The sequence below is a fragment of the Pseudomonas sp. CVAP#3 genome, from assembly GCF_018986375.1.
In the GTDB taxonomy this organism is placed as follows: Bacteria; Pseudomonadota; Gammaproteobacteria; order Pseudomonadales; family Pseudomonadaceae; genus Aquipseudomonas; species Aquipseudomonas helvetica.
Genome location: NZ_JAHMSC010000002.1, coordinates 1 through 57,096, shown reverse-complemented (window position 1 = coordinate 57,096; position 57,096 = coordinate 1). Strand labels below are relative to the sequence as shown.

The window sequence follows — 57,096 nt, the reverse complement described above, 5'->3', positions numbered from 1 at the left end:
ACCGGGCCTTTCCAGCGTCCGGTCATCCCGCCGATTGCGCCGCAAGATCAGCCGTTCCTGCAGATCCACTCGGCCGACTACCGCAATCCAGCGCAACTGCCCGAGGGTGCTGTGCTGGTTGTCGGCGCCGGGTCGTCGGGGGTGCAGATCGCCGATGAATTGCAGCGCGCAGGCAAGCAGGTGTACCTCTCGGTCGGCGCGCACGACCGCCCTCCTCGCGCCTATCGCAACCGTGATTTCTGCTGGTGGCTGGGCGTGCTCGGCGAATGGGATCAAGCGGCCATGAAGCCCGGCCGCGAACACGTCACCATCGCCGTGAGCGGTGCGCATGGCGGCCGTACGATGGACTTCCGCGGGCTCGCTCATCGTGGCATGACGCTCGTCGGCCTGACCCACTCGTTCAATGGCGCCGTCGCGACCTTCCAGCCCAATCTTGCCGACAACCTGGCGCGCGGCGACGAGAACTATCTGGCCCTGCTCAATGCCGCTGACGCCTACATCGAGCGCAATGGCCTGGACCTGCCGGAAGAACCTGAAGCCCGCATTACCTTCGCAGATCCTGCGTGCGTGACCCATCCGATTCTCGAGCTCGACCTGGCCAAAGCCGGCGTGACCTCAATCATCTGGGCCACCGGGTTTGCCACGGATTACAGCTGGCTGAAAGTCGACGCCTTCGACAACAACGGCAAACCGCAGCATCAGCGCGGCGTGTCGAGCGAGCCCGGCGTGTATTTCCTGGGTCTACCGTGGCAGTCGCGTCGTGGCTCTTCGTTTATCTGGGGCGTTTGGCACGACGCCAAGTACGTGGCGGATCACATTGCCATTCAGCGTTCGTACCTCGACTACCGCGATGCCGGGCAGCGTCAGGCTGAAACCGCCCCGGCCGTCCATAAAACACCTGTCAGTGCTTGATATCCGCGCCGGCGCTTGAACAGCGCCGGGCCGAATCTTTCTTGAGGAGCTTCCGATGTCCACGCCAACCCATACCCGCATTCGCATGTTCAACACCAAAGAAACCTACCCGAACCAGAGCCTGGACAATGACTTGTGCCAGGCAGTCCGGGCCGGCAATACCGTTTATGTTCGCGGTCAGGTCGGCACCGATTTCGAAGGCAACCTGGTGGGTCTCGGCGACCCGCGTGCGCAAGCCGAACAAGCCATGCGCAACGTCAAACAATTGCTGGAAGAAGCTGGCAGCGACCTCAGCCACATCGTCAAAACCACCACCTACCTGATCGATCCGCGTTACCGCGAGCCGGTCTATCAGGAAGTCGGCAAGTGGCTCAAAGGGGTGTTTCCGATTTCGACCGGGTTGGTGGTTTCGGCGCTGGGGCAGCCGCAGTGGCTGATGGAAATTGATGTGATTGCGGTGATTCCTGAGTAAGCAGATTTACCGAGGCGCGGGCTTGCTCGCGATGAGGCCCGCACAGACGACACTTTCGCCAAGGCTAACCAAGGAGCAAACCATGACCTTTTCCATCGCCGCCCGTTGCCCCGAAACCGGTCAGTTGGGCATTGCGATCAGTTCCTCGAGCATCGCTGTCGGCGCACGCTGCCCCTGGCTGCTACCGGGCGTTGGCGCCGTCTCAACGCAAAACATCACCTTGCCGTCACTCGGCCCGGAAGTCCTCGCCCTCATGGAACAAGGCCTTGCGCCCTCTGCTGCATTCGACAAGGTGTTGACCCGCAACGGCTACAGCCAATACCGGCAGATCACCGCGATTGACCACCTCGGCCAGACCGCACACTTCAGCGGTGCGCAAACCCTGGGCACCCACAATGCCGTATCGGGTGAGCAATGCGTGGCTGCCGGCAACATGCTCGCGGACCGTGGGGTGATCGAGGCCATGGTCAAGGCCTTCGAGCACGGCGAAGGTCAACTGGCCGACCGCTTGCTGGCAGCACTGAAAGCGGCCGTGGCGGCGGGAGGCGAAGCCGGGCCCGTGCATTCGGCGGCCCTCGTTGTGGTCGGCGAGCTGACCTGGCCGATTATCAACCTGCGGGTTGATTGGGCCGACCACGACCCGATCGGTCAACTGGAAACATTGTGGGATGCCTATCGGCCACAAGTTCAGGATTACATCGACCGCGCCCTGGCCCCCGACAAATCGCCTGGCTACGGCGTGGCGGGAGACGATCGATGAGCAACAGTGTCGATTTGCTCAAGCAACTGGTGGCGTTCGACACCACGAGCCGCGAATCAAACCTGCACCTCATCGACTTTGTCCGGGACTACCTCGAACGCTTCGACGTGCCTTGCGAACGGGTCTACAACGAGCAGCGCAGCAAGGCCAATCTGTTCGCGACCATCGGCCCGGCGGATCGGCCGGGCATCGTGCTCTCGGGGCACACCGATGTGGTGCCCGTCGACGGCCAGCCATGGACCGTTGCGCCGTTCCAGCTCAGCGAGCGCGACGGCAAGCTGTACGGTCGCGGCACCGCCGACATGAAAGGCTACATCGCCTGTGTTCTCGCCCTGGTCCCGTCTCTGGTGAAAGCCCCACTACGGCTGCCGGTGCATATCGCGCTGTCCTACGATGAAGAAGTCGGCTGCCTTGGGGTCCGCTCGCTGCTCAAAGCCCTCGAACAGCGCCCGGTCAAACCGATGCTGTGCATCATTGGCGAGCCGACCGAACTCAAACCAGTGCTGGGTCACAAAGGCAAACTGGCGATGCGCTGTGACATTCACGGTGAAGCGTGCCACTCGGCGTACGCCCCGCTCGGAGTCAACGCGATTGAATACGCCGCCGAACTGATCGGTGAACTGGGGCGGATCGGCCACCGGCTCAAAGCGCCAGAGCATCACGATACCCGTTTCGACCCGCCGTTCAGCACGGTACAAACCGGCATGATTTCCGGCGGCAAAGCCTTGAACATCGTCCCGGCAGATTGCCGCTTCGACTTTGAAATCCGCGCCCTGCCCTCACAAGACCCAAGCGTGGTGGCGCAGGAATTGAAGACTTACGCCGAGCAACAGGTATTGCCCCGAATGCGCGCGGTAAGCGATCAAAGCGACATCCGCTTCAGTGAGTTGTCGGCGTATCCCGGTTTGGCCACCGATGCGCACAGCGAAGCGGCTGAAATGATCGCCGCATTTTCCGGCTCGCGGGAGTTCGGCACGGTAGCGTTCGGCACCGAGGGTGGGCTGTTTGACGCGGCGGAGATTGCGACGGTGGTCTGTGGTCCTGGCTGCATGGAGCAGGGTCACAAACCGGACGAGTTTGTCAGCCTCGATCAATTGAAAGGCTGCGACGCCATGCTGCAACGGATGCTGTCATCGATCTGCTGAGTCGCGAGGATTGGCCCGACGCTCAGCTATAAAGTCGGGCCAGTTCTTCCTGGCAATAATCCACGAACAGTTGCACCGGCTTGGTCAGTTGCGTGCGACGCAACCACGCCGCCGATAAGCCCGAGCCGGTGACCGTTTCAGCCAGCGGCACACACACGACTTTTTGCCCGTCATAGGTGTAATCCGAAAACGGCTTGGTCACCAGAATCGAAAAGCCAAAACCGCGCCCCACCATCCCGCGCACCATCTCGATCGACGGCGAGCTGAAGACAATGTGTGGCCGCAATCCGAGCTCTTCAAAAATGCTCACGAAGTAGGTCCGGCTCGGCACCACGTCGAGCAAAATCATTGGTTCCAGCACCAGCTCATGCAGCGAGACTTTCGCCTGTTGCGCAAAGCGGTGATCCGCCGGCAGCAAGGCATAGGGCTGCTGTGGCGGCATCAGTGCAACCGTCTCAATCGTGCTGTCCAGATCGTGTTCGAAGAGCATCGCCAGATCAACGCTGCCGGCGGTCAGTGCCTGCACCAACTCCTGCTGCTCGCCATCCCGGATGCGGATCTCCACACCCGGCCAGCGTTCTTTGAAACCGGCGATCAACCGTGGCAAGTACAGCGGCGCCACGGTTTCAAAACACCCAATATCGATCTGCCCCGCCACCATGTCATTGTCCGCCAGCGCGTTCTGCTCGAACTCGTGAGCCACCCGCAGCAGCTCAAGCGCTTTGCGGTAAAAGCGCGAGCCGCTCGGCGTCAGTGAAACACCCTGGGCGTGATGCCGGATAAACAGCTGAACACCAAAACTGTCTTCCAGGTGCTTGATGGCGGTCGACACCGACGGTTGGGCGATATAGAGCTTGCGAGAGGCTTCAGCCACGCTGCCGCAATCGGCGGTGGTGACGAAATACCTGAGCTGGCGCAGGTTGTAAGCGGCCATGCGGACCTCCAGAAAATAGCAATGCGTAGCGCTATTGTGGCGAGGGAGCTTGCTCCCGCTGGGCTGCGTAGCGGCCCCAAAGCTTCGGCAATAACTGCTGATTTGCGAGTGCTGCGCCCTGGTGCGCCAGCCCGGTCGGGCGGGAGCAAGCTCCCTCGCCACAACAGCGTTCGACCTGGTGATTTTTTGGATGCACGATCACGCTTGAACATACCGGAGGCGGAAAAACCGCGGGCATCTATTTTTTAAGGTTTGAAGCAACAAACTTAATAATTTATCTATCCCGATGCATTGCACATGATCACTCCAACAAGAAAAGCGTCGCTCGCGCCGCGCTCACTGAAGTACGTCCACGTACTCACTTTGCCTTGGAGTCCGTCATGGTCACTGGGTATGCAACTGTTGCACCTGAACCTGGTGTGGGGCATCGTCTTTTCCAGTACGGCTACATGCTCCCAGCGCCGGACTCGCCGTTCCCTGCCCGGTGTGCACTTCAACTTCGTTTGACCAGGTCGAGTTCGTCGACGAAGACGTAGTCGTCGAGGCTTTCGGGAAGCAGTTACATCACGATGGGCATCGGTCAGAACGCTTGAGCACCGCACTGAGGATGCGCTGTCCGTATAAGCCGACGCCAAGACCCGACACGATGAGAACGACTGCAACGATTTTGTTGATTGACAGGCTCTCATTGAAAATTGTGACTGAACCAAGCAGTCCGAATACCGGCACCAATAACGACAATGGAGCGACTGTAGACACGGGATATCGTTTCAGAAGTGAATTCCACACCCAGTAGCCGAATAGTGTATTGGGGTAGACCTGGAACAGGATCGACAGGACGGCGCGGTAGTCGAGTTGATTCACCAATGCGCTGTAACCCGTTGAGCCGTTGACAGCGTAATCCAGCGCGAAAAGAGGGATGGGCGAAAACGCGCTGGACCACACCAGGAAAGCGAAGACCTGGGTGGTCTTCGCTTTTTTGTTGATCACGTTGGCGACACTCCAGGCGACCGCTCCCAGCAACACCAAAAGCAGCCCGGCCGTCGTGACTGTCCCATCAACAATCGAGATGATGCTCAACAAGCCACAGGAGGCGATACCTATACCCGCCAGTTGGTAGCGGGAAATCGCTTCCTTGAATATCCATGAGCCCAGCAGGAGGGTGAAAAACGCGCTGAACTGAAGCACCAGCGAAGCGATGCCTGCTGAAAGACCAGACTGGATGCCAAGGTTGACGACGCCCCAAAGTCCGATACCGAAGACCAGACCGTAACCCATGATGTAGCGCCACTGCACATCAGGTTTCGGAATGAAAAAGATCGCTGGAAGTGCGCAAAGCATGAAGCGAATGCCAGCAAGGATCAGCGGGTCAACGGTGGTAAGGCCCAGTTTGATAACCGAGAAATTCACGCCCCATATGGCAGTAATCGAAATGGCGAGTAGCAGGTGCCTGGCTTTCATGCTGATCGTCCTTGATTTGTCATTGAAGAATTAAACGTGAGAATCCACAGCAGCAAGGCAGCAGCGCTGATCAAGGCGCCCAGCATGCTTACCGCCATCCAGCCCCAGAGCGCATAAACCTGGGTCGCGGCTACGGCTCCCAGCGCGCTACCGACCGAGTAGAAGCACATGTATGCGCCGACCATGCGACTGTGGGCGTCGGGTCGCGCAGCAAAAATGAGGCTCTGGTTGGTGACGTGTACAGCTTGCACCGCGAAGTCGAGCAGGACTACGCCGCAGACCAGCGCGATCAGGGACGTCTCGGCAAACGTGATGGGTAACCAGGACAGCGTCAGGAGCCCCAGCGAAATGCCGGTCACTCGTTGCCCCAGGCCTTGATCGGCCCAGCGGCCGGCTCTACTGGCAGCAAGGGCACCGGCGACGCCGGCCAAGCCAAACAGTCCGATGGCAGTGTGTGAAAGCGACAGCGGCGGAGCGCTCAACGGCAGCACCATGGATGTCCACAGCACGGAAAAAGCGGCAAAGATCAGTAAGGCCAGAAGGCCCCTGGTGCGTAAAGTGCGTTCGGTCATGAACAGTTTGAAGAGTGAACTGATGAGCGCCAGGTAGGAGTCTTGGTGCCTTGGCGGCGCCGTGACAGGAACCACTTTCCACAGCACCGCCGCGAGGGTCAGCATCAATCCTGAAGACACGAAGTAAACGGCGCGCCAGCCGGCGATGTCCGCAATCAGGCCAGAGGTAAACCGCGCCAGAAGAATGCCCAGGACAATTCCACTGGTTACCGTCCCCACTGCCTGCCCGCGTTGTGATGGCGTTGCCAACACGGCGGCGTATGCCACCAGTACTTGAACAACCACTGCCAGTAAGCCCATCACGATCATGGCGCCCAACAGGGCCAACCATTGCTGTGCTGCGCCGACCGCCGCGAGTGCAACCGCAGACAGCAGGACCTGAGTCAGAATCAGCCGCTTACGGTTGACCCTATCGCCCAGTGGGACGATGAACAGTAACCCCAACGCGTAACCCACCTGAGTGGCCGTCACCACGCCCCCGATCAATCCTGAGGTGACGCCCAGGCTCTCAGCCATTGAGGCGAGCAAAGGTTGGGCGAAGTAAACGTTGGCGACTGCAAGTGCGCAGGTGACGGAAAACAATAACGTAAGCGACGGGGAAAGCCCTGGAGAGCGGTCGGTCCTGCTGCTTTCTCCGGTTTCCGAATGCAGTAATCCCGAAGACTGTCTGGAGAACCGTTTGGTGGCTGAGTCGGCATCTGCTGTCATGTACACCTCCATGGCGTTAAACTGGTTTCAATTCAGAACTAGATTCCATTGTTGCTGTATCAGGTTTTAAATTGCAACCACATTGCGCCAGGCTGGTGGACAGACTTGGCCACTCCACATTCCGCAAGGTCAAAAAAATGCTCGAAGATGCCTCGCCACACAGCAGCGAATGCCCGGTCGCAAGAACACTGGAGGCTATTGGGGATCGTTGGTCGCTCATGATCATCCGCGACGCGTTTGACGACATTCGCCGATTCAGCGAATTTCAAAAGAGCTTGGGCGTGGCCAAGAATATTCTCGCATCGCGGCTGAAGACGCTGGTTGAGGTCGGGGTTTTCGACGTTCGACCGGCGTCAGATGGCAGCGCCTACAAGGAGTACGTCCTTACGGAAAAAGGACGGGAGATCTTTCCAGTTGTGATCAGCATGAGGCAGTGGGGCGAACGTTTCCTGTTCAAGCCGCAGGAGACGCGTTCTGTGCTGATCGACAACGAGTCCGGCGAGCCTCTGATGCCGATTGATGTTCGCTCATCAAATGGTCAAAAACTTGGACCGTCTGACTGCCACAGAGTGAGACGTGTTGGCGGCGAGTCGTGAATCGACCGCAGACTAGCCTTCGCCCCGGAATCTCCTGATTGACTGGCATTACACGGTGTTGTGGGTTTTTTCTGCTCTTTTTTGCCGGGCGTTTAATAGAATGCTCAGATTGAACGCCAAGACACCAGCGCGTACTACAGTGCCACGAGAAACCCAATGAACACCCATTTTGAGAGAGCAGCATGATCGAGGTCACCGAGGTTCCCATTGCCCAACTGCGGGCGGCGCTCGAATCGGGCCAGACCACGGCGGTTGAACTGGTGCAGGCCTATCTCGCCCGAATCGATGCCTACGACGGCCCTGACACGCCCACCGCCCTTAACGCGGTGGTGGTGCGCAACCCCGAGGCGCTGAACGAGGCGCAGGCGTCCGATGCCCGTCGGGCCAAAGGCGAGATGCTGGGGCCGCTCGATGGCATTCCCTACACGGCCAAGGACAGTTATCTGGTGAAGGGGCTGACCGCCGCTTCTGGAAGCCCGGCCTTCGCCAACCTGATTGCCTATCGCGATGCGTTCACCATCGAACGGCTGCGCGCGGCCGGCGCCATCTGCCTGGGCAAGACCAACATGCCGCCCATGGCCAACGGCGGCATGCAGCGTGGGGTCTACGGCCGGGCAGAAAGCCCGTACAACGCTGACTACCTCACCGCCCCTTTCGCCTCCGGCTCATCAAACGGCGCCGGTACCGCCACCGCCGCCAGCTTCGCGGCCTTCGGCCTCGCGGAAGAAACCTGGTCGAGCGGACGCGGCCCCGCCTCGAACAATGGCCTGTGCGCCTACACACCGTCACGCGGGGTGATCTCGGTGCGCGGCAACTGGCCGTTGACGCCGACGATGGACGTTGTGGTGCCGTTTGCCAGAACCATGGCCGACCTGCTCGAAGTGCTCGACGTGGTAGTGGCCGAAGACCCCGACACACGCGGCGACCTGTGGCGGATGCAACCCTGGGTGCCGATCCCGAGCGTCGCCTCGGTGCGTCCCGCCTCCTATATGGAGCTTGCCGCCAATCCCGATGCACTCACCGGAAAACGCTTCGGCATTCCGCGGATGTACATCAACGCCGATCCCGAAGCCGGCACCTCTGAAGCACCAGGAATCGGTGGCCCGACCGGGCAGCGAATCAACACCCGCGCCTCGGTGATCGGGCTCTGGGAACAGGCTCGCCAGGCACTCGAAGCCGCTGGCGCCGAAGTGATCGACGTCGACTTCCCGCTGGTCTCCAATTGCGAAGGTGATCGTCCCGGCGCGCCGACCGTGTTCAATCGCGGCATCGTCTCCAAAGAGTTCCTCCACCATGAGCTGTGGGACCTGACCGCGTGGGCGTTCGATGACTTCCTGCAAGCCAACGGCGACCCGACATTGAATCGCCTGGTTGACGTCAACGGACCGCTGATCTTCCCCCACGACCCCGGCACCCTGCCCAACCGCGAAGGCGACCTCGCCGCCGGCATGGACGAATACGTGCGGATGGCCGAGCGCGGCATCACACAGTGGGACCAGATCGCCACCGTACCCGACGGCCTGCGGGGGCTTGAACAGACCCGTAAAATCGACCTCGAAGACTGGATGGACAAACTCGGCCTCGATGCCATGCTATTCCCAACCGTCGCCGACGTCGGCCCGGCGAATGCCGATGTCGACCCACAATCGGCAGACATCGCCTGGAGCAACGGCATCTGGGTCGCCAACGGCAACCTCGCCATCCGCCACCTCGGCGTGCCCACGGTCACCGTGCCGATGGGTGTGATGCCGGACATCGGCATGCCGGTCGGGCTGACCTTTGCCGGTCGTGCGTATGACGATTCGACGTTGCTGCGCTTGGCTTCGGCGTTTGAGGCGACGGGGACGAAGCGGATGATTCCGCCAAGGACTCCAGCGTTGCGCAAGTAAATGGCTCTGTAGTGGAATGACAGGCGGATGCGATGTTGCGTCCGCCTTCTGCTAGATTTGCCACCCCAATGTCACAACAAGGAATGTTTGCACATGAAATTCGGCTACATGATCATCTACGTCCCGGACGTTGCAGCCTCACTCCAGTTCTTCTCATCCGCCTTCGGGATTGCCACTCGCTTCCTCCACGAATCCGCCACCTACGGCGAACTCGAAACCGGCGAAACCACCCTGGCATTCGCTGCCGACGAACTCGCGGCGATGAACTTCAGCACCGGCCACATCTCGGCCCACACCTCCCCCAAACCACTGGGCATCGAAGTGGGCCTGGTGACCGACGACGTCCCCGCCGCCCATGCCAAAGCGCTACACGCCGGCGCCACTGAAATAGCCGCCCCCCTCATCAAACCCTGGGGGCAAACCGTCTCCTACGTTCGCTGCCCGGACGGGACATTGGTGGAGCTTTGCACGCCAGTGCAGGCGTGAGCGATAGCTGAGGCCTAAATACCGAGTTGGCTCGCTACGAACGCAGTCTGCCAATCGCCCGCCGATACTTTTCAATTCGCTCCAGATCTTCCCAGGACGGCTGTGCGATTCGGGACAGGTCACTGTTCTCTTCAAGGTCAGCCAGCTTGACCACACGGCCTATCGGGTTCTGCGCCGCTCGTTCGACGAACAGCTCGTAGGACTCTCCCGGCAGCTTGGTGACAGACTCAATGGCCGCCAGCACCGTTTCACTGAAGCCTTCTTTACGCAGATCATCAAGGCTGATGCCAGAGTCCTCGACCACGTCATGCAGAACCGCCACGATCCGTTCTTCCAGGGTGCTGACCCTCAGCATCACTTTCAGCGGGTGCAGGATGTACGGCGAACCGCCCTTGTCGACCTGCCCTTCGTGAGCGGCAGCAGCAATGGCGATGGCACGTTCCAGTGTTTGAGTCATCTCGGTTTTCCTTGGCTACAAAGCCGTAGCGGTTGCTCACGTAGATGCCGAGCTTGAGCCAACCCGCGACGGACTTCCACTCCCCCACGCTCGGCGCTGCCGAAGGCTCGGGCCGCGTTCGGACGATCTTTTGATTTTCAGCTCCGAAACTCTTGTAGGAATCCACCCACCGTGGCGAGGGAGCTTGCTCCCGCTGGGTTGCGAAGCAGCCCCAAATCCTGCAACCAATTTCCTCAGACACTCCGCAACGCCTTGTTTACGGCGACGATGCTGCCGAACGGGGCTTAACCGCCTCGCCGCAGTGGCCGCGCAGCGTCCTACACCCTGGTTGCAGCCACCAAAGACGCCACCTAAAGTTGGTCTGTCGCTGACATTCGTTGGCGATAGGGTTTCGCAGCCCTTAAGATTGACACCTTGTTCCGTCAGGCTCGGCCGGTTCCCGGCTGCGTATCGTTTTATGGCGGTTGTGCGTGGGAGACCTTCGGGTCTGCCGGGTCTTGGTGTTAATCCTCCGGTCTGCGAACCCGCGTACAGCTGCCACCCAATTTGTTTCGCAGCAGACAAGGTGGCAATTCTTCTTTTTTGAGGATTAACACCATGACGACTCAACACCCGCCCCACCGCTTCACCCCCATGTCCCAATTCGCCACCGACTGCCCAGTCCTGCACATCGACAGCGACGTCCCACTACGCGACCTCCACAACTGCGTCAGCGAACGCCTCAACGCCGTCCTCAAATACCTCAACCTGATGGCCTGCACCAGCCTCCCCGACTACGCCGAGAACGACATCAACACCGTCACCAACATTGCTCGGATCATGGTCCAGGATGTTGCGGATGTGTTTGGGGTGATTGAGCAGCGTGGGTTTGATACGCCCAAGGGGCAGTGACCCGCATTTAGTCGCAAAAAAACCGCATTGCTGCGGTTTTTTAATGCCAGTCCTGAAATTGAAAAAACAGGCCGTCGTTTCAATCCAACGACGCAGCCCATGTAAACGCACGTCTACGATCAGGCGCATTAGCCATTGGTCGACTTTGGTCTCAACCTCTTCCACTGACATTAACTTACTGGCACTCTGCTACCCATGGGCAGGCTGTTGAGTCATGAGCAATCACTTCATCCCACCTCAACGTCTGCAACAGTGGATCAAAGCAGGAAAGGATACCTCAATGAAAAAGTGGCTTCCGACACTCATTTTCTTCAACTCGGTCGTGTGCTCAGCCGCGACAATCCTCAACCCAATGGATTTTGATGGTTCCGAGGCTCAGAAAAAGCAAGTGATTGAGTCCATCACCGCAACGGTGAAAAAGGATTACTGCGAGAAAATCGACATGTGCCAGGAAAGCACCCTGCGCATGATGGAAAAGCAAAATCTTGACGCCTTCAAAGAAGCGACCAAAGCGACAGATCGTAAGATCATGAACGCTGTGATCCATGATTACTGCGAAAAAATTGACATGTGCAACTACGGCACGATTTGGATGATGTACAAAGAAAATTTTAAGGCGAGAAATAAATCGCTTACCTGGTAAAAACTTTGAACCTCCCCCAAGACTGCATCCGGGCAGAAACCAAACTTGCGACAACATTTAAAATTAACTAACATTTCAGAAATGTAATACATAAGCGACGGATCTGTTTATTTAAAATACCAACCCTCCCCCTGACAAATCAGTTGATAGAGCTCTGGGAGACTTAGAAAATTAGAGAAGCCAACGTAGGAGCCAAGATGATGAAAGCCCCATCTTATGCTGCAGATCTTCTGCTGATAAAAATCCCAGAAAGAATTGCGGAAAATATCATCAAAGATAGCAAGGGAGGGCTCATTTTCGACTTTTCCAATGCGCGCTGCGTTAGCTACTTCTTTCATGAGTGGCTTCACTATGTACACAATGTATCAACATTAAACGGGGTATACGCATTCGCCAGCATGATAAACATGTGGGCAAACTTTAGACATAAAATTGACGACAGCGGAGTCTCCACCCCAGAAAACGAATTAAGTACTCACACCATATCCATAGTAAAGAGGACTCACCTTTACAGAATGAATTCTCGCCGACTAAGGGAGAACCCAATTGAAATCCAGTGCAACAACATAAGTGCGGAACTACTAACCACCAGCAAAAAAACATTACAACTGGCCGAAACCCTTCCTGACCACCCAACAGAAGAGTTCACCATTATACACTGCGAAATTAAAGTTGAAGATAGACACACTCCGATCTCAGCAGAGATCGGAATTGTGGAAATAATAGAAGGAATCGCGTCCCTGCTTGAAGAAAGATTTCTTATTATGCATGGGGAGCTTCCTATTCCATCGAATATCGCTCCTTACCGACTAACATCTTTACTTTCACGCAGTCTTGTACCCGACATTAAAAATGACGAAATTATAGCATGTGCAATTTTCTCCTTGCAGTGTGAGGACCCACCCCTTGCCCTAATGCAGATATTAGAGCATATGAAAAACATCCCTTCCAACGAAAGACTTAACAGGCTCGAAAACCTGGCAGTAACTCGCTTAAAAGAATACGCCCAAGCCTTGGATGAAATATTCCTTCAAACAGAGAAAATTTTTCCGCTTTCTGAGCCAATGGGCAACTCCGTAAAAGATATGCTTGACATAATGAAGGAGAAAATTGAACTCAGAAAAAAAGCACCTTTCTTTGAGCTTCTTATGCTAGATCAAGTCAAGTTAGAGCCTGTAACAAACCGTGCCGATCGATTAAAAAATATTATTGCTGAATTTTCCTGTCCTCGCATTTTGTTGACTCATGCAGGAGAAGAAACCTTAAATCGAGATGACATTCTTAACTTTGGAAATCCGACACGGATTACGGATGAATTTCAGTTTGGTCAACAGAAACTACATTCTGCGTTGCATTTTTTATGGCTGCACCTCAGTGAGGATGGGTTTCTCAACACTGATGACACACCTGAATCTAGAACTCGCCGATGCTGTCCCTTTTTCACAGCATGCCCCCATCAAATTCGTAAAGACCATCCAGATATTTGTGAATCTAAACCGTGGGAAACTTTGAAAATCTCAATGGATCCACAACAGACATGCTGGTATCGGGCCGGGGTAAGAGCAACACGCCCACCTCAAGACACTCTACTGAACTAAATGGTTCAGATTGACAGTCTCGAGTTAAAAATCAGAACGCCTTTTTTTCATGCTTAACAACTTGCCAACTTGCGTCTTCGCAGAGAACCATCCAATGTACTTGCCGCCAAGAATAAAAGAACTCATAAATCGTGACCATGCTCTGAATGCCGTAGTGCTTAAAGCACTTACCATTGTTGAACCGTGGACACTAGACAACAGGACCGTTTTTTTTCACGAATACACCGATCACAGCCTAAAACACTTAACAGAGGTTTTGCTCACCGCTGAAGGGCTAATATCCGACGCGTCTTGGCCGCATTTAACGGCCGAAGATGGAGCAGTCATCATACTGTCCGTGCTCCTGCATGATTGCGCGCTCCACATCTCCGAGGACGGATTTTTTTCCCTAATAGGAGGTCATTATCAGCCAACACCATCCCGCTATATAAAGGGAGAGACATCATGGCCGACACTTTGGGATCAGTTCCTCACGGAGGCACGTCGATTCGACCAACGCAAGCTACTTGCACTATTCGGTAGCTCTGATCCAGTTCAAGAAGTGCCATCAAATAAGCTTGATTTGACGTACAAACATCGATTGCTCATTGGCGAATTTCTCCGACGACATCACGCGAGACTCGCGCACGAAATCGCGCTCTCTGGAATACCAGGACCTGGCTCACCAGTTATTCTCGCTGATGTGGAGTTCAAGGATCTGATGGATCTTTCAGGATACGTGGCAAGGAGCCACAACTCATCATTACGCTCTGCTGTAGATATTCTCGAACCAAACCAGCGACGTGTTCACCTCAACTGCAGAGGTCCTTTTGTAATGATGGTACTGCGCATAGCGGACTACCTTCAGATTCACTCCTCGCGGGCCCCTGGACAGTTGCTCCGACTTAAATCACTCGTCAGCCCAGTTTCACGCGGGGAGTGGCGAAAGCATATGTCTGTTCGGGAGATCCACCAAGCCCACGACGATCCAGAAGCTATATTCGTGGATTGCGAGCCAGAAAGCGCCGTAACTTTCTTAGGGATGCGGAACTTATTGCGTGACATTCAGACCGAACTAGATAGCAGCTGGGCAGTACTCGGAGAGATTTATGGACTGCTCCCCCAACTCAGTTCTCTTGGAATTACAATTAGACGCATCAGGTCAAATCTTGACGACCCAGATTCATTTTGGAAAAAGCGGCGCCCTCCTTATCTACCACGCGACTTTAGATTCAAGACTGCTAGCGCCGAACTAATGGACTTACTTGTCATGCCGCTCTATGGCGACAAACCAGAGATTGGCATTCGCGAGCTAATTCAAAATGCCGTAGATGCTTGCCGAGAGCGTGATGATTTGATAACAAAGGGAGTTGTAAGCTCAACATTAGAAACCAACGAAGATGTAATTGTCACTCTAAGCTATCCTGAAGGCGAGAACGCAAGACTAATCATTGAAGACTTCGGCGTCGGAATGACACCAGATGTAGTAGATAAATACCTTCTAAATATTGGCGCATCCTTCCGGCGCAGTGACATATGGCGAAAAAATCATGAGCTAAGTGGACACTCTACTGTTCATCGAACAGGACGTTTTGGAATAGGCTTACTCGCAGCCTTCCTACTAGGACCAGAGATAAGAGTAACAACTCGATCTATTTACAACGAGAAAGACGAAGCGATTACATTCTCGTGTTTACAGGGTTCAGAATCGATCGAAGTCACACCTTGTGAATTTCATGTAGGTACCCGAATCGAGATCCCAGTTACAGATGAGATCGTAACCAAGCTTACTAAAGATAACAATTTATGGGACTGGTATTGCCTTACTAGTCCAAGCGTAAAGCGAATAGTTGTTTCTGATGTACGCCGCGACCTCAGACAGATGTATGTAGTTCCCGAGTGCGAATCGAACCTAGACTCAACTAAATGGCGCCGTATCAACGCGGAAGGATATGACGACATTATTTGGAGCTATGAAGCACTTGAACGATGGGGCCAACCTGACAGCTTGATAATTTGTAATGGAATATGGTTATGTCGAAGCAGTTACAAACTATCACCGGACATTTCGAATGAACTAGGAGTTATCTGCGCACGACCGCCTAGTTTGGTTGTGTTTGATCCCGATGGGCGATTCCCAATTAACTTGCAGCGCGATGAGGTTGCAGCAGGTCGTACAGGATTCGAAAGACAACTTGCCCTCGACATTTCAGACTACCTTGTCACCCGCCTAATTCAAACCTTTGAGAATCTCAACCCCGGAATCACACCAGATAATGTGCTACTTTCCGTCAAGCCTCAAATTCTAGGCCTGGGGCCAAAAAATGAATACCGTAATAGTGTCGCCTCTGTAGTAATCTCAAAGAGCGGAATCATTCCAGCTGATGCTGACATTCTTAGAACTGCGAATATAAAAAGTATCGTCATCGACGCGGTAAACATGTCTGCCAAGCGTGGAGCGTTTACGTCGCCCACATTGATATCGTGGGCACAGTACTATGTCGCTGTGGATGGCATTACCCGGACTAAAATCAGTAGGACAAATTTCCTTCGCGATTCGATCGGAGGTACAGACTACCACGGTAAACCGGTTGGTTTTATGGTGCCGTTAGGAGTGATAGGACGAAGAATACTTATTCGCAAAATAGATGTTGCTGAGCTCGTCACGCCTGGAAACGTACCACGTAACCAATGGAACAAGTTAGCTTTAGAGAGTGATCTCGGCGCCTGGGCACTTTGGTCTTCTGGCGTTGTTCCCACACTAACGCTTGACTTAACTACGGTATGCGCAGACCTAGATAAGACAGAAGCATTCGGAATCACCATTCTCTACTTCGAAAGTGATTCGAGCGAGAAGGAGACAACTGAAACCAAACTTTCTGCATTTTCTGAAATATGGAGTCAACAGGTCCGCTCGCCGGTTCTGCAACAACGGCCTCGTTAACGGAAGAGCGAAAGAAGCAAAAAGGTGGGAGATCTAATTATTTAAATAAGTCTCTCACCTTTCTTGTTGGCGATTTTTATATTTGATCAACCGCCACGCGAACATCAGTACGTGTTTCGTACCAATGAACAGCCAAACTTCGGCCGCCATGGGCTGCGACCAGCAATCACAGCCAAACGGTCTAAGCTCATCCGAACGGGACCTTATCGCGCTTCAGAAGACTCGCCATTTTGGTCGTATCGGCTTGCTGCTGAATGAGGCATGTCGATTACGTGCATCACATTGCGCGGTCAACGCTCGCCGCCAAACGACACGCACATTGACTCGGGCCCCCTTCCACGCGCACGTCCGGAGACACCGTCATGATCCGAGCCCTGTTGACCGCTTTCATGCTGCTCGCTCTAAGCCTCCCAGCACATGCTCAGGTGACGCCATTTCCTGCCGCCTTTCGTATTCAGGACATCCCTGTAGAAGGCGTCACGCTGCATGTGCGCGTCGGCGGCAAGGGGCCGGCCGTGGTGCTGTTGCATGGCTTTGGCGATACCGGCGATATGTGGGCGCCACTGGCAGCCGATCTGGCCCGGGATCACACGGTCGTGGTGCCGGACCTTCGCGGTATGGGCTTGTCGTCGATCCCGGACAGCGGCTACGACAAGAAGACCCAGGCGGGCGACATCCGTGCAGTGTTGGCCGCGCTGGGTATCGAACACTCGGTGGTCATCGGCCACGACATCGGCACCATGGTCGCCTACGCCTACGCCGCGCGTTATCCGCAGCGTACCGATCGCCTGGTGGTGATGGATGCGCCCGTGCCGGGCATTCCGCCCTGGAACGAGATTGTCCGCTCACCGATGCTTTGGCACTTCGACTTTGGCGGGCCGGATGCTGAACGCCTGGTAGCCGGTCGTGAGCGCATCTACCTGGACCGGTTCTGGAACGAGTTCGCGGGCAACCCCACCAAGGTGGATGAAGCAACCCGTCAGCATTACGCCAAACTCTATGCCCGCCCCGGCGCCATGCACGCAGCCTTCGCCCAGTTCCGCAGCATTCGTCAGGATGAGGTGGATAACAAAGCCTCGATGGCGACGCGACTGACCATGCCGGTACTGGCCATTGGTGGTGAAAAGTCTTTTGGAAGTAATGAAGCGATCGTGATGCGCAACGCAGCGGACAAGGTCACGGAAGTGGTGGTGCCGGGGGCAGGACATTGGCTGATGGAAGAGGCGCCGACCCAGACTATTCGGGCTGTTCGCGACTTTATTGCGCAGTAACGGGTCGAGGTATCGGAGGTTTTTTTGGAGGCCCCTGCACTCAGGGCCTGCCCTGAAGTTATATAAGGGGCTAGATACTGCACGACAACAAACTGATAACGATGCTTGCCCTCCCCCGTAAGCAGATATTGCCGACACTGGACTCCGCCCCTTATGTTCCTGATTTCAGCTACGGACGCCCTTGAGCAGAAGCTCCAGTGCCCCGAGCGCCTGCGACAGCCTGTTCGAACCGGGCTCTGCCTCTGCGATCCAGAAGGCAGCTTCGCACAAGCCTCCATAGATCAGCATCGCCAGTGCTTCGGGATCGGCTTGCATGACAACCCCTTGGAGCATCAGTTGCTCAAGCATTTTCTGTAGAGAGGCAACACAATGACGGTGCGCCTCCGGCGGAGAGCTACCCAGAACAGCCCGGGCATCACGCAACACGATGCGTTGGATTTCAGGCTCCTGCGCCATTTCCAGGTAAGCACGGCAGCGGTTTCTGAAGGCCTCCCACACGTTTTCGGTGCTGTCCGAAATCGCTTGTAACCGCGCATCCATCTCAGCATCAATCTGTGCGACCACAGCGGTGAGCAAGCCTTTCTTGTCTCCAAAATGATGATAAAGCGCGCCCCTGGTCAGGTTAGCCAGTGCTGTCAAATCATCCATGGACGTCTCTGCATAGCCGCGTTCGCTGAAAATCTGGCGTGCCGTCTTGAGCAGTGTGGCGCGGGTTTCTTCCATGTCAGCGCGAGTACGTCGAGCCATGATTTCTCCTGGGTTGATAAGCCATTTACATTCACCTCGTATGATTATAGGATTTTAATCATACGCGATGAATGTATTTTTTCAGTTCAGCGACGCCCAAGCAAGCTGCGCTAATTCGATAAGGAGAATCGAGCATGGCCAATCCGTACCGAGTACTGTTCCAAGCCCCCGGCACCAAGGGTTTTTCCTTGGCCGGCCTCCTCGCCCGTTTACCGCTACCTATGACGGGTATCGGCATCATTACAATGCTGTCACAGCTGCGGGGCAGCTACGCGCTGGCCGGCGCGGTCTCAGCTACCTTTGTCCTGACGTACGCATTGATGTCGCCGCAAGTTTCGCGCTTGGTGGATCGATACGGTCAGCGCCGGGTACTGCCGGTGTCTACTGGCATCAGCGCTCTGGGCATTCTTCTGCTACTAGCTTGCACCTACTGGCATACACCCGACTGGACTCTGTTCGTGGCAGCCGCGCTGGCGGGTTTCATGCCGAGCATGTCAGCGATGGTCCGCGCCCGCTGGACGGCTATCTACAGGGGCAAGCCGCACCTGCAAACGGCTTATTCACTGGAAACAGTGCTAGACGAAGTTACCTTCATCGCAGGCCCTCCCATTTCCGTTGGCTTGAGCGTGGCCGTCTTCCCACAGGCTGGGCCGTTAGCGGCGGTAGCACTGCTGGTGATCGGCGCACTTGCTTTGGCTGCGCAAGTCGCTACCGCCCCCCCCGTGGAATCCGCTGAAGAAATAAGCACGCACACAGCCTCGGTCTTTCGCCTGTCGGATGTCCGGTTGTTAACATTGTTGATGGTCGCGATGGGCGTCATCGTCGGGACGGTCGATATCGTGAGCGTCGCGTTCGCCGAACAAATGGGCAGTCCTGCGGCGGCCAGTATCGTGCTGTCGTGTTACGCCATCGGTTCGTGCGCAGCCGGCCTGCTGTTTGGTGCGCTCAAACTGAAAACGCCGTTACACAAACTCTTGCTGATGGGTGGCCTGGCCACCGCAGCGACGACACTACCCTTGTTAATGGCTGGCAACATTGCCGGGCTCGCCGGCGCGGTCCTGGTAGCAGGCCTGTTCTTTGCGCCAACAATGATTGTGGCGATGTCACTGGTAGAGAGAATCGTGCCGGAAAGACAATTGACTGAAGGAATGACCTGGTTGCTGGCCGGCTTGAATGTTGGAGTAGCTCTGGGGGCTGCAGCGTCCGGCCAGTTGGTGGATATGGAAGGTGCACGCTATGGATTCAACGTAGCGTTAGCGGCAGGGGCAGCTGTGCTCCTCGTAGCCATTTGGGGATACCGACGTATGCGAGAACACGCGCTGGCGGCAGCGTACTCAGTGTAAGAGGTAGAGCTGGTGTTAAAGCATTGCTAGACGGCTAAAAGCTTAAGGTCAATAGCGCCAGCTGCTACCGACCAAAAGAGACCACTCAAACGCGTCTGCCATCCCTACCGCGACCTGACGGGAGACTGTCACGTACAGTTCTGTGAGCAGCCGAGGGGTGAAACTCCCTTCGGCTGACTCGACTTGCTGGATCGCTGCGCAGTGACAAACGGGCCGCAGCGATCATGAGCTTGATCCAGTCGGCGCGTATGAATGGGCATGATCCGTATGCTTACCTCAAGGACGTTTTGACTCGTCTGCCGACACAGCAGGCAAGTGAGATTGATCAACTGCTGCCGCATAAGTGGATGCCGGCCTAGTCATACAAGACGGATTGGCTGGACGCTTGCGGTCTAGGGAATGGCCTGAGGCGATGAACGAGCGACGGCGCCCACCTTATCGGCATCATCCTGGGCAGCTCAACTGTTCAGGGTAAAGCTCAATGGAAAAGAGTGTGCTGTTCCTGGCCAGGTAGTAATGCTCCTGGTGAAACTTGAACCTGCGCATCATCGCCAGCAACTGCGGTTCCTTGCAGGCCAGTTGCTCCAGATCACGGCGTATTCTCGCCTCCATGCTGACCTTGCCTTCCTCGGAGAGGCTGCTCGCTGCTAAGTCGGTCCTGTAGCGGTAGAAGATCGTGTCACCGTACGTCAAACCGACGTACTCAAGGGTGGTAATTGCATCCAGTTGCTTTGGCAGGGTCGCGTCCAACTGGGCGAGGCGCTCGACCAGCAGCGCCTGTTGGGCCACCTTCTCCTGCTCGGCCTTGAGCGCGAAATAGCGTCCAATCCCGGCAATCAGTACCACCGCAGCGATACCCAGATAGAAATTACGCGGGTTGCGCCGCTTCTTCGGCGCCAGCTTCATCAACATCTTGAATGACTCGTCCTGAGCATGAAAAAGCCCCTAGCGAAACTAGGAGCTACGGGTGAAAACGGCATAGCCTGACACAATACCCCCGGGGGAGCACTCGGCCAATCCGGGGTGGTTATCAGGGCGAGCACTGCGTGAGCTGTCTACCCAGGCCTGAACTGACTTCGACGCGCCGCGGCTCCGAATCGAGAAGCCGGGAAAAATCTCTAGCCAACCTTTAGTTGCCCAGTATGTTGCAGTTCAGCGCTCAGGGTAGTCACTGGCGCTCTAACCGTCCGGGCAACTCACCCTTTGATGCCGTCGTCTAAGGTATGCATCTGTGAAACGCATCTGTCTCTCGAACTTTCACACCGCTTGAAAAAATCATACGAACAAGGCTAGATCGCCTTTAAACGTCAATTCACCATATGCCTCTCGCCAGGGTCGATCAATGCCGCTGAGCTTTCATAAAATGCACGCCAATGGCGATGACTTCGTTATCGTAGACTCGCGAAACTCGTCCAATCCAATGACAAGTAACATGGCTCGGCGAATGGGTGATCGGAACCGCGGAGTCGGATTCAATCAACTCGCAGTGGTGCTCGATTGCGATGACGCAGATGCGCGCTTGATGTTTTGGAATGCAGATGGCTCCACGCTGGACGTTTGTGGCAGCGCAACGCGGGGTGCTGCGGATATGCTGATGCGTGAATCCAATATTACTTCGATAGCGCTCCGAACCAACCGTGGTCTACTGACTTGCGAACGAACCTCAACCAGCGCAATTTCGGTCAACATGGGAGAACCACTTTTCGGCTGGTCGGATATTCCTCTGGCTCTGGAAATGGATACTGCTGTTTTGCCACTTGCTGGTGGCCCAACAGCTTGCAGCATGGGAAATCCGCACTGCACCTATTTTGTGGATGATCTAACAGCTGTTGATATCGCGACAATCGGGCCGGCAATTGAAACCAACCCCCTATTTCCCCTCAGGACGAACGTGCATTTCGTCCAAATCATTGACCGAAAGCACATTCGATTGCGCATTTGGGAGCGTTGGGGCGGTATTCCGCTTGGTTCAGGTTCCTGCTCTTGCGGCGCTGCTGTTAACGGAATTCGTCGTGGCTTGCTAGACAATTCCGTTGAGGTTGAATGTGATGGCGGAACTGTAACGGTTCAATGGGATGGCGTGGGACCTGTCTTTCTCATCGGACCGGTAGAGACGATTTTTTCGGGAATAATTACAGATGGCCTGGTACAGGCTTTGTAGTTTCTATATCTGTGATAAACAGCCAAATTAATCATTCACGACCAAAAGTTGGTACTTATTGCGCAACAAAGGGGACACCCATTAGCCTTGACTTGAGACCGATTAATGGGCGCCCCGCTTTTTCCAGGTCATTTACTTATCTGGCGGCAGTGACGCCTAATAGACGGCTCAAGGCCGTTCGCGTCGCTTACTTGGAGCTGCGCTCCGCAGCCCTCCCCTGAACCAAACGTTAGGCTTCGTATGCATCCAGTAGCGAAAAAATATTTTGAGTTAGGTCCAGAGAAACAAAAAAAGGTCCATATTGATCTTTGCAAAAAGGCTTATAAGCTTTGGCTTAACTACACCAGCAACAACGGAATCACTGAATACCGTGAAACCCTTGCAGGAACAGTGCAAAAAATTGACTTTTCTTTACCCTACGATGCAATAGAAGCCGTCATCAAAGGTAAAGACGAATTAAATATTAACGAGCGTTACTTAGAACCTGCTACGGCCCTACAAGACGAAGATTTAAAATTTAGCGCCGACATGGAAATGGCATATTATTCAATTTACAATCTTTACCAGTACCACATAACAGGGAAGCTAGGTGATAGCTGGGTTATAGTTAATCAAGCTCTATCGGCACTCGGAGAGCACAATACGATTAAATGTTTAGAAGCTGCAATTAATAATGCAGCCTAACCCTATACAAAGGTGACAGATCTATTTACTCAAATAGATCTGTCACCTTTTTCCTATTTTCTTTGCTCCTTACACTTTTGGCAGTTGCAGGTCGACACCACTTGGCCTGAAGGCTATTGCCCGGCAGCGCTCAAGGCCCGTAACAACCGAGTCTCAATCCAGCCTGTATCGCCAGCCGTGTCAATCAGATATTGATGGTTGATTGGGTAGGGATTGCCTAGCGTGTTCACCGGCTCTCCGGAGTTTGAGAATACCTTGCCGATGGAGCAGCGATGCTCTCCGGTCTGCCAGATCTGTGACAACCCCTGCGACCGGTTTTTTTTGAGTACAAAGTGGAATGGGTACCGTGCATTTGCTCCGGCCCCAAAGTTACCCAGCGTCAACAGAACATAAGGAATCACCCAGAGCGGGATATCCTTGTACGCCCAGATGCTTTTTCTGTCGGCTCGAGCTATCAACTCAGCGAACTGCCCTGCCGTAAGGTTTCCTTTTCGGCATATTGCCAGGCAGAACGCATATGCTTGCTTCAGGTTGTCTGGTTCGAAAAACTCATCACGTAATCGCTGACCACGTTCATCATCCCAGCCATCAGCATGCATGCCTCTAAATCGACCCGAACGATTTGCTTCCAAGCAGTCATCTAGGGGGTCGATAGCTTCATCTAGGTTCTGGTGATCGAATCGTGACGTAACGTTCGTGCTATGTACGCCATACGGATCGACGCGTTCATCGCAACCCGGACAGTACGGAAAAATACCCTTCTCTCGATAATTTGGACCACTGCGACGTATGAACTCTTCAGGGGTGACACATTCTCCGCCTGCTCTCCCATAACATGCCAACAGCATTTCTCAACCTCCTCCTTAAGTAAATTTGGGTTAGATGATGCCAGCAATGGAACGAAAGGAAAGAGGACAAAAGGGACTGATTTATTTTTGATCGTGATGCGCAACGCAGCGGACAAGGTCACGGAAGTGGTGGTGCCAGGGGCAGGACATTGGCTGATGGAAGAGGCGCCGACGCAGACTATTCGGGCGGTTCGCGACTTTATTGCGCAGTGATGGGAAGAACTCTGGAAGGGAATTTCTTGCAAGGCCCTGTCTCCAGGGCCTGCCAGACAATAGCGGTTAGTAAACCTGCACCCGCCATAGCTCCCGCGAGGAGGAAGCCGGCGACATCGGCAGTCGGCCGTGCAGCGTCCGATAGTTGTCGATCAGCACCAGATCACCTTCGCTCCATTGATGGGCGATCAGGCAGTCCGGGTCATAAACCAGCGCGTTGACCTGTTCAAGCAGCGCCTGCTGGGCCTCCTCGTCATGGTCCTGCACAGACTGGCTCAGGGTCTGCAATGCCGAGTCTGTGCCCTCTTGGTAACGCAGGATGAGTTCGCCGCTACGGGGGTTATGATCCACCAGGCTGAACATGCGCGGCGAACCACCGAAGTAAGTCATCTTGGTGTAGTAGGTAATGTTCACCGCCTGCCATTGTCGGGCGACGTGCTGCCCGACTTTTCGCAGCACGTTTCGGCTGTCGACGATGGTGGTCTGACCCTCGCCCGGCTGCGGCGCTGTCTTGCAATACAGCATGAATTTGCTGGCGCAGAATTTCGGATTGCGCTGAACCTGTGGGTCGCTGTCGGGCAGCATGTTCAGGTCCCAGTGCAACGGCGTTTTCTCCAGCGAGTGCACCACGCCCTGGGGTTTGTCCGCGGGCTTGACCACATTCACGGCACCGAAGGCCCACTCGTACAGCGTGCCAAAGCGTTCGCAGCTGCGAGCAAAACTGTCCTGGTCGTCGAAGCGACAGCCCTTGAGACAGACGAAACCAAAGGTTTCCACCAGTGCCTCCAGCAGGCCGCTGGACAGTCGCTCGAAACCCAGCCCCAGCGGGTCTCGCACCACCAGGCCAAATAGCGGAAGCTTTTGCAGTTCGTATTCGAAGCCTTGGGCCTGCGAGTTTTCTGTTTGGTGGTAGAGCCATGGCCGCCCCTGCCAGGTGATCAGCACATGGTGGTCGAGGTCGACCTGGGCCCGTGCGCGAAGACGCTGGCTTCCATCGATGTTGCACACCGGCACCGCATGCCAGGGGCTATCGACACGGGTCAGCCCTTCAGCCAACCCAAAGGTAAATTTGGGCCCGGCGTTGCTGTACTGATGGACCGATAATCGAATGTCGTCGCCGAAGAAACGATCCACTGCCGCATTCAATGCCTGCCCGCGAAACATCATCTGGTAGGCTTTGAAGTTGATTTGCTGCAGGTACTCGTCCTCGCTCTGCCCGTCCTCACGGCACAGGCGCAGGTCGTTGTACAAATGACTACAGAGGTTGTCATGGGCCTGGCTGAGGGATTCATCGTGCCGGCTCTGCTCGATCAGTTCGCCAAGGTTTTTCCAGGGTAGACGGGCCTGCTTGACCAGGCTGGCGCGGACCGCCTCGGCACTTTGGGCCTGCGGGAACAGGTCTTCCATGCTGACCCACTGAATCGTATGGGTGGTGCACAGTTCACGCAAAGCCCGGTTGTAGGCCGCGCGAACGTCGTCGGCCACCCCAACGATGTCATTGAACGTCGTCCCGTCGCTGAGGATCGACACCACACAGCCCGGTGCATGCAATGCGGCGATGGCTTGGCCGAGCTGGTCGAGGCGCTCGATGGCCATCACCTCACCATAATCCGGCAGTACGCCGAAGGTCTGGTCACTGGCATTTGGCGACTTGCAGGGAAAACCTGGCAGTACCAGACGCACTGGCAGGTTTTGATCAAAGTACTGCCCCAGGCTGTGCGCCAGATGCGCCCGGCCTTGTGTTTCGAAACAATCATCCGTGCCTTTGAGCAGATAACCAGACAGCAAATCGCTGACGGCAGCGATCCAGGCATCTCTATGTTCCATAGAACAACTTCCTTGAGGGTTTGTGTGTATCAATAGGATTTGACGGTATCGCCATGCTCGGTGAACGCATGCGCTGTCCCGCAGACTTGCTGCAGAATGCGCAACAACCCGGCCGGTTGTTCACAGCAGAAGTTCGGAGCCTGGGCCTGCAAAGTATGAGTCTGGCCATACCCCCAGGTGACCGCTGCCGAGTACATACCTGCGGCACGGGCAGTTTTCAGGTCGATCTCTGTGTCACCGACGAATAAACAGCGTTGCGGATCAACCGACAACCGCCGCGCGGCTTCCCATGCCACATCTGGCTGAGGCTTGAGTGACCTGCCCGTGCGATGCCCCAGTATCGGCCCGAAAGCATTCTGCGGCAGTAATGTTCTGGAAACCTGCAAGGCCATTTCCTCGGTCTTGTTGGTCACGATAGCCAGCGGCAGCTGTAACTGGCGGCAGCCTTCGAGCAATTCCAGTACACCGCTGAATGGCCGGGAAAATTGAACCAGGTTGTGCTGATATAGCGTCACATAGCGCTGGTGCAGGGCGATCGCATCAGCGATACCAAACTGCGCGGCAACCCGCTCAATCATCGCAGTGGTCCCGCCACCGATATACCCCCGCACGGTTTGCGCAGTCAGCGCCGGGCAACCGTGTTCGAGTAACACCTGGTTCAGGCACCAGGTGATGTCCGGCAAGGTGTCCACCAAGGTTCCATCCAAATCGAAGAGTACGGCTTCGACCCGCAACCGAGACGCCATCATTGAGCACTGGCGTAGTGACAAGGACGCCCCTTGCGAAACACCAGACGGTGGTAGCGCTCATCGACATTACTGCGTTTTTCGAGGGTGACCACACCCCGTCGCTTGATGGCTACCGAATGCCAGGGCGTACGCCACAGGTCACTGGTTGGCACCAGCCGGATTCCGATCTTCGTCGACACCGCCAGTTGCGGGTGAATCGACAGGCGCAGGCAATGCGGGTAGCGAGCCAGTAATAGGGCGCTCCAGGCTTCACTGCGCTGAATCACCCGCTGGGAGGCCGGCTTGGCGACCTTCTTCACCGCATTCAGGCTCATGCCGGCGAATACCTTGAGCCCCGAATAATCCTCGGAAAGAAAGCGATGGATACCGCAGTACATCAACATCATGTGCGGTTCATCCTTGAAGCGCTGCTGCAACAGGATCAATGACTGGCCGTGCTCGATCATCATCTCCTCACGCATGGCGTCCAGACAATCAAGCTGAGGATAGGCATCCCTGAGGTCGAAATGGGCGAACGTACCGGGATAGTGCTGTTCGGCGTAATCCTGGATAGCGTCGGTGTAAGCCTTGACGTCAGAATCGGGAACATGCACCAAGTCAGAGAACACATAGCCATCGGAGCAGATATGAATCAGCGCGCCCGGCGCATAGATCTCCCGGATCTCCTCACACAGGCGGTGTAACTCGTCGATTGCATGGTGTTCAGCAAGATCAGGGAGATGGCTCAGGGTTTTCTTGCGGCTGGGCGACTTGCCGGGAAAGGCTGGCAAGACCATTTCGACCTTGCGACCGCTCTCGACCGCCTGCATTACCTTCGCCAGATGGGGTTCCAGCACCTGCAACGAAAGCTCATGATCCTGTTCCGGGGCAAGACTACGACGCCGAAACAGACATTCGAGGATTTGCTGGGCAATGTTCATGTGCGGAGTGTTCTGATGCGCATGCACCAGCTGACCGCCCGCCTGTTGGGCAACGGTATTTGAACCTTGCATAGACAATCCTTTGTGTGGTGAATAACGGCTATCTTTTGGCCGTCAGCAGATATGCCTTATCTGCGGGCGGCTAAATTCCTACAAGTCGTGAGAGTTTGTCAATCGTGGCCATCAGGAATATTAAGTCCTGCACGAGCCCCCCCGCCCCCCGGGGGTCTGCCGTCAGTTAAGCAACTAACCCGTGCCTGACCTGCAAAGCCCCTTCACCATAGGAACACAAGCCAACTGAAGCCCGGAGGGCGAATAGTAAATAGTGGATAAGGAGCGCATGATCGGCTTGCAAACTAGCTATATCTGCCCTGAAGCCATCCCTCAAACTTACTCTGAGCAGCGCCTTCCAAACTGGGCGCGTAATAAACCAAGTGCAAGTGCCTGTCGGCGTCAATTATCAGGGTTGCATGCTCAAACGAGATATTTCCAAATGACGGAATTTCAAAATTTCTGATGCCTTGGCAAGGGCCGTGAATATCCTGCCTGTTCCACCAATACTTGAACTCTGCACTGACTTTCTCGAGGCTGCGCACCAGCTCAGCAACATCGCTTTGCGCCGAAGCATGAACAAAATCCCTGCGAAAGCTAGAGAGCATTTGTATCGCCTGCTCCTCCCAGGGGCACAACAGCGAACGCATTTTCTCATCAGTAAACAGCATCCACAGGAGGTTGCGCTGCTCTGGAGGTTTGTCTGCAAAGTTGAATACTTTATCGCCGGCCGGATTCCATGCGAGAACGTCCCAACGCAAATTCAGGACATAGGCGGGGCGCAGCGGCATGTCTGCCATCAAACGATGGATGATCGTTGGAACGACGCACCAAGTCTGTGCCTGTTCTGCTGGAGCACGTTGGTAGGTCAGCAAGTAAAGGTGCCTGCGTTCCATGGCGTCAAGTTTCAATACTCGACATAGACTGTCGAGGAAAGCCGGTGAAACCCCAATATCGCGGCCTTGCTCAAGCCATGTATACCAAGTCAAGCCGACGCCTGCCAACGCGGCGACCTCCTCACGACGCAGCCCCGGTGTCCTTCTTCGCCCAGTCGTTGGTAATCCTGCTTGCTCGGGTGAAATGCGCTCTCGGCGACTGCGCAAAAATGCCGCCAACTCGTCTCGGGTGCGTTCGAGTGTTCTTCCCATTACACAGTTGCTCCCTGTAACAGCATAAAGTGTAGATATTGTAACAATGATTAGCTTGCTAAAGAATTTGCCGCGCAGGGGATGACGCGTAATTGTTGCGCCGCCCTAATTTCGCAAAGGGAGATTCTTATGTTCAGGACAACACCCTCTTCGGTCTATTGGATTGCTGTCGGCGCCTTCGCGCTGGGTATGGCGTCCTATGTAATGGCAGGCCTCGTTCCTATGATTGAACAGGCCTTTAGTGTGCAGGTGGCGGTGGCTGCTCAATTGGTGGCGGTGTTCTCTTTGGCTTATGGCATCGGGTCGCCTATCTTCGTGGCCCTGTTACCCCCACAACGACAGAGGCTCGGGTTGTTGTCCGCCTTGGCGATCTTCGTCTTGGCCAATATGGCCAGCGCTGTCGTTGATGATTTCGCTGCGCTGTTAGTTTGTCGTGCAATTGCCGGGCTGGGGGCCGGAGTTTATCTGGCAACCGGAATCACTGCTTGTGTTGCAGTATCTGAACCTAACGGGCGCGGTCGAGCGATCGCCGTCATCATGGCTGGAATGGCCAGTGGAACCGTGCTGGGCGTCCCTTTCAGTCTGCTGCTTGCTGAGCGGTCAGGGTGGCAGGCCGCTCTGTGGCTGATTGCTCTGCTTGGTGCTGCCTCATGGCTGGGGTTAGTAGTCAACCTTCCAGCGCTCCCTGCCGGACCGCAGATGACCATCCGTAGCAAACTCTTATTGCTAGAGAACCGGAAGGTAGTGAGCACCCTGCTGGTCTCGCTGCTAGCCGCAGTGTCCAGCTTGGGGATGTACACTTTCATCGCCCCGCTCATGACGGATCCCGCCTACGGAGGAGTCGATAGCGTGACGCCATATCTTTGGGTTTGGGGCCTTGGTGGGGTAGCAGGAAGTTTCTTGATTACCCCGCTGGTTGAACGTATTGAAGGACCCGTGCTGATATTTATCATAATGCTGGTGTTGACTGCGTCGCTATTGGCGCTGCCGCTGGCCGCCGCCGTATCGCCTTGGTTAGCCATGATTCCTATCGCTACATGGGGATGCGTGGGGTGGGCCTTACAGGTTCCGCAAAATAACGAGTTGATCTCAGAGCGGGAGCGAAATGGCGATGGTAATTTAGCAGTCGCCTTGAACGAGTCAGCACTTTACCTGGGGAGCGCATTAGGTGCTGGCGCGGGAGGTTTCCTATTGCTGTTGGAAATGCCAAGTTGGACGCTAGCGATCGGGGCCGGTGCAGTGGCGTTTTTTGGCACCGCATTGCAGCTTCTGAAGCTGCGCACACATCGATCTCGCCCATTCGGTAAAGTATTTCGAGCATCGGTCGCTGACCGCTTTAAATAAACAGCCGACCTCTGTTTCAGCGCTCGAACTCGTTGTCGAACACGTTAGGCTTGCTTCAAGTTTCGCCTTTCACGTTCATCGACTTTAGAACGTGAAGGCGTGACCTCGCAAAGCAATCACCCACATTAACTTCATCGACTTTCAGGACGTCTCCAAGATGCCGACCACCGCTCGCTCGATTGAGAAATACATCCTTGCCAAGGACGGAAACCGACCAGACCTTCTGCGGCAATGCTTCACTCCCGACGCAACCCTTGAGATGGTTGTGCGTACAGGCGTCATTTCATTTCCCCCCCATGTCAACGGCCGGGCAGGCATCGCGGACATATTAGTGCGCCGCTTTGGCCAGTGTTATGAGAACGTTTATACTTTCTGCCTCGGCGAGCCACCAAAGACAGAGGCCACCGCACATACCTGCAAATGGTTGGTGGGGATGTCGGTTAAAGAAACTGGCGAACTGCGCGTAGGCTGCGGAGAATATCACTGGCGGTTCCTGCAAAAATCAGGGCTTGCATCGCATCTACGCATCACGATCGAACACATGCAAGCCTGCACAGCACAGGACTTGGAGTCAGTAATGAATTGGCTGCAGAGCCTCAATTATCCGTGGTGTCTCTCCAGCGATATGATTGATACAGCGCCGCATATCAGCAACATTGACCAAATCGTTGAGTACCTTAAAACCTGAATATTGAGACATCCAGCCAGTACAACTAACGTGATTAGATGGAAGCCCGCCGATGCAGCAGCAGCTCAGTGCCTCTGGATGAACACCTCGGTTTTCCAGCGCAGCTTTCAGGCGGTCGGCACGATCCCTCGCCGTATCGTGCGTAGTTGCCTTATCGGCATACCCGACCTCACATCAGGTCAAACGTAACGACTCCGGCCTGTGACGACCGGCAACAGTCAACCCGATATGGCGGTCCACAATGCCTCACCAATTGGGCCGCTGAGAGGCCGCTCTTAATGTGGGTGTACAGTTAAAGACACCAGTTTGAGCACAATGGGGCGAACGACCAGTATGCACAGGAATGCAACGGGCATAGCCAATTTATAGGCGTGCAGCGTATTACTTAGATAATCAGTCTCAATGCCGGAATTTGCCGCAGTGATCACGAGTGACATCAAGAACGCCATGATGGTGGCCATATAGAGTGCGAAAATATAGTGAGTCGTGCGAGCCGAGAGCTTGCGCCGGTTGAAAAATGGAGCTTTAGAGGATGCTTTGGGATTCATATCAGACCTTTTTGATCTTCCATTGATAGGTAACGAGTACCATAACAAGATCAAAAATCAGCAACTAGACGATTAACAGTAATTACTTTATAAATAAAATCTTATGAATGATTTTTCCCATTGGGTTAAAGATGAACCTGTTAGGTGCGATTGATAGCTTTATCAAGGTGGTTGAAGCGGGCTCCATTGTGGGCGCAGCCAAAACCCTGGGTGTCAGTGCCGCAGCCGTTAGCCAGACCATAAATCGCTTGGAAACCCATCTAGGCACGCGCCTTCTCCAGCGCACCACACGTAGCATGGTGTTAACCGAGAACGGCACGGTGTACTACGAAAAAGTTAAGCGCATAGCGCGTGATCTCGAGTCGGCGCAACGTGCGATCACCAGCGCGCAGACCCAACTCCAAGGGCGACTGTGCATCGCTTCTACCTCAGCTTTCGGGCGACATGTGTTGGCATCACTGATCGCCGGTTTCGCTACCCGTTACCCACGCCTGACAGTTGAACTCTCAACCACAGATCGCAAAATTAATCATATTCAAGAAGGCATTGATCTGAGCCTGCGGATCAAACCACAACTAGAAGAGGGGATCGTCGCTCGCAAGATCGTTTCGGTCCCTTTTATCATCTGCGCGTCACCCACCTATTTGGAACGAGTCGGCTGGCCACGCACCCCTGAAGAACTCCAACAGCACGCCTGCCTAGCCTTTCGCTACCCGCTAGATGGACGCTTTCTACGTTGGGGCTTTATCCGGGACGGGCAACGTTATGACGCTACTCTCAATGCGACCGCAATCAGTGACGATATTGACGCTCTAGCCCAAATGGCTATCCACGGCGCGGGAATTACCCGCTTAGCAGAGTTCGTGGCGGCACCCTATATCCAGAGTGGCCAACTCGTTCCTCTGTTTGAACATCGCCACGCTTCAACTTATGCCTACGCTGAACCGCTCGATATTTATGCATGCGTCCAAGAACGTGCCGCCATCACACCCAAGGTCAAAGCTTTTATGAATTATTTGACTGAATATCTAGAAATGCGCTGGCCGATGAACAATACCTTTACTGCGTCCTGACACCGTGTTTACCGCCTTCATAAATCTAATGGCCGAGCGGCGCTATTCCCACTGACACAGACCGGCCTGCGTACCATTCCGCAATTCCGCTAAAGATCGACATCTATGGCTATCTCAATCGCATCCAATCGACTAGACGGTTGGGGACAACCGGTGACAGATCTATTTTTAAAGTGCCCCACCTCAAACTGAAACGGACAGAGACAATCATGAAACCGCTTTACCTGGGCTCGCTTCTGCTGCTGACGGCGGGTTGCTCACAGACCCCACAATACGTGCCTCCAGCAAACGCCCCTCAAGCGCAGATTCGCAGTGAGATGGACGCCATGATCAACCGTCACAACGGCCTGAGTCTTACCGAAGCGCCGACCATGGCCTGTAAGTTCGGCAGGTCGGTGGCGGTGACGCCTGGTCGGGAACTGTTCTCGGTCAGTGGAGAGACATCGAAACCCGAAGGCTTCCGCGCCATTGAGGCGGCCAAACCGATCCACTTAGTGCTGCACGGCTGGGCCAGCGGCAACCGCACCTGCAAAATCGATTTCGTCAGTGAGTTCATCCCAGGTGCCCACTATGTGATCAAGGGCGGCATCGCCGACGGCCCTAATGATTTCGGCACCTGCCAAGTCAGCATCTTTGATTTGGATTCTGAGGCCCGACTCCTTCAGGCAAAGCAGTCATCGCCAAAAGCCAACGGCTGTGTTCTGGACCGGTTGCAGCTGCCGACGCATTGATTGCGCTGATCCCGCCAAGGGGAGCAGCAAAAAAACAAAAGGGGGACATCCATTAACCGGCCTCGAGTCACGACTAATGGGCGCCCCCTTTTGTTCTCTACAAAAGCCCCTTCACCATAGGAACACAAGCTAACTGAAGCCCGGAGGGCGAATGGTAAATAGCAGGTTCGTCGCCCACGTAACCGCATCGCCGGTAAAAGGCAGCAGCGTTCAACGTAGCGTCCAGATTGACTTCTTTCAGCCCCAGACTCCGCGCGAGGTATTCCAGGTAGCTCAGGATTCTCAAGCCGATGCCTTGTTGCATAAAACCCGGGAGCACAAAGATCGCGCCGATTTCGCCGCTCTCCAGATCAAGCATTCCCGTCGCCACCGGTTCCCCTTGAATACAGCCCAGATAAAAGTGTTTTTCCATCAGGTCGCTGTACCCGTCCTCGGCTGATCCTGCCGTCCAGGCCAGCATTTGCTCCGTGGCATAGGCGCCGATGCATTGATGCCGTATCGCTTGAAGCCGAATATCGAAGGCGGTTTGGGAATCGCTTGGTGTGGCGCGTCTGATCTCGAACATTTCATTCTCCGTTAGCCATCGGTGGACGGAGAACTAAAAAGCCCCGTCCATTTCTGGCGGGGCCTTGGGTAATTACGTCAAATCCTACGAACGCATGACCTCACGGCCCGCCAGAGGCGGTCATGGAGGAGCACATCATGTTCATGCGGCGTGTGTAGGTCATGGAGTGATAGTGTTTGGGGTGATCCGGCTTGTCAATCTCGGAGCGGAGTTACGAAACTTCCGCGTCCGACTCAGGCGGTTTGAAAACGTTCGGGTTCGAAAGCAGCCGCCGAGGCCGCTTTCACATCAGAAGTTAGCTGGCGTATTCGCACTAATAATCTCTGCCTCATCCGCCCCAATATTCCGAAACCGATGCGGCAGCGTCGTCGGGAAGTAATACCCATCCCCGGCGTTCAGCACACTGATCTGCCCATCCACGGTCAGCTCAACCGTGCCACGGGTAACGAGCCCACACTCCTCCCCTTCCACATGCACAATCGGCTCTTCGCCCGAACTCGCACCCGGCGCGTACTGCTCGCGCAGCAGACGCATCTGCCGACTCGGCACCGACGCGCCGATCAGCAAAAGACGCAGGCCATCACGGCCCAGATCGGGCTGCTCGTTTGCGCGGAAGACGTATTTGTGCTCTTGGGGCGGTTGATCGAAGGTGAAGAAGTCCGCCAAAGACATGGGGATGCTTTCGAGGAGCTTTTTCAGGGAGCTGACAGAAGGACTGACTCGATTCTGTTCGATCAGGGAGATGGTGGCATTGGTGACGCCGCTACGCCGGGCCAGCTCGCGCTGGGACAGTTTGTAGCTTTCGCGTACTAATTTGAGTCGAGAACCCGTATCCATGACAGCCTTATGTGAGAACGACTAATGGGGGTGGATGGCGGGCGACTTTTGGCCGCGAAGAACACCGCTTCCCTGTCCCTGAACCGTGAAAGTCGGGTATTAAATCACGTTTGTTGGTGTTGCTCAGCAGGTTCGATAAATGGCAGATAAATAGTCAAAAGCAGGGCCGCTTCGCACCCCAGCGGGAGCAAGCTCCCTCGCCACAGAGACAGTGCTCATCCTTGACTGACTGGCATTAGCCGGCGGCCCCATTTTGCGGTGGCCACCGGCGAGGTGCAACCTAGATACCGAAACGGTCACGCAGTGCGTAATACGCGGCGCCCATGGCGGTGAGCGGGGCCTGGAAGGTCCGGCCGCCGAACATGGGCATGTGCGGCAGGGAGGCGAACGCGTCGAAGCGTTCGGCGTCGCCACGGATCATTTCCGAGATCAGTTTGCCAGCCAGGTGCGAGCAGGTGACGCCATGGCCGCTGTAGCCCTGCATGTAGTAGGCGTTTTTCTCGATGCGGCCGAATTGCGGCATGCGTGACATGGTCAGCAGGAAGTTGCCGGTCCAGCGGTAGTCGATCTTCACGTCCTTCAATTGCGGGAAGGTCTTGAGGATTTTCGGGCGGATCAGTTGCTCGATGTCGTCCGGTTCGCGCGCGCCGTAGACCACGCCGCCGCCGTACAGCAAGCGGTTGTCGGCGGTCAGGCGGTAGTAGTCGAGCAGGTAGTTGCAGTCTTCGACGCAGTAGTTATTGGTGATCAGGCCCTTGGCGACTTTGGCCGACAAGGGCTCGGTGACCACGATTTGCGAACCGCAGGGCATGCTCTTGCGGGTGACGCGGTTGTCGAGGTCCTGAGGCAAATAGGCGTTGCCGGCGATCAGCAGGTACTTGGCCCGCACCACGCCTTTGGCGGTGCGCACGGTGATCGGCTCGCCGTAGGTGATTTCCACCGCCGCCGACTGCTCGTAGATTTTACCGCCGAGGCCGATGATAGCCGAGGCTTCACCGAGTGCCAGGTTCAGCGGGTGGATGTGGCCGCCCTGCATGTCCAGCAGGCCGCCGACGTAGTTGTCGCAACCGACTTCGCGCTTGATCTCAGCCGCGTCGAGCATTCTCAGGTTCTTGTTGCCGTAGCGCTCCCAGCTGCTTTTCTGCTCGGCCAGGCCTTTGAGCTGCTTCTTGTTCAGCGCTGCGAAAATGCCGCCGGGCTTGTAGTCGCACTGGATGTCGTACTGCTTGATGCGCGAACGGATGATGTCCGCGCCCTCAAAGATCATGCTGCCCAGCACTTCGGCAGCCTTGTCGCCGTAACGCTCTTCGATGACATCGACGTCGCGGCTGTAGGAGTTGACCAGTTGACCGCCGTTGCGACCGCTGGCGCCGTAGCCGACCTTGGCGGCTTCGAGCACGGTGACGCTGTAGCCCGCTTCACTGAGGAACAGGGCCGAGGACAAACCGGTGTAGCCGGCGCCGATGACGCAGACATCGCACTCGACCAGCTCTTCGAGCACCGGAAAATCGATGGTCTCGTTGCGGGTTGCGGCGTAGTAGCTGTTTACATGTTTTTGCATGATTGAGTTCCCGAACGGTCGCACGCACATGCCTGCGACCGCCGTTGTAGAAGTGTTAGAGCTTGATCCAGGTCGCCTTGAGCTCGGTGTATTTATCGAACGCATGCAGCGATTTGTCCCGACCGTTACCCGACTGCTTGAACCCGCCGAACGGCGCGGTCATGTCGCCGCCGTCGTACTGGTTGACCCAGACGCTGCCGGCGCGCAAGCCGCGAGCGAAGGTATGCGCCTTGCTCAGGTTGCTGGTCCAGACCCCGGCGGCCAGACCGAAGATGCTGTCGTTGGCAATTGCCAATGCTTCTTCGGCGGTGTCGAAGGTGATCAGCGACAGCACCGGGCCGAAGATTTCTTCCCGGGCGATGGTCATGGCGTTGGTCACGCCGTCGAAAATCGCCGGTTCCACGTACAGGCCGCCGGTGTCTTCAAGGGTGCGATTGCCGCCCGCGATCAGTTGGGCGCCCTGCTCTTTGCCAATGCTGATGTAGCGCAGCACGTTGTCCAGTTGGCGCTGATCGACGACCGCACCGACGGTGGTTTCCGGATCGAGGGCATGCCCCGGTTTCCAGGCTTGCAGTGCTTCCACCAGCAGCGGAATGAACTGCTCGCGAATCGAACGCTCCACCAGCAAACGAGAACCGGCGGTGCAGACTTCGCCCTGGTTGAAGGCAATCGCACCAGCCGCCGCTTGTGCTGCCGCACGCAAATCCGGCGCGTCGGCAAACACCACGTTCGGGCTTTTGCCGCCGGCTTCCAGCCAGACGCGTTTCATGTTGCTTTGCCCGGCATAGATCAGCAGTTGCTTGGCAATCGCGGTCGAGCCGGTGAAGGCCAGCACGTCGACGTCCATGTGCAGCGCCAACGCCTTGCCGACGGTGTGGCCGAAACCCGGCAGCACGTTGAACACGCCTTTCGGGATACCGGCGTCGAGCGCCAGTTGAGCGATGCGGATTGCCGTCAGTGGCGACTTTTCCGAAGGCTTGAGGATGAACGAGTTACCCGCCGCCAGGGCTGGTGCGAACTTCCAGCTGGCCATGATCAACGGGAAGTTCCACGGCACGATGGCCGCGACTACGCCCGACGGTTCACGAGTGACCAAGCCCAACTGATCGTGCGGCGTTGCCGCGACTTCGTCGTAGATCTTGTCGATCGCCTCGGCGCTCCAGCGGATCGCGTTGGCGGTCGCTGGAATATCGATGGCCATGGAGTCGCTGATCGGCTTGCCCATGTCGAGGGTTTCCAGCAGCGCCAGTTCTTCCTGGTTCGCCAGAATCAGATCGGCGAAACGAATCAGGATGCGCTTGCGCTCTGCCGGGGCCAGCTTGGCCCAGACGCCGGACTCGAACGCCCGGCGCGCAATCTGCACCGCCACATTCGCGTCGGCTTCGTCGGTACTGGCGACGTTCGCCAGGAAGCGGCCGTCCACCGGGCTCATGCATTCAAAGGTGTCGCGGCTGAGTGCCGAGCAGTAGTGGCCGTCAATGAATGCCCGACCTTCGATTGTCAAGGACTGGAAGCGTTGCTCCCAGTCGCTGCGAGTAATTGTCATGGTTGTGACTCGACGCAGGGGAATTGGGTAGTTCTCTGGCTGATGTGCTCTGCTTGGGATCCAGCCCTCACCCTAGCCCTCTCTCAGGGGAGAGGGGACTGACCACGTTGTCTCAAGACATTCAGCGACCTGACCGATCCAGTCGATTATGGATTCGATACAAAAGCGTCAGGTCGCAGGAGTTCCCGAGCATCTCCCGATCAGTCCCCTCTCCCTTTGGGAGAGGGTTAGGGTGAGGGGCTTCGCAGACTCAGACCGTATGCAGATACCAGTTGTACTCAAGGTCCGAGATGGAGTTCTCGAACTCGGCCAGCTCGCTTTCCTTGCACGCCACGAACACGTCGATGTACAGCGGGTCGATGTATTTGGCCATGACTTCGCTGTCGTCCAGCTCACGCAGTGCATCGCGCAGGTTGTTCGGCAGGCTCTGTTCGTTCTGCTCGTAGCTGTTGCCTTCGACCGGTGGGCCCGGCTCGATTTCGTTGGTCAGGCCGTGGTGAATACCGGCCAGCACCGAGGCCATCAGCAGGTACGGGTTGGCATCGGCGCCAGCCACGCGGTGTTCGATCCGCACCGCGTCGGCAGAACCGGTCGGCACACGGACCGCAACGGTGCGGTTGTCGATGCCCCAGCTCGGCGAGTTCGGCACGTAGAACTGTGCGCCGAAACGACGGTACGAGTTGACGTTCGGGCAAAGGAAGGCCATCTGCGCCGGCAGGGTCTCGAGCACACCGCCGATCGCGTGACGCAGTGCGGCGTTCTGCTCGGGATCCTCGCTGGCAAAGATGTTGTTGCCTTCTTTGTCGAGAATCGAAATGTGCACGTGCAGACCGTTGCCCGCCTGGCCCGGATACGGCTTGGCCATGAAGGTGGTGTCCATTTCATGGTCGTAGGCGATGTTCTTCACCAGACGCTTGAGCAGCACCGCGTAGTCGCAGGCCTTGATCGGGTCGGAGACGTGGTGCAGGTTCACTTCGAACTGCGCCGGGGCGCTTTCCTTGACGATGGCGTCAGCCGGGATGCCCTGCTCTTTCGCGCCTTCAAGGATGTCTTGCAGGCAATCGACGTATTCGTCGAGGTCGTCGATCAGATACACCTGGGTCGACATCGGACGCTTGCCGGAAACCGGCGAACGTGGCGACTGCGGACGTCCGTTCACGTTGTCCTGGTCGATCAGGTAGAACTCGAGTTCGAACGCGGCGCAGATGGTCAGGCCCATCTCGTCGAACTTGCGCACCACATTGGCCAGCACTTCACGCGGGTCGGCAAAGAACGGCTCGCCTTCGAGTTCGTGCATGGTCATCAACAGTTGCGCGGTGGGGCGCTTCTGCCAAGGCTCGATGCTCAGGGTGCCGGGAATCGGGTAGCAGATTCGGTCGGAGTCGCCGATGTCCAGACCCAGGCCGGTGCTTTCCACCGTGGAACCGTTGATGTCCAGAGCGAACAGTGACGCCGGCAGGTTAATGCCTTTTTCGTAAACCTTATGAAGACTGGTGCGCTCGATGCGCTTGCCGCGCACCACACCGTTCATATCCGCAATCAGAAGGTCGACGTACAAAACCTCAGGATATTTCTTAAGGAATGCGTTTGCTTCGTTGAGTTGAACGGCACGCAGAGGGACCGACATGATGCACCTATTAGCTGTTAATTATTATGTTCACCGCACTTTCACGAGCCCAGTCAATCCGAAAGGCAAAGTGAAGTCAATAGCGAACGAAGCGCCTTTCGCGTTGAATTTATTGGCCGCTTAAGCCACTCATCGACCTATTTACTGCCTTAAACCCGCGCCAGCTCGAATTCCCAGCGGCTTTTCCGTTTAGAATTTTTTACATGAGAGTTGTTAATTAAAATCAACGAGGCTAAGCTCCGGAAAAGCTCGTTCAAGTGTGAAACTTCGAGGTGATAAAAATGGCACTCAAGCCATTGATCGGCGTTACTGCGTGCGTCAAACAGATTGGCCTGCACCCCTACCACATCAGCGGCGACAAGTACTTGCGTGCTGTCAGCGTCGCGGCTCTGGGGCTGCCGGTGGTCATTCCTTCCTTAGGCGAACTAACCGAGATTGATGAGCTGCTCGCGCATCTTGACGGTTTGTTGCTGACCGGCTCGCCGTCGAATGTGGAACCCTTCCACTATCAAGGTCCCGCCAGCGCACCCGGCACGGATCACGATCCTGCCCGGGACAGCACCACCCTTCCCTTATTGCGTGCAGCGATTGCCGCCGGCGTTCCGGTGCTCGGTATTTGTCGCGGCTTTCAGGAAATGAACGTGGCGTTCGGTGGCAGCCTGCATCAGAAGGTCCACGAACTGCCCGGCATGCTTGATCACCGGGAAGTGGATCATCCGGATCTGGCGGTGCAGTACGCACCGGCTCACGCGGTCAGCGTGCAACCGGGCGGTGTGTTCGAAGCGCTGGAATTGCCGCAGGTGTTCCAGGTCAATTCGATTCACAGTCAAGGCATCGACCGACTGGCCCCCGGCCTGCGCGCCGAAGCCATCGCTCCCGATGGTCTGATCGAAGCGATCTCCGTCGAGCACAGCAAGGCCTTCGCCCTCGGCGTGCAATGGCATCCGGAATGGCAGGTCCTGACCAACCCTCCCTACTTGAGTATTTTCCAGGCGTTTGGCGACGCGTGCCGGCAACGGGCGGCGTTGCGTAATACGCGCTGACTTGACACTCGATTAATCCATTTACTGCCCACGTGAGTCGGGCGGGCGCGCCCTTGCGCATCCGTGACTCACGAAAACCACAAACCGCAATAACAACAAGTACGACCAGGCAGCCGGGACGGCGTCGCCGAATTGGCCCGACCGACACGGGTAACCCCGTAGGAGCCGTACCCGGTGCGGGTTCGCAATCAACTATTAAGTCAGGCCGTATTGGCCCGACGACTGACACCTGTTGGGAGTTTCACATGGCAAACGCCTCCAGCATTTACAGGAAGGCTCTAGAAGGTAACCAGCAACCGAAAAAGGTTCTGGTGAGAGTCGACCGCGTAACCAAGAAATTTGACGAAACCATTGCCGTAGACGATGTGTCCCTGGACATCCACCAAGGCGAAATCTTCGCCATGCTGGGTGGTTCGGGTTCCGGCAAATCGACACTCCTGCGCATGCTGGCAGGCTTTGAGCGACCGACCGAAGGGCGGATCTACCTCGATGGCGTAGACATCACCGATATGCCGCCGTACGAGCGGCCGATCAACATGATGTTCCAGTCCTACGCGCTGTTCCCGCACATGACCGTGGCGCAGAACATTGCCTTCGGCCTGAAGCAGGACCGTCTGCCTACCAGTGAGATCGAAGCCCGCGTCGAAGAAATGCTCAAGCTGGTGCACATGACCCAGTACGCCAAGCGCAAGCCGCATCAGCTCTCCGGCGGTCAGCGCCAGCGTGTGGCACTGGCCCGCTCGCTGGCCAAACGTCCGAAACTGCTGCTGCTCGATGAGCCGATGGGCGCACTGGATAAAAAGCTGCGCTCGCAGATGCAACTCGAACTGGTGGAAATCATCGAACGCGTCGGCGTGACCTGCGTGATGGTGACCCACGACCAGGAAGAGGCCATGACCATGGCCCAACGCATCGCGATCATGCACCTGGGTTGGATCGCGCAGATCGGTAGTCCGGTCGATATCTATGAAGCGCCAGTCAGTCGCATGGTCTGCGAATTCATCGGCAACGTGAACTCCTTCGACGGCACCGTTGTAGAAGACCTGGAAGGTCACGCGATCATTCACAGCCCGGACCTGGAGCAGAAGATCTACGTCGGTCACGGCGTGAGTACGTCGGTGCAGGACAAGTCAATCACCTACGCCATCCGCCCGGAAAAAATGCTGGTCAGCACCCTCAAACCCGAGACCCGTTACAACTGGTCCCAGGGCAAGGTGCATGACATCGCTTACCTCGGCGGGCACTCGGTGTTTTACGTGGAGTTGCCTGGCGGCAAGATCGTGCAGTCGTTCATGGCCAACGCCGAACGCCGTGGCACTCGCCCGACCTGGGACGATCAGGTCTACGTCTGGTGGGAAGACGACAGCGGCGTGGTACTGCGCGCATGAACACTCTCACTCAGCAGTTCCAGCGGTTTTTGCCGAGCGGCCGTAAAGTCGTGATCGGTATTCCATTCCTGTGGCTGTGCCTGTTCTTCATGCTGCCGTTTTTCCTGGTGATGAAGATCAGTTTTTCCGAAGCCGCCCTGGCCATTCCACCCTACTCCGAGATCTACAGCTTCGCCGAACAGAAATTCCAGCTGCTGTTGAACCTCGGCAACTACGCCATGCTGGGCGACGATGAGCTGTACATCTCGGCTTATCTGGGCTCCTTGAAAATGGCCGCCCTCAGCACGGCGATGTGCCTGGTGATCGGTTTCCCGATGGCCTACGCAATTTCCAAGGCCAGCAAGGAAGCGCAGAACGTCTTGCTGCTGCTGATCATGATGCCGACCTGGACGGCGATCCTGATCCGCGTGTATGCGTGGATGGGCATCCTCAGCAACAACGGCTTGCTCAATGCCTTCTTGCTCTGGACCGGGCTGATTTCAGAGCCGATAGAAGTCCTCAACACCAACACTGCGGTCTACATCGGCGTGGTGTATGCGTACCTGCCGTTCATGGTGCTGCCGCTGTACGCCAACCTCGTCAAGCATGACGGCAGTCTGCTGGAAGCCGCATCGGACCTGGGTTCAAGCAACTTCAACAACTTCTGGAAAATCACCGTACCGCTGGCCAGGAACGGCATTATCGCCGGCTGCATGTTGGTGTTCATTCCGGTGGTCGGTGAGTTCGTGATTCCGGAACTGCTGGGTGGCCCGGAAACCCTGATGATCGGCCGCGTGCTGTGGCAAGAGTTCTTCAACAACCGCGACTGGCCGGTGGCGTCCGCTTTGGCGGTGGTGATGCTGGCGATCCTGATTGTGCCGATCATCCTGTTCAACCGCAGCCAAGCCAAAGAGATGGAGGGACGGGCATGAACCGTTTCGGATTTTCAAGAATGATGCTGGTGCTCGGCCTGCTGTTCATCTACATGCCGATGCTGATCCTGGTGATCTACTCGTTCAACGCTTCCAAACTGGTGACGGTCTGGGGCGGCTGGTCGGTGAAGTGGTACGTCGGCCTGCTGGACAACACCCAGCTGATGGGCTCGGTCGTGCGTTCGCTGGAAATCGCCTGCTACACCGCGGTTGCCGCCGTAGCGCTAGGCACGCTGGCGGCTTTTGTGCTGACCCGCGTAACCCGCTTCAAGGGTCGCACGCTGTTCGGCGGGCTGGTCACCGCGCCACTGGTGATGCCGGAAGTGATCACCGGCCTGTCGTTGTTGCTGCTGTTCGTGGCGATGGCGCAGATGATCGGCTGGCCGCAGGAACGCGGCATCGTCACCATCTGGATCGCCCACACCACGTTCTGCGCCGCCTATGTAGCAGTGGTGGTATCGGCGCGCTTGCGTGAGCTGGACCTGTCCATCGAAGAGGCGGCCATGGACCTCGGTGCGCGGCCATTGAAGGTGTTCTTCCTGATCACCATTCCAATGATCGCGCCATCGCTGGCAGCCGGCGGCATGATGTCGTTCGCCCTGTCGCTGGACGATCTGGTGCTGGCGAGCTTCGTCTCCGGCCCGGGTTCGACCACCCTGCCGATGGAAGTGTTCTCGGCCGTGCGTCTGGGTGTGAAGCCCGAGATCAACGCCGTGGCCAGCCTGATTCTGCTGGCCGTTTCGATCGTGACCTTCATGGTCTGGTACTTCAGCCGCAAGGCCGAAGCCACTCGCAAGCGCGCGATCCAGGAAGCCATGGATCAGACCGCTAGCGAATCCTGGAAACAACCGGCTTCACAACGACCTGCTACCCAACAGATTGGTGCGACGGCTTAACGCCGTCGCGTTTCATCGCGACAGCATTAAATAGATAACGGTGCGCCTTTGGGTGTACCACGCAATACCGTTCACGCAGCGCCTTACCACCGCTGCAGTTACACGAACGGCCTCACCTGGCTCCTCGGTTAAGGTGATTTTGGGCGCCCTCGGGCGCCCTTTTTGCTTCCAGGCCGCCCTCGTGATCTCAGTAGTAACGTCGCGGGTCGGAATCGATCAGACTGGTCAGCTTGGTCAGGGCGAAGCGCAATTCGTCCTGGCTGGTGGGCGACATCAGCACCACCCGCACGCAGCGGGTAATCCCGGAACGTTCGGCCTGAAACTGCGTGCCACTGAGCACCAGCACCCCGTGGGTCCGAGCCAGCATGGTGAACTCGTCGCTGGTCCACGGCTCAGGCAGCGTCAACCAGACGTGGTAGGAATACGGCTGGGTCTTGAGCTCGAAATTGGCAAATATTTCCTGGGCAATCGCTTGCCGCCCGGCGGCTTCGTTGCGCTGGATGCGGATCAGTTTTTTGTCGAGGCCTTCGGTAATCACATTGCTGGCCAATTGCGCGGTCAACGGCGACGGCATCCAGACGCTGCTGCGCACCATCGAGGTCAGGCGCGACAGCAATTTGGGCGGGCTATACATATAGCCGATGCGTAGCGCCGGCATCACCGATTTCGACAGGCTGGTCAGGTACACCGAACGATCCGGCGCAAACGTCGACAACGGCTTGATCGACGGATCGGTGGCGAGGAAGCCGTAGATGTCATCGTCCAGGATGATGAAGTCGAACTCTTCGGCCAGTGCCGCGATTTGTGCTCGGCGTTTTTGCGACATGATCGCCGCCGTCGGGTTCTGGCAGGTCGCGACGCAAACCAGCATCGCTGGCCTCTCGCGCAGGCACAGCTCGCGCAGCGCTTCGGGAATGATCCCTTCATCGTCCATCGGCACGCCACGCAGGCGGCGCTCAAGACCATGAGCCAGGGAAATGATGCCGGGGTAGCAAAGCTCTTCGCAGAGCACCAGGTCACCGGCGTTGGTCAGGGCACTCATCGCGACCATTAAGCCATGCTGGGCACCGGCGGTGATCACCACTTGCTGCCATTGCGCATCGGGCAACGAATGGCGCAACCACTGCGCACCCGCCTCACGATGAGCCGGGTGACCGCCGTCCGGCGCGTAATCCAGGGTACGTGCGAAGTCGGTGCTCTTGGCCATGCCCACCAACGCACCGCGCAACCAGTATTCCAGGGTTTCGCTGTAGGGCTTGATGATCGACAGATCAAGTAATTCGGATTGCCCCAGGTTCAGCGACGTATTGCTATTGCTGGCTGGTAGTTCCAGCTGCTTCTGATTGAGCACATACGTGCCCCGCCCTACTTCCCCCTGCACCAGACGACGTCGATGGGCTTCGCTGTAGGCCCGACTGATGGTGCCCGGCGTGACATTCAAGGTGGTGGCCAGCTCCCGCAGGGTCGGCAGACGATCACCTTCGCTCAACACGCCGCTGCTGATATCGCGCGCCAACGCATCGGCAATCGACAAATACATCGGCTGGCTGAACTCGCTTAGCTGGGGAACCCACATGAATGTTCACTGCCCATCGTCGAAATGATGAATATCCGAGCATATCACATGGAGGTTAGGCAACTAATCAATCGACCCAATCGGCAAATTGAGTCGATTGGCCCGACAATTGAATCGATAGGTATTGCAGCATTGAGATATTTTTAAAATAATTAATAAGCTTATAAATCAAATAATTAAACGCCTAACAATCGGAAAATAGGCACTGATAGTAAGAAAACATCTCACAACAACATCGCCACCTATTGAATCAATTCAATTCATTCAAATACACTCATTCCGAATCGAATCAATCGACTCAATCCACCCCTGATCACTGCGCGACTCTGCCGCGCCAAGTCGAGACATCATGGACACACTCAGAAAGGATCTATCCCTGTCAGCGGTCATTGCGGGCTTCATCGCCGTGATCATTTCCTATGCCGGCCCTTTGATCATCGTGTTTCAGGCAGCCAAGGAAGCCCATCTGCCCAACGACGTGGTGTCTTCGTGGATCTGGGCCATTTCCATCGGCAGCGGCATTACCGGCCTGTTCCTGAGCTGGCGCCTGCGGATTCCGGTGATCACCGCGTGGTCGACGCCGGGCGCGGCATTGCTGGTATCGATGTTGCCCACCGTTACCCTGCCCCAGGCCATCGGTGCCTATGTCGTGGCGTCGGTGATCATCGCCGTGGTCGGGTTGTCCGGAGCGTTCGACAAGCTGATGAGCCGCCTGCCCAAAGCCATCGCTGCCGCCATGCTCGCGGGTATTCTGTTTCGCTTCGGCGCCGAGCTGTTCACCTCGATCAAGCTGCAACCGGCGCTGGTGCTGTCGATGATCGCGGCCTACCTGATCTTCAAACGCTTTTCGCCACGCTACGCGATTCTCTCGGTGCTGATTATCGGTTGCGCCGTGGCCGCCTCGTTCGGTGAACTCAACAGCAGCTCGATCACCATCGCCGTGGCCCACCCGGTCTTCATTGCCCCCGAGTGGAGCTGGCACGCAATCATCAACATCGGCCTGCCACTGGCTCTGGTGACCCTGACCGGCCAGCATGTCCCCGGCATGGCGGTGTTGCGCACCTCGGGCTACAACACCCCGGCGCGTTCGATCATTTCGGTCACCGCGATTGGCTCGATTCTGATGGCCCCGTTCGGCTCCCACGGCTTTAACCTGGCAGCGATTACGGCGGCGATCTGCACCGGCCGCGAAGCCCACGAAGACCGCGACAAACGCTACGTCGCCGGGATTGCCTGCGGGGTGTTCTACATTCTGATGGGCACTTTTGGCGCGACCCTGGCCTCGGTGTTTTCCGCCCTGCCTAAAGAGTTGATTGCCTCCCTCGCCGGCCTGGCCTTGTTCGGTGCAATCAGCGCCGGATTGACCGGCGCCATGGCGGACGAGAAACAACGTGAAGCGGCGCTGATCACCTTCCTGGTCACCGCCTCGGGCATGAGTTTCCTCGGTTTGGCCGCCGCCTTCTGGGGTTTGATCTTCGGTCTCGCGGCGCACTTCGTGCTGACTTACACCCGGGAAAGCAAAGCCGCCGTCATCGCCGGGGGCAGCCGACCATGACCACTCGTTTCAATGGTTGATCCCGCACCCCATTGCGACGCTGGCGACAGACGCAGTGGGGTGCAGGTAGATGACTTGGCCAGATGCTTACAAAAGTTTCACTGTTATTTGAAATGCGCGGCTTTTGAGTGCTCTGTGAGAGAACGTGACGCCGGGCTCTCGCGTCAGAGCTTGGCGATCGACACCTCGGTGGATTTGACGAACGCGATGACCTCGCTGCCCACCACCAACTCGAGATCGCGAATCGAACGCGTGGTAATCACCGAAGTGACAATCCCGGAAGCGGTTTGTACATCGACTTCAGAGACCACCGGCCCTTCCAGGATTTCCTTGACGATGCCTTTGAATTGATTGCGGACGTTGATTGCTTTGATGGTCATGACTAGGCTTCCTGTCGAAATGGCTACATGAGCACGGTTGTGCATGACTTTAAAATGCACCGGATCGAACACAGAACAAAGGAATAAATAACTAGATATTTATTCCTTTTAAACATAAGCAATGGATTGCGTCGAGAGTGCGATAGAACCTCTTGGCTTCGCCGCGGCCCAATTTCTATTCATCAAGTCTCGTCTGGAGGTTGTGATGCGAACGCTCGAACTGGCTGGCGTGCCGGTCCCTGTCATTGGTCAGGGCACCTGGCGCATGGGTGAAGACCCACGACAACGAACCCGTGAAATCGCCGCATTACGGACCGGCATCGAACTGGGAATGACCCTGATCGACACCGCAGAAATGTATGCCGAAGGTGGTGCAGAGGAAGTGGTTGGCGAAGCCATTGCCAGTGTTCGCGATCAGGTGTTTCTGGTCAGCAAGGTCTACCCGCACAACGCCAGCCAACGCGGTATTCCTCTGGCCTGCGAACGCAGCTTGCGCCGTTTGGGAACCGACTACATCGATCTGTATTTACTGCACTGGCGCGGCCAGTTCCCGCTCGCAGAAACCATCGAAGCCTTCGAACGCCTGCGCGAAGACGGCAAGATTGGCCGTTGGGGCGTGTCGAATTTCGATGTGGCGGACTTGCACGAATTGGGCTCGGACGCCTGCGCCACCAATCAAGTGCTCTACAACCTTGAGGAGCGCGGTATCGAATTCGACCTGCTGCCCTGGTGCCAGCAACAGCGCATGCCGTTGATGGCTTATTGTCCGATTGCCCAGGCCGGGGGCCTTCTGGTCGAGCCGGCACTGAAGCAGATCGCCGCACGCCATAACGTCACTGCGGCCCAGGTGTCACTGGCCTGGATTCTGCGTCAGGACGGCGTGATTGCCATCCCCAAAGCGGTACACCCAGAACACGTGCGGTTGAACGCTGCCGCCGGCGAATTGAAGCTCGATGCTGAAGATCTTCAGGCACTGGATCGAGCGTTTGGCGCGCCCACTCGCAAACATCCGCTGGCGATGGTCTAAGGCTTAGAACAAGCCCAATTGCCCGCCAATCAGCGTGCTGAAATCATCATCGACAAACGGCAGTATCGCGTCGGCCACTGGCTGCAGCTGGCGACTGACGTAATGGTCGTAGTCAATCGGCGCGCTGCGGATTTCCAGCGGCTCGGGACCCGCCACCGTGATCACGTAACTGATCCAGCCACCGCTCTGATACTGGCGTGGCCGGCCCAGCCGATCGTTGTATTCGTCGGCCAGGCGTGCGGCCCGCACATGGGGCGGTACGTTGCGTTGATAGTCGTCCAATGGCCGGCGCAGGCGCTTGCGGTAGATCAGCAGGTCATCGTGCTCACCGGCCAAAGTCGCACGGACAAACTCGCGAACGTAATCCTGATAAGGCCGACGGTGAAAGATCCGCAGGTAGAGTTCCTGCTGAAATTGCCGGGCCAGCGGCGACCAGTCGGTGCGCACGGTTTCCAGGCCTTTGTAGACCATTTCGTCAGTGCCGTCGGCGCGAGTCACCAGCCCGGCATAGCGCTTCTTGCTGCCCTCTTCTGCGCCGCGAATGGTCGGCATCAGAAACCGTCGAAAGTGCGTTTCGAATTGCAGTTCGAGCACGCTGTGCAACCCGAACTCCTGCAGCAAATGCTCGCGCCACCACTGGTTGACGTATTCGACCAGAGACCGGCCGATCTGCGCCGCTTCTTCCTGACCATGAGCACGCCGCAGCCAGACGAAAGTCGAGTCGGTGTCGCCATAAATCACCGCGTGCCCTTGCGCCTCGATCAGTTGGCGAGTCCTGAGCATGATCTCATGCCCGCGCAAGGTGATAGACGATGCCAGCCGTGTATCGAAAAACCGGCAACCACTGGAACCCAGCACGCCATAGAACGCATTCATGATGATTTTCAGGGCTTGTGAAAGCGGTGCATTGTGCTCGCGCTTGGCAACTTCCCGGCCTTGCGATACACGGGCGACAATCGCTGGCAGGCAATGCCGCGTCCGCGAGAAACGCGCACCACGGAAACCCGGTACCGACTCGCTGTCGTCAGGGTGGCGCAAGCCCTCCACCAGCCCCACCGGGTCGATCAAAAAGGTCCGGATGATCGACGGGTACAGGCTCTTGTAGTCGAGCACCAACACCGATTCGTACAACCCCGGTTGCGAGTCCATGACAAACCCTCCGGGACTGGCCTGCGGAGGACGCTCGCCGAGGTTCGGCGCGACAAAGCCCTGACGGTGCATCAACGGCATGTAGAGGTGAGTGAACGCTGCAACCGAACCGCCGCTGCGATCGGCCGGTAAACCGGTGACGCTGGCGCGCTCGAGCAAGAAGGTCAGCAGTTCGGTCTTACGGAATATCCGCGTGACCAGCTCGCAGTCCTTGAGGTTGTAGCGCGCCAGCGCGGGCTTGTCCTCGGCGAACATGCGGTTGATTTCGTCCATGCGCTGGTACGGATTGTCGATCGACTTACCTTCGCCGAGCAGCGTCTGCGCGACGTTCTCCAGACTGAACGAGGGAAAACTCCAGGTTGCCGAACGCAGCGACTCGATGCCATCAATGATCAGTCGGCCTGCCGCTGCGGCAAAGAAGTGATTGTTGCCCGAACCGTGTTCGCGCCACTGCATCTCCTCGCCACCGCGCCCCAGGCGCAACGGCACGGCCAGCCGCCGGGCATGCTCGTGCAGCACGCGCAGGTCGAACTGCACCAGGTTCCAGCCGATGATTGCATCGGGGTCGTGGAGCGCAAACCACTCGTTGAGTTTTTTCAGCAACAGGGTTCGTGAGTCGCAGTACTCAAGCGCAAAATCCACCAACGAGTCATCGCCATTTGGCGCCCCGAGCATGTAGACCTGACGCTGACCACAGCCTTCCAGTGCAATCGAATACAGCTCGCCCTGCTCGGTGGTTTCGATATCCAGCGAAACCAGCTTCAGCCGTGGGCGATAGCCAGGCGCAGGTTTGAGATGAGCGTCGAGCAGTGTGCCGGAGTCGTCTTCCGCTCCAGTGAACGACACCGGCGCGGTGATGAAGCGCTCCATCAGGTAGCGTTCCGGCGGACGAATATCCGCCTCAAATACATCGACACCGGCCCTGCGCAACAGCGTATCGAGGTGCATCAACTGGCGGTGCTGCTGGCAATACAGCCCGAACACCGGCCGATGCTGAAAATCCTGCAACCCCAGCGGGCGAAGCTCGACACCCTGCTCGCCACGCAACAGCAACTCGGCCTGCTCGCGCTGCTGCTCGGGAATGAACGCCACCGACGGCTGAACCGGCAGCCGGACAAGCCTTGGGCCTTGATCGGTCGCCAACCAGAACTCGACTTGCGTGCCGGCCGGAGTATCGCGCCAATGCCGGGTCAAGACGAAGCCCTGCTGTAAATCCACCACTGCAACCTCGAAGACTATTTCACAGGGTGATTCTACGCGTCATCGGTGCTCACGGCTGCCTTTGCGTTTGCCGCGCAAGTGATTGTAGGACAAGGCTCTAGGCCGACCCTACGGGCGCCAAAGCGTTTTATGTAGTGATTTAAAATATTCACTACAAAACCGTTGACGAGTTGTTTTTCCCCTTGCATGATGCGGACGTCTCCCCGATCGGGAGCATTGGCAAAAGTGTTGTGAAAAAGCTCGACTGACCGCCGAGCTGCTCCCGGATGTGTACTGCCCACAAGGCAGATTGATGAAGCTGACCCAGCATGAGCGTCCAGTACAAGGACGAGAAACGCTGGCGATCAATCCTCAAGATGCTTGTGGCCGAGCTGAATAATGTCGGTAACAACGTCCAGGTAATCGCTGTTTCTCCCCGCTGTGCCGCACGTGCGTAGCAGTTTCTCGGCAAGACTACATGCATCCTGCTCAAGGCCCTGCCGATATTCGGCAGACACCCACTGTCGCCCTGGTTTCGGTACCAGATATCAACTTACCGATGCAGAGAAGTGAATTAGCGAACCAACTAGACAGATCAAACACTGGTCAAGGGGCTTACAAATGAATCTGAACAATCAACCGACTATTGATGAACTGGCTCGGATGTTCGCAGCACACAAAGACAGCCATGACAGCCATATCCTGTGGATTGCCGAGTCTGGCCAGGTGCATATCGACTGCCTGTCGCCCCACGCCCATGAAGATGAGTTCGAAAAGAACAAGCATGACTTGCGTGCCCGATTGAAGATGTACCGTCGCGGCCAGGGTTATGTTGGCAAGAAAGCTGCCGCCGACAAAGACTTTGTCGCGCGTGTTCTTGAGACGCTGAATCAGGCGTGGAAGAGTGCACAGGGTCAGTCCGGTGTGTGCGTGATCGATCGCTACTGCTAAGCGAGCGCGCCACGACGCTGATAGCCCGTCCGGGCTATCAGCGACTGCCAAGAGCGAAACCGCACTGCTGATAGCGCAAACTCCCTTCGATGACGCTTTTAGAACCCCTGAATGCCGCTTTGCCCTCTTGTTCTGTTGGCCTGCGTCTATGATTCTGTATAAGCGTCAACGCGCTTGGCGACGCCTGATAAATACAACACCGGAGAGGCCCTCATGAAGACCGTCGCGCAGCTGCTCAAGTTAAAGGCCGAACAGAACCAGCAGGTTCATACCATCAACTCGCATCAGATGGTGCTCGAAGCCCTGATGGTCATGGCCGCAAAAAACGTCGGTGCATTGCCGGTACTCGAAAACGGTCGAATAGTTGGGGTGATCAGTGAGCGCGACTATGCGCGCAAACTGGTGCTCAAAGGTCGCTCTTCGGTCGGTACGCCTGTCAGCGACATCATGAACTCGCCGGTAATCACGGTGGACTCCCATCAATCCGTGCAAACCTGCATGAATATCATGACCGACAAGCACCTGCGTCATTTGCCGGTGGTGGAAAACGGTCAACTGCTGGGTTTGCTGTCCATCGGCGACCTCGTCAAGGAAGCCATTGCCGAGCAGGCCGAGCTGATCCAGCAGTTGGAGCAGTACATTCGCGGCGAATAGTTTCTCTCGTCCATCAATTCGAACCACTGACTGCGCGCTCTCGGTCCTCAAGAACTCGCAGTTGTTGGTTGCGACAGCCGCAAGCTACCAGCGCTTGCCACCCCGTCTTGCCTCATGTCTTGTACTTTGGATTTGCTCTATCGCGAGGGGCTTCTATATTCATTTAACGGCCTGTAGCTTCCGACTTCCCCTGAGCGCGAACCATGACCAGGACTGATCATTTGATCATCTGTGAACATTGCGATTGCGTGTATGAAAAAGTGGCGCTCGCCAAACATCAAACCGCCCTGTGCACGCGTTGTGGCGGGGTACTTCAGCGCTACAACGGATTGTCAGTGGAGCAACGCCTGGCCTTGAGCCTGACGGCCGCCGTGCTGTGGATTTTCGCCAACTTCTATCCGGTGATGAGCATCAGCCTCAAAGGCCTGAAAAATAGCGCCACCTTATGGGACTCGGTGCTGGCGCTCAGCCAGGGGCCGATCACCTTCATGGCCATGGTCGCGGCCATCGCCATGATCATCGCCCCCATCATTCAACTGCTGTTGCTGGTCTGGGTGTTGAGTTTTGCCCTGGCGGCCAGGCGCTCACCGGCATTCAGGCTGTGCATGCGCTGGCTGGAAACCCTAAGGCCCTGGAGCATGCTTGAGGTTTGTCTGCTGGGGGCGCTGGTCTCGGTGTTCAAACTTGCAGGTCTGCTCGATGTGCTACCGGGCATCGGCCTGTTTGCCCTCTCTGTGCTGAGCTTGCTGCTGATCCGGATTGCCGGCCGCGATGTTCGCGACCTGTGGGGCATCCTATGAACACGGCACCTGAAGCCCGCGATCTCAACCTTTGCCTGTGCCACAGCTGCGGCAATGCCTGTGACATGACCGACCACCCACACGAGTGCGAGCGCTGTGGCGCCCCTTTGCATGCCCGAAAAGCCAACTCATTGACCCGAACCTGGGCCTACCTGCTGGCCTCAATGGTGTTTTACATCCCGGCCAATCTGTTGCCGGTGATGAACACCAGCATGTTGGGCAGCGACTCTGAAAGCACCATCATCGGCGGCGTGCTGGAGTTCTGGGAACATGGAGCCTGGGACATTGCGCTGATCATTTTCATCGCCAGTATTGCGGTGCCAGGCATCAAGTTCGTGGCCCTCTCGCTGCTGCTGATCACGGTACAACGCGGTAGTCTCTGGGCTCGCAAAGAGCGTTCAAAACTCTACCGTTTCGTCGAGTTGATCGGCTACTGGTCGATGCTCGATGTGATTGTCGTCGCACTGGTAGCGGCGCTGGTGAAGTTCCAGGCGCTGGGCGATATCGAACCCCGCCAGGGGATACTGTTCTTTGGTCTGGTGGTGGTGTTCACCATGCTCTCGGCAATGAGTTTTGACCCGCGCCTGATTTGGGAAAAGCGAAAATCCGAGGAGGTCATGGATGGAGTCGCAAGCCACTGAGGGACAGCAAGTCCCCGGCCATGCCAGCATCAAGACCCGTCGCTGGAGTATTTCGCTGGTATGGATCGTGCCGATCGTCGCGGTGCTGGTCGGGGTGTCCCTGGTGGTGCACAACATACTGCAACAAGGGCCAACCATCATTCTCAACTTCAAGACTGGCGAAGGTCTCATCGCCAACAAGACCGAGGTCAAATACCGCAACGTGGTGATCGGCCATGTCTCCGACGTCGAATTGAGCGATGACCAGAAGAGCGTCAACGCCACGGTGAAACTCGTCAAACAGGCGGAATCTTTCACCCGCGAAGACTCGAAATTCTGGGTCGTGCGGCCACGCATTGGTGCCGGTGGCGTGTCTGGAATTGACACCTTGCTCTCGGGCGCCTTTGTCGGTGCCGACGCCGGCAACGCCGATGCCCGCGCCAACACCTTCATCGGCCTGGAGGCCCCGCCGCCCCTCACCCTTGGTGAGCCGGGCAAGCGTTTCATGCTGCACACTCAGGATCTCGGTTCACTGGATATTGGCTCTCCTGTTTACTACCGCAAGATTCCGGTCGGCCAGGTGGTCGCCTATGCACTGGATTCGGAGGGCAAGGGTGTAGATATCCAGGTCTTCGTCAAGGCGCCGAACGATGCCCACGTCACCGAAAACACTCGCTTCTGGAACGTCAGTGGTATCGCCATCGATGTGGGCGCCAATGGCTTTGCGTTCAAAACCGAGTCACTGTCAGCCTTGCTGGTAGGCGGTATTACCTTCCGTGCTCCAGACTACAGCCCCAACGATCAACCAGCCGCCGAAGACAAGAACTTCGAGCTGTTCGACAATCAACAGACCGCCCTCGCCCCACCTAATGGCAAGGCGCAATTCCTGTCGCTGCGTTTTGATCAGGCGTTACGCGGTTTGAAAGTAGATGCCCCCGTGGAGTTCCAGGGACTGGAAATCGGCAAGGTGGTTGCGATCAATCTGGACTTCGACGAGAAGACCCGCACTTTCCCCATCAACGTGGGCATCGTGATCTACCCGCAACGCCTGGGGCAGGCCCATATCAAGATGCTGAAGGCCCTGAACTACAACCCCGACGACGAACAGGCGGTTAATCGACTCATGGGCAGCTTTGTCGAAAACGGCCTGCGCGCCCAGGCACGTAACGGCAATTTGTTGACCGGACAGCTGTATATTGCGCTGGACTTCTTCCCCAAAGCCGCAAAAGTTGCCTACGACCCCAATGCCCGGCCGCTCAGGATACCCACTGTTCCTGCGAGCCTCGAGCAACTGCAAGAGCAGTTCCAGGCGATGATCGAGAAGATCAACAAACTGCCGATCGAGCGCATCGCCAATAACCTCGATGACAACCTGACGGAACTGCGCAAAAGCCTCAAACAGGTCAACAGCAAGACCCTGCCGGGCGTAGAGAACACCTTGCAGGACATGAGTAAAACCCTGCAATCGGCCAGCTCGACCCTCGCCGACGACTCGCCACAACGTGAACAACTGCGCGAAACCCTGGACGAACTCGGGCGTGTGTCACGCTCGCTGCGTGAGTTGTCGGACTATCTGACCCAGCACCCGGAATCCTTGCTACGCGGGCGGCCCAAAGGTCTTCCCGTACTGAACCTGCAACCGTCGTCGAGCAACTGACCCAGGAGCACGCCCATGCCTTTATCGCTGAAAGTTTCGTTGCTCAGTCTGGCGGTACTGCTCGCTGCGTGCCGCAGTGATCCGATTCATTACCACACCTTGACTCCGGCCCAGCCAGCCACAGGCTCAAGGGGTGGCGCAGATATTCAGATTGAGCGGGTCACCGTGCCGCCTCAGGTCGATCGCCCGCAAATCGTCGTTCGCCAAGGTAACAGCGGCCTGGCAATTCTGGATACCGAATGGTGGGGGGCCAGCCTGTCCGATGAGTTGAAAAGTGCCTTGGTCGATCAGTTGTCCGGCACGGCGTCTCAGCGCAAAGTATCGCTGCGGGTCGATGTGCAGCGTTTTGATTCTGTTCCCGGCCGCTACGCACTCGTGGATGTGAAATGGCGCCTGAGAACTGCGGAAACTGATGCCGGCAGCACACCGCTAACCTGCCGTACAACGCTGCAAACACCGGCGGGCTCAACCATCGATGATCTGGTGGGAGCTCATCAGAACAACGTAAAACGACTGGCCAGCCTGATCAGTAAAATGGCCAGCGCGCCCTTCAATGGATGTCCGTCTGCCGAGTAGCGGGCGGGCTGTTCATGAAGGCTGCTGCAGTATTTTTCCTACTGAAGAGCCTGACCGCCTTGCAGAGGGGACTCTAGCGGTGCAGGTTCGGGCACAACCGGCAAGTTTTTAGCGAGACTGCCTTCTATCTGCCCCGAAATGTAGTAGACCCCCGCCATTACCCCATTGGCCTCGTTTTCCATCAACCCAAGCCACGCTTTGTCGAACGCGTCGCCCAGGCTTTTGCGTAGCTGCACTTCCATCTCCGGTCGATCATGCTCGTTCGAGACGGCACCGATACTCGCCGACACAACGGAAATTACTGCCCCCGCCAATCGCCCAACTGCCGCGGCAACAGCGCCGGCGGCACTACGGGTGGTAATCTCGGCTTCGAGTTTTTCACCGGCTCGCTTGGCCACCGACGATATACCGGCGTCCGATAACCCAGCTCCCGCACCGCTGTTAGCGCTGCGGACCCGTTCGATCAAGGCCTGATAGGCTGGTAGATTGGTTACCGGTTCGGCATGAGCTATCTGATAGAGCGAAGCGTTGCGCGCAGGCGGCGGCGCCAGCGCAATCGCTGGGATGTCGTTGAGTCGACGGTCGAATTGATCTTGAGGTGCGCTGTAATGCTGCTGGATCTCCACCAGATGCGCGTCGAGGGTCTGTAAATACAGGGTTATTGCGTCGGCCATGATCATGTTGGGATCAGTGACCTTGGCGACAGGATCCAGCACACGCTCATGGTATTGCTCCTGCAAGTAGACCGTTAGCCGGCTTACCACAGGATCGACCTCTCCCCCGCTGCTCATCTTGTACCAACCCACCTTCGCAGACAGCCATTGCTGGGTCCAATAGTTGGTAAACCACGGGATGAAGTCTGTTTCGGTGCGCTGGTAGACCATCGCTCTCCAGCGCTCCATGGCGCTGCGTGTGTAACGCTTGACTACCACTTTGGAGGCCAATGAAGCGGCGTCTATGTCTTTATCAATCTGCTGCCAGGTCGCTTCCGGGATAACAACCGGCGCAGTCGGCTCGGAGGCGCGATGCACTGCGGCACATCCTGCCAACACCGATAACAAGACAACGAGCAGGAAACGCAGATTCAAGATCGCAGCCCCCCCCTGGAAATGACACGGCAGCGCTAACCTATCCGCTGTCCGAACGGAACAGCCAGCGTTTCCAACCACTGTATTTTGAGTATAGGTGGCGCAAGGAAGGACAAAGAATCACGATAGGAACGTAAGGTTTTGGTGACGCCAAACAGTCTCACTTCAGCAAAACCGCATACCCGTATGCTATAGAAATACGTTAAAGGACGGAGTCGTCATGGTTTACCGAATCGCCGCCGACGGGCTGGTGCTGTTTCATCTGCTGTTCATTCTGTTCGTGCTCTTCGGCGGACTGCTGGCACTCAAATGGCAGCACTTGATCTGGTGGCACCTGCCCGCAGTCGTGTGGGGCGTGGTAGTCGAACTCTTCCAACTCACCTGTCCGCTGACCCGCTGGGAAAACCTCTTGCGCCAAACCGCCGGACAGGACGGTTACGGTGACAGTTTCATTGAGCATTATGTATGGACGTTGATATACCCGAGCGGACTAACTCCAGCGATACAGCTATGGCTGGGCAGCCTGGTATTGCTGATCAACGTGATTGTCTATGTGTGCCTGACCAAGCAGTGGAAGCTAGCGCGGGCAAGCTAGTCTGGTTGCTCGCGAACTTTCTCGCAGACAAAACAAAACCCCAACTGCTTTCGCAATTGGGGTTTCGGAATTTAATCTTGACGATGACCTACTCTCACATG

General features: G+C 56.5%; 53 protein-coding genes and 3 pseudogenes (1 of these 56 only partly in view). 35 read left to right on the top strand and 21 right to left on the bottom strand.

Translation table 11 applies throughout. The annotated features are described in order from the left end of the window. The 4 genes from KRR23_RS03730 to argE all read left to right on the top strand — a co-directional run. Positions 1-912, top strand: the 3' portion of a protein-coding gene (locus tag KRR23_RS03730; RefSeq protein WP_216741401.1) for an NAD(P)/FAD-dependent oxidoreductase. 399 nt of this gene lie to the left of the window's left edge; 912 of the gene's 1,311 nt are visible here — the last part of the coding sequence; its start codon lies beyond the left edge, outside the window; it ends in the stop codon at positions 910-912. Between the two features lie 55 nt (positions 913-967). After that, complete coding sequence (locus KRR23_RS03725) at positions 968-1,384, top strand: RidA family protein (protein ID WP_046027689.1); 417 nt, start codon at positions 968-970, stop codon at positions 1,382-1,384. Positions 1,385-1,466: 82 nt separating this feature from the next. Further along, positions 1,467-2,144 (top strand): DUF1028 domain-containing protein, encoded by a 678-nt coding sequence (locus tag KRR23_RS03720; RefSeq protein WP_216741400.1) that lies wholly within the window; start codon positions 1,467-1,469, stop codon positions 2,142-2,144. Further along, a complete protein-coding gene (gene argE / locus KRR23_RS03715; protein ID WP_216741399.1) occupies positions 2,141-3,289 on the top strand; it encodes an acetylornithine deacetylase in 1,149 nt (382 codons plus the stop codon). The genes KRR23_RS03720 and argE overlap by 4 nt, the downstream gene beginning before the upstream one ends. A gap of 22 nt (positions 3,290-3,311) precedes the next feature. Here the strand turns inward: argE and KRR23_RS03710 are convergent, their stop codons facing one another. From KRR23_RS03710 to KRR23_RS03700, 3 genes are all read right to left on the bottom strand, one after another. After that, the gene (locus KRR23_RS03710) at positions 3,312-4,223 is read right to left on the bottom strand and encodes a LysR family transcriptional regulator (RefSeq protein ID WP_216741398.1); all 912 of its coding nucleotides are present in this window, start codon (positions 4,221-4,223) and stop codon (positions 3,312-3,314) included. Positions 4,224-4,787: 564 nt separating this feature from the next. Then, on the bottom strand, positions 4,788-5,684 hold the full coding sequence (locus KRR23_RS03705; protein ID WP_216741397.1) for an EamA family transporter: 897 nt from the start codon (positions 5,682-5,684) through the stop codon (positions 4,788-4,790). Next, positions 5,681-6,964: an MFS transporter gene (locus KRR23_RS03700; RefSeq protein WP_216741396.1), complete on the bottom strand. Its 1,284-nt coding sequence runs from the start codon at positions 6,962-6,964 to the stop codon at positions 5,681-5,683. The genes KRR23_RS03705 and KRR23_RS03700 overlap by 4 nt, the downstream gene beginning before the upstream one ends. A gap of 137 nt (positions 6,965-7,101) precedes the next feature. Here KRR23_RS03700 and KRR23_RS03695 point away from each other — a divergent pair, with 137 nt between their 5' ends. The 3 genes from KRR23_RS03695 to KRR23_RS03685 all read left to right on the top strand — a co-directional run bounded on the left by KRR23_RS03695 (position 7,102) and on the right by KRR23_RS03685 (position 9,935). Beyond that, positions 7,102-7,560, top strand: coding sequence for a helix-turn-helix domain-containing protein (locus KRR23_RS03695; RefSeq protein WP_216741395.1), 459 nt, complete (start codon positions 7,102-7,104; stop codon positions 7,558-7,560). Positions 7,561-7,742: 182 nt separating this feature from the next. Next, positions 7,743-9,449 (top strand): amidase, encoded by a 1,707-nt coding sequence (locus KRR23_RS03690; protein WP_216741394.1) that lies wholly within the window; start codon positions 7,743-7,745, stop codon positions 9,447-9,449. Between the two features lie 93 nt (positions 9,450-9,542). Continuing rightward, a complete protein-coding gene (locus KRR23_RS03685) occupies positions 9,543-9,935 on the top strand; it encodes a VOC family protein (RefSeq protein ID WP_216741393.1) in 393 nt (130 codons plus the stop codon). A gap of 34 nt (positions 9,936-9,969) precedes the next feature. On the opposite strand, the gene KRR23_RS03680 is transcribed toward KRR23_RS03685, so the two are convergent. Continuing rightward, positions 9,970-10,392, bottom strand: a complete 423-nt coding sequence (locus KRR23_RS03680; protein ID WP_216741392.1) for an HD domain-containing protein — start codon at positions 10,390-10,392, stop codon at positions 9,970-9,972. 597 nt (positions 10,393-10,989) lie between these two features. Here KRR23_RS03680 and KRR23_RS03675 point away from each other — a divergent pair. The 6 genes and pseudogenes from KRR23_RS03675 (at position 10,990) to KRR23_RS03650 (ending at position 17,718) form a co-directional block, all read left to right on the top strand. After that, complete coding sequence (locus tag KRR23_RS03675; RefSeq protein ID WP_216741391.1) at positions 10,990-11,283, top strand: fructose-bisphosphate aldolase; 294 nt, start codon at positions 10,990-10,992, stop codon at positions 11,281-11,283. A 214-nt stretch (positions 11,284-11,497) separates the two neighbouring features. Beyond that, positions 11,498-11,926, top strand: coding sequence for a hypothetical protein (locus KRR23_RS03670; RefSeq protein ID WP_253911916.1), 429 nt, complete (start codon positions 11,498-11,500; stop codon positions 11,924-11,926). A 197-nt stretch (positions 11,927-12,123) separates the two neighbouring features. Further along, the gene (locus KRR23_RS03665; protein WP_216741390.1) at positions 12,124-13,524 is read left to right on the top strand and encodes a hypothetical protein; all 1,401 of its coding nucleotides are present in this window, start codon (positions 12,124-12,126) and stop codon (positions 13,522-13,524) included. A 94-nt stretch (positions 13,525-13,618) separates the two neighbouring features. Then, positions 13,619-16,447: an ATP-binding protein gene (locus tag KRR23_RS03660; protein WP_216741389.1), complete on the top strand. Its 2,829-nt coding sequence runs from the start codon at positions 13,619-13,621 to the stop codon at positions 16,445-16,447. 75 nt (positions 16,448-16,522) lie between these two features. Beyond that, positions 16,523-16,606, top strand: a pseudogene (locus KRR23_RS03655) (XRE family transcriptional regulator); the annotation flags it as partial. Between the two features lie 203 nt (positions 16,607-16,809). Further along, positions 16,810-17,718 carry an alpha/beta fold hydrolase gene (locus KRR23_RS03650; protein ID WP_216741388.1) on the top strand — a complete coding sequence of 303 codons (909 nt, stop codon included), beginning with the start codon at positions 16,810-16,812 and terminating at the stop codon, positions 17,716-17,718. A 165-nt stretch (positions 17,719-17,883) separates the two neighbouring features. Here KRR23_RS03650 and KRR23_RS03645 read toward each other — a convergent pair whose 3' ends face one another. After that, a complete protein-coding gene (locus KRR23_RS03645) occupies positions 17,884-18,465 on the bottom strand; it encodes a TetR/AcrR family transcriptional regulator (protein WP_216741387.1) in 582 nt (193 codons plus the stop codon). A 134-nt stretch (positions 18,466-18,599) separates the two neighbouring features. Between KRR23_RS03645 and KRR23_RS03640 the strand changes: the two genes are divergently transcribed. Both KRR23_RS03640 and KRR23_RS03635 read left to right on the top strand, forming a co-directional pair. Continuing rightward, on the top strand, positions 18,600-19,808 hold the full coding sequence (locus tag KRR23_RS03640) for an MFS transporter (protein WP_216741386.1): 1,209 nt from the start codon (positions 18,600-18,602) through the stop codon (positions 19,806-19,808). Positions 19,809-19,993: 185 nt separating this feature from the next. After that, positions 19,994-20,167, top strand: a pseudogene (locus KRR23_RS03635) (transposase domain-containing protein); the annotation flags it as partial. An 85-nt stretch (positions 20,168-20,252) separates the two neighbouring features. Here the strand turns inward: KRR23_RS03635 and KRR23_RS03630 are convergent. After that, the gene (locus KRR23_RS03630) at positions 20,253-20,720 is read right to left on the bottom strand and encodes a hypothetical protein (RefSeq protein ID WP_216741385.1); all 468 of its coding nucleotides are present in this window, start codon (positions 20,718-20,720) and stop codon (positions 20,253-20,255) included. A 430-nt stretch (positions 20,721-21,150) separates the two neighbouring features. Here KRR23_RS03630 and dapF point away from each other — a divergent pair, with 430 nt between their 5' ends. Together dapF and KRR23_RS03620 are read left to right on the top strand one after the other, a co-directional pair. After that, positions 21,151-21,969 (top strand): diaminopimelate epimerase, encoded by an 819-nt coding sequence (gene dapF, locus KRR23_RS03625; RefSeq protein WP_216741384.1) that lies wholly within the window; start codon positions 21,151-21,153, stop codon positions 21,967-21,969. Positions 21,970-22,209: 240 nt separating this feature from the next. After that, the gene (locus KRR23_RS03620) at positions 22,210-22,653 is read left to right on the top strand and encodes a hypothetical protein (RefSeq protein WP_216741383.1); all 444 of its coding nucleotides are present in this window, start codon (positions 22,210-22,212) and stop codon (positions 22,651-22,653) included. A gap of 113 nt (positions 22,654-22,766) precedes the next feature. Here the strand turns inward: KRR23_RS03620 and KRR23_RS03615 are convergent, their stop codons facing one another. The 5 genes from KRR23_RS03615 to KRR23_RS03595 all read right to left on the bottom strand — a co-directional run bounded on the left by KRR23_RS03615 (position 22,767) and on the right by KRR23_RS03595 (position 28,409). Beyond that, on the bottom strand, positions 22,767-23,501 hold the full coding sequence (locus KRR23_RS03615; protein ID WP_216741382.1) for a hypothetical protein: 735 nt from the start codon (positions 23,499-23,501) through the stop codon (positions 22,767-22,769). A gap of 279 nt (positions 23,502-23,780) precedes the next feature. Continuing rightward, a complete protein-coding gene (locus KRR23_RS03610) occupies positions 23,781-25,541 on the bottom strand; it encodes an L-tyrosine/L-tryptophan isonitrile synthase family protein (RefSeq protein ID WP_216741381.1) in 1,761 nt (586 codons plus the stop codon). 29 nt (positions 25,542-25,570) lie between these two features. Further along, positions 25,571-26,290 (bottom strand): HAD family hydrolase, encoded by a 720-nt coding sequence (locus KRR23_RS03605; RefSeq protein WP_253911915.1) that lies wholly within the window; start codon positions 26,288-26,290, stop codon positions 25,571-25,573. Further along, positions 26,287-27,282 carry an isocyanide synthase family protein gene (locus KRR23_RS03600; protein ID WP_216741380.1) on the bottom strand — a complete coding sequence of 332 codons (996 nt, stop codon included), beginning with the start codon at positions 27,280-27,282 and terminating at the stop codon, positions 26,287-26,289. Before KRR23_RS03600 ends, KRR23_RS03605 begins: the two co-directional genes overlap by 4 nt. Before the next feature lie 284 nt (positions 27,283-27,566). Continuing rightward, positions 27,567-28,409, bottom strand: coding sequence for a helix-turn-helix transcriptional regulator (locus tag KRR23_RS03595; protein ID WP_216741379.1), 843 nt, complete (start codon positions 28,407-28,409; stop codon positions 27,567-27,569). Positions 28,410-28,538: 129 nt separating this feature from the next. On the opposite strand from KRR23_RS03595, the gene KRR23_RS03590 reads away from it, so the two are divergent. After that, entirely contained in the window at positions 28,539-29,753 is a 1,215-nt protein-coding gene (locus tag KRR23_RS03590) for an MFS transporter (RefSeq protein WP_216741378.1), read from the top strand. Positions 29,754-29,910: 157 nt separating this feature from the next. Next, the gene (locus KRR23_RS03585; RefSeq protein WP_216741377.1) at positions 29,911-30,441 is read left to right on the top strand and encodes a nuclear transport factor 2 family protein; all 531 of its coding nucleotides are present in this window, start codon (positions 29,911-29,913) and stop codon (positions 30,439-30,441) included. Between the two features lie 275 nt (positions 30,442-30,716). On the opposite strand, the gene KRR23_RS03580 is transcribed toward KRR23_RS03585, so the two are convergent. After that, positions 30,717-30,989, bottom strand: a complete 273-nt coding sequence (locus KRR23_RS03580; RefSeq protein WP_216741376.1) for a DUF2798 domain-containing protein — start codon at positions 30,987-30,989, stop codon at positions 30,717-30,719. 131 nt (positions 30,990-31,120) lie between these two features. Here KRR23_RS03580 and KRR23_RS03575 point away from each other — a divergent pair, with 131 nt between their 5' ends. The 3 genes and pseudogenes from KRR23_RS03575 (at position 31,121) to KRR23_RS03570 (ending at position 32,793) form a co-directional block, all read left to right on the top strand. After that, a complete protein-coding gene (locus KRR23_RS03575; protein ID WP_216741375.1) occupies positions 31,121-32,062 on the top strand; it encodes a LysR family transcriptional regulator in 942 nt (313 codons plus the stop codon). Between the two features lie 38 nt (positions 32,063-32,100). After that, a pseudogene (locus tag KRR23_RS28980) lies at positions 32,101-32,205 on the top strand (hypothetical protein); the annotation flags it as partial. Between the two features lie 66 nt (positions 32,206-32,271). Then, complete coding sequence (locus KRR23_RS03570; RefSeq protein WP_216741374.1) at positions 32,272-32,793, top strand: hypothetical protein; 522 nt, start codon at positions 32,272-32,274, stop codon at positions 32,791-32,793. Positions 32,794-32,890: 97 nt separating this feature from the next. Here the strand turns inward: KRR23_RS03570 and KRR23_RS03565 are convergent, their stop codons facing one another. From KRR23_RS03565 to KRR23_RS03545, 5 genes are all read right to left on the bottom strand, one after another. Continuing rightward, on the bottom strand, positions 32,891-33,358 hold the full coding sequence (locus KRR23_RS03565; RefSeq protein WP_216741373.1) for a GNAT family N-acetyltransferase: 468 nt from the start codon (positions 33,356-33,358) through the stop codon (positions 32,891-32,893). A 288-nt stretch (positions 33,359-33,646) separates the two neighbouring features. Then, positions 33,647-34,195, bottom strand: coding sequence for a cupin domain-containing protein (locus KRR23_RS03560; protein ID WP_054598121.1), 549 nt, complete (start codon positions 34,193-34,195; stop codon positions 33,647-33,649). 280 nt (positions 34,196-34,475) lie between these two features. After that, the gene (locus KRR23_RS03555) at positions 34,476-35,759 is read right to left on the bottom strand and encodes an NAD(P)/FAD-dependent oxidoreductase (RefSeq protein ID WP_367880644.1); all 1,284 of its coding nucleotides are present in this window, start codon (positions 35,757-35,759) and stop codon (positions 34,476-34,478) included. A 52-nt stretch (positions 35,760-35,811) separates the two neighbouring features. Continuing rightward, on the bottom strand, positions 35,812-37,302 hold the full coding sequence (locus KRR23_RS03550; protein ID WP_216741371.1) for an aldehyde dehydrogenase: 1,491 nt from the start codon (positions 37,300-37,302) through the stop codon (positions 35,812-35,814). Positions 37,303-37,552: 250 nt separating this feature from the next. Further along, a complete protein-coding gene (locus KRR23_RS03545) occupies positions 37,553-38,929 on the bottom strand; it encodes a glutamine synthetase family protein (RefSeq protein ID WP_216741370.1) in 1,377 nt (458 codons plus the stop codon). A gap of 281 nt (positions 38,930-39,210) precedes the next feature. Between KRR23_RS03545 and KRR23_RS03540 the strand changes: the two genes are divergently transcribed. The 4 genes from KRR23_RS03540 (at position 39,211) to KRR23_RS03525 (ending at position 43,167) form a co-directional block, all read left to right on the top strand. Beyond that, positions 39,211-39,972, top strand: coding sequence for a gamma-glutamyl-gamma-aminobutyrate hydrolase family protein (locus tag KRR23_RS03540; protein WP_216741369.1), 762 nt, complete (start codon positions 39,211-39,213; stop codon positions 39,970-39,972). A gap of 245 nt (positions 39,973-40,217) precedes the next feature. Beyond that, positions 40,218-41,360 (top strand): polyamine ABC transporter ATP-binding protein, encoded by a 1,143-nt coding sequence (gene potA, locus KRR23_RS03535; RefSeq protein WP_216741368.1) that lies wholly within the window; start codon positions 40,218-40,220, stop codon positions 41,358-41,360. A gap of 29 nt (positions 41,361-41,389) precedes the next feature. Next, a complete protein-coding gene (locus KRR23_RS03530) occupies positions 41,390-42,271 on the top strand; it encodes an ABC transporter permease subunit (RefSeq protein ID WP_216741764.1) in 882 nt (293 codons plus the stop codon). Then, positions 42,268-43,167: an ABC transporter permease subunit gene (locus KRR23_RS03525; RefSeq protein ID WP_216741367.1), complete on the top strand. Its 900-nt coding sequence runs from the start codon at positions 42,268-42,270 to the stop codon at positions 43,165-43,167. The genes KRR23_RS03530 and KRR23_RS03525 overlap by 4 nt, the downstream gene beginning before the upstream one ends. A gap of 187 nt (positions 43,168-43,354) precedes the next feature. On the opposite strand, the gene KRR23_RS03520 is transcribed toward KRR23_RS03525, so the two are convergent. Continuing rightward, positions 43,355-44,743: a PLP-dependent aminotransferase family protein gene (locus tag KRR23_RS03520; protein WP_216741366.1), complete on the bottom strand. Its 1,389-nt coding sequence runs from the start codon at positions 44,741-44,743 to the stop codon at positions 43,355-43,357. Between the two features lie 349 nt (positions 44,744-45,092). On the opposite strand from KRR23_RS03520, the gene KRR23_RS03515 reads away from it, so the two are divergent. After that, on the top strand, positions 45,093-46,298 hold the full coding sequence (locus KRR23_RS03515; RefSeq protein ID WP_216741365.1) for a benzoate/H(+) symporter BenE family transporter: 1,206 nt from the start codon (positions 45,093-45,095) through the stop codon (positions 46,296-46,298). Positions 46,299-46,462: 164 nt separating this feature from the next. Here the strand turns inward: KRR23_RS03515 and KRR23_RS03510 are convergent, their stop codons facing one another. Further along, positions 46,463-46,678: a molybdopterin-binding protein gene (locus tag KRR23_RS03510; protein ID WP_054598130.1), complete on the bottom strand. Its 216-nt coding sequence runs from the start codon at positions 46,676-46,678 to the stop codon at positions 46,463-46,465. 205 nt (positions 46,679-46,883) lie between these two features. Here KRR23_RS03510 and KRR23_RS03505 point away from each other — a divergent pair, with 205 nt between their 5' ends. Further along, positions 46,884-47,705, top strand: a complete 822-nt coding sequence (locus KRR23_RS03505; protein WP_216741364.1) for an aldo/keto reductase — start codon at positions 46,884-46,886, stop codon at positions 47,703-47,705. A 3-nt stretch (positions 47,706-47,708) separates the two neighbouring features. Here the strand turns inward: KRR23_RS03505 and KRR23_RS03500 are convergent, their stop codons facing one another. Further along, a complete protein-coding gene (locus tag KRR23_RS03500; RefSeq protein ID WP_216741363.1) occupies positions 47,709-50,072 on the bottom strand; it encodes a DNA polymerase II in 2,364 nt (787 codons plus the stop codon). Between the two features lie 603 nt (positions 50,073-50,675). On the opposite strand from KRR23_RS03500, the gene KRR23_RS03495 reads away from it, so the two are divergent. From KRR23_RS03495 to KRR23_RS03470, 6 genes are all read left to right on the top strand, one after another. Beyond that, complete coding sequence (locus KRR23_RS03495; RefSeq protein WP_054598133.1) at positions 50,676-51,005, top strand: hypothetical protein; 330 nt, start codon at positions 50,676-50,678, stop codon at positions 51,003-51,005. Between the two features lie 213 nt (positions 51,006-51,218). After that, entirely contained in the window at positions 51,219-51,659 is a 441-nt protein-coding gene (locus KRR23_RS03490) for a CBS domain-containing protein (protein ID WP_019689625.1), read from the top strand. Positions 51,660-51,862: 203 nt separating this feature from the next. Continuing rightward, positions 51,863-52,459: a paraquat-inducible protein A gene (locus KRR23_RS03485; protein WP_216741362.1), complete on the top strand. Its 597-nt coding sequence runs from the start codon at positions 51,863-51,865 to the stop codon at positions 52,457-52,459. Then, the gene (locus tag KRR23_RS03480) at positions 52,456-53,100 is read left to right on the top strand and encodes a paraquat-inducible protein A (protein ID WP_216741361.1); all 645 of its coding nucleotides are present in this window, start codon (positions 52,456-52,458) and stop codon (positions 53,098-53,100) included. The genes KRR23_RS03485 and KRR23_RS03480 overlap by 4 nt, the downstream gene beginning before the upstream one ends. Continuing rightward, positions 53,081-54,736, top strand: coding sequence for an intermembrane transport protein PqiB (locus KRR23_RS03475; RefSeq protein ID WP_216741360.1), 1,656 nt, complete (start codon positions 53,081-53,083; stop codon positions 54,734-54,736). Before KRR23_RS03480 ends, KRR23_RS03475 begins: the two co-directional genes overlap by 20 nt. 15 nt (positions 54,737-54,751) lie before the next feature. Beyond that, positions 54,752-55,312, top strand: coding sequence for a membrane integrity-associated transporter subunit PqiC (locus KRR23_RS03470; RefSeq protein ID WP_216741359.1), 561 nt, complete (start codon positions 54,752-54,754; stop codon positions 55,310-55,312). Positions 55,313-55,350: 38 nt separating this feature from the next. Here the strand turns inward: KRR23_RS03470 and KRR23_RS03465 are convergent, their stop codons facing one another. Beyond that, the gene (locus tag KRR23_RS03465; protein WP_216741358.1) at positions 55,351-56,400 is read right to left on the bottom strand and encodes a hypothetical protein; all 1,050 of its coding nucleotides are present in this window, start codon (positions 56,398-56,400) and stop codon (positions 55,351-55,353) included. 220 nt (positions 56,401-56,620) lie between these two features. On the opposite strand from KRR23_RS03465, the gene KRR23_RS03460 reads away from it, so the two are divergent. After that, positions 56,621-56,995, top strand: a complete 375-nt coding sequence (locus tag KRR23_RS03460; RefSeq protein ID WP_216741357.1) for a DUF2784 domain-containing protein — start codon at positions 56,621-56,623, stop codon at positions 56,993-56,995. Positions 56,996-57,096 lie beyond the last annotated feature (101 nt).

Coding starts and splice junctions, on each gene's coding strand:
- KRR23_RS03725 (WP_046027689.1), top strand. CDS start 968: ATGTCCACGCCAACCCATACCCGCATTCGCATGTTCAACACCAAAGAA.
- KRR23_RS03720 (WP_216741400.1), top strand. CDS start 1,467: ATGACCTTTTCCATCGCCGCCCGTTGCCCCGAAACCGGTCAGTTGGGC.
- argE (WP_216741399.1), top strand. CDS start 2,141: ATGAGCAACAGTGTCGATTTGCTCAAGCAACTGGTGGCGTTCGACACC.
- KRR23_RS03710 (WP_216741398.1), bottom strand. CDS start 4,223: ATGGCCGCTTACAACCTGCGCCAGCTCAGGTATTTCGTCACCACCGCC.
- KRR23_RS03705 (WP_216741397.1), bottom strand. CDS start 5,684: ATGAAAGCCAGGCACCTGCTACTCGCCATTTCGATTACTGCCATATGG.
- KRR23_RS03700 (WP_216741396.1), bottom strand. CDS start 6,964: ATGACAGCAGATGCCGACTCAGCCACCAAACGGTTCTCCAGACAGTCT.
- KRR23_RS03695 (WP_216741395.1), top strand. CDS start 7,102: ATGCTCGAAGATGCCTCGCCACACAGCAGCGAATGCCCGGTCGCAAGA.
- KRR23_RS03690 (WP_216741394.1), top strand. CDS start 7,743: ATGATCGAGGTCACCGAGGTTCCCATTGCCCAACTGCGGGCGGCGCTC.
- KRR23_RS03685 (WP_216741393.1), top strand. CDS start 9,543: ATGAAATTCGGCTACATGATCATCTACGTCCCGGACGTTGCAGCCTCA.
- KRR23_RS03680 (WP_216741392.1), bottom strand. CDS start 10,392: ATGACTCAAACACTGGAACGTGCCATCGCCATTGCTGCTGCCGCTCAC.
- KRR23_RS03675 (WP_216741391.1), top strand. CDS start 10,990: ATGACGACTCAACACCCGCCCCACCGCTTCACCCCCATGTCCCAATTC.
- KRR23_RS03670 (WP_253911916.1), top strand. CDS start 11,498: ATGAGCAATCACTTCATCCCACCTCAACGTCTGCAACAGTGGATCAAA.
- KRR23_RS03665 (WP_216741390.1), top strand. CDS start 12,124: ATGATGAAAGCCCCATCTTATGCTGCAGATCTTCTGCTGATAAAAATC.
- KRR23_RS03660 (WP_216741389.1), top strand. CDS start 13,619: ATGTACTTGCCGCCAAGAATAAAAGAACTCATAAATCGTGACCATGCT.
- KRR23_RS03650 (WP_216741388.1), top strand. CDS start 16,810: ATGATCCGAGCCCTGTTGACCGCTTTCATGCTGCTCGCTCTAAGCCTC.
- KRR23_RS03645 (WP_216741387.1), bottom strand. CDS start 18,465: ATGGCTCGACGTACTCGCGCTGACATGGAAGAAACCCGCGCCACACTG.
- KRR23_RS03640 (WP_216741386.1), top strand. CDS start 18,600: ATGGCCAATCCGTACCGAGTACTGTTCCAAGCCCCCGGCACCAAGGGT.
- KRR23_RS03630 (WP_216741385.1), bottom strand. CDS start 20,720: ATGTTGATGAAGCTGGCGCCGAAGAAGCGGCGCAACCCGCGTAATTTC.
- dapF (WP_216741384.1), top strand. CDS start 21,151: ATGCCGCTGAGCTTTCATAAAATGCACGCCAATGGCGATGACTTCGTT.
- KRR23_RS03620 (WP_216741383.1), top strand. CDS start 22,210: ATGCATCCAGTAGCGAAAAAATATTTTGAGTTAGGTCCAGAGAAACAA.
- KRR23_RS03615 (WP_216741382.1), bottom strand. CDS start 23,501: ATGCTGTTGGCATGTTATGGGAGAGCAGGCGGAGAATGTGTCACCCCT.
- KRR23_RS03610 (WP_216741381.1), bottom strand. CDS start 25,541: ATGGAACATAGAGATGCCTGGATCGCTGCCGTCAGCGATTTGCTGTCT.
- KRR23_RS03605 (WP_253911915.1), bottom strand. CDS start 26,290: ATGATGGCGTCTCGGTTGCGGGTCGAAGCCGTACTCTTCGATTTGGAT.
- KRR23_RS03600 (WP_216741380.1), bottom strand. CDS start 27,282: ATGCAAGGTTCAAATACCGTTGCCCAACAGGCGGGCGGTCAGCTGGTG.
- KRR23_RS03595 (WP_216741379.1), bottom strand. CDS start 28,409: ATGGGAAGAACACTCGAACGCACCCGAGACGAGTTGGCGGCATTTTTG.
- KRR23_RS03590 (WP_216741378.1), top strand. CDS start 28,539: ATGTTCAGGACAACACCCTCTTCGGTCTATTGGATTGCTGTCGGCGCC.
- KRR23_RS03585 (WP_216741377.1), top strand. CDS start 29,911: ATGCCGACCACCGCTCGCTCGATTGAGAAATACATCCTTGCCAAGGAC.
- KRR23_RS03580 (WP_216741376.1), bottom strand. CDS start 30,989: ATGAATCCCAAAGCATCCTCTAAAGCTCCATTTTTCAACCGGCGCAAG.
- KRR23_RS03575 (WP_216741375.1), top strand. CDS start 31,121: ATGAACCTGTTAGGTGCGATTGATAGCTTTATCAAGGTGGTTGAAGCG.
- KRR23_RS03570 (WP_216741374.1), top strand. CDS start 32,272: ATGAAACCGCTTTACCTGGGCTCGCTTCTGCTGCTGACGGCGGGTTGC.
- KRR23_RS03565 (WP_216741373.1), bottom strand. CDS start 33,358: ATGTTCGAGATCAGACGCGCCACACCAAGCGATTCCCAAACCGCCTTC.
- KRR23_RS03560 (WP_054598121.1), bottom strand. CDS start 34,195: ATGGATACGGGTTCTCGACTCAAATTAGTACGCGAAAGCTACAAACTG.
- KRR23_RS03550 (WP_216741371.1), bottom strand. CDS start 37,302: ATGACAATTACTCGCAGCGACTGGGAGCAACGCTTCCAGTCCTTGACA.
- KRR23_RS03545 (WP_216741370.1), bottom strand. CDS start 38,929: ATGTCGGTCCCTCTGCGTGCCGTTCAACTCAACGAAGCAAACGCATTC.
- KRR23_RS03540 (WP_216741369.1), top strand. CDS start 39,211: ATGGCACTCAAGCCATTGATCGGCGTTACTGCGTGCGTCAAACAGATT.
- potA (WP_216741368.1), top strand. CDS start 40,218: ATGGCAAACGCCTCCAGCATTTACAGGAAGGCTCTAGAAGGTAACCAG.
- KRR23_RS03525 (WP_216741367.1), top strand. CDS start 42,268: ATGAACCGTTTCGGATTTTCAAGAATGATGCTGGTGCTCGGCCTGCTG.
- KRR23_RS03520 (WP_216741366.1), bottom strand. CDS start 44,743: ATGTGGGTTCCCCAGCTAAGCGAGTTCAGCCAGCCGATGTATTTGTCG.
- KRR23_RS03515 (WP_216741365.1), top strand. CDS start 45,093: ATGGACACACTCAGAAAGGATCTATCCCTGTCAGCGGTCATTGCGGGC.
- KRR23_RS03510 (WP_054598130.1), bottom strand. CDS start 46,678: ATGACCATCAAAGCAATCAACGTCCGCAATCAATTCAAAGGCATCGTC.
- KRR23_RS03505 (WP_216741364.1), top strand. CDS start 46,884: ATGCGAACGCTCGAACTGGCTGGCGTGCCGGTCCCTGTCATTGGTCAG.
- KRR23_RS03495 (WP_054598133.1), top strand. CDS start 50,676: ATGAATCTGAACAATCAACCGACTATTGATGAACTGGCTCGGATGTTC.
- KRR23_RS03490 (WP_019689625.1), top strand. CDS start 51,219: ATGAAGACCGTCGCGCAGCTGCTCAAGTTAAAGGCCGAACAGAACCAG.
- KRR23_RS03485 (WP_216741362.1), top strand. CDS start 51,863: ATGACCAGGACTGATCATTTGATCATCTGTGAACATTGCGATTGCGTG.
- KRR23_RS03480 (WP_216741361.1), top strand. CDS start 52,456: ATGAACACGGCACCTGAAGCCCGCGATCTCAACCTTTGCCTGTGCCAC.
- KRR23_RS03475 (WP_216741360.1), top strand. CDS start 53,081: ATGGAGTCGCAAGCCACTGAGGGACAGCAAGTCCCCGGCCATGCCAGC.
- KRR23_RS03470 (WP_216741359.1), top strand. CDS start 54,752: ATGCCTTTATCGCTGAAAGTTTCGTTGCTCAGTCTGGCGGTACTGCTC.
- KRR23_RS03460 (WP_216741357.1), top strand. CDS start 56,621: ATGGTTTACCGAATCGCCGCCGACGGGCTGGTGCTGTTTCATCTGCTG.